Here is a 53,062-nt window from a genome sequence, read left to right on the forward strand (position 1 = left end):
ACCCCTCATTGATGCACGAATGAGGAACGCACTCCTTTTTTCTTGCTTTATCAAATAGGACTAGACTCACATTTTCTCGTACCAATCTTATCATCTCTTTATCAAAACAAAAAGACCCCCAAGCAAAAAGCTTGAGAGCCTTGAAACGTCCAAATTAACGTTTTGAGAACTGAGGCGCACGACGCGCACCTTTAAGACCGTATTTCTTACGTTCTTTCATACGTGGGTCACGAGTTAATAATCCAGCGCGCTTTAAAGTTGTGCGGAATTCTGGATCAGCTTGAAGCAATGCACGAGCAATACCGTGACGGATTGCACCAGCTTGACCAGTGTAACCTCCACCACTAACATTTACAAGTACATCATAGCTGCCAAGAGTTTCAGTAGCTACTAAAGGTTGGTTAACAACCTCACGTAATGCTGCGAATGGGATATAATCAACCATTTCACGACCATTGATGATTACTTTACCGTCGCCTGGAACTAAACGAACACGTGCAACGGAGCTTTTACGACGACCAGTACCGATATATTGAACCTGTGCCAAGATAATAACCTCCCTTATAAATTATCCACGAAGTTCGTAAACTTCAGGTTTTTGAGCTTGGTGCGGATGTTCGCTACCAGCATATACATGTAATTTGCTGAACATTTGACGACCAAGAGTATTCTTTGGAAGCATACCTTTGATTGCTAGTTCAAGCATTCTTGTTGGGTAGTTTGTACGCATTTCAAGAGCCGTTCTTTGTTTTAAACCACCTGGGTGATTACTGTGACGGTAGTAAATTTTATCTTGTAATTTATTACCAGTTAATTCGATTTTTGAAGCATTTAAGATGATAACGTGATCACCTGTGTCAACATGTGGTGTGTAAGTTGGTTTATGTTTACCGCGTAAGATAGATGCAACTTCAGAAGCAAGGCGACCTAATGTTTTGCCTTCTGCATCAACCACGTACCATTTACGCTCAATATTTTGTGCATTCGCCATAAACGTTGTACGCATGAATTTCCCTCCTAATAATAACTGTTCATTTTTTTAAAAAAGTACATTCGCATATTTAATCACAATAAGTTCCGGGGCTTATCGTGGGATTAAAAATCATACCATATAATAATATAACCTAACTTACCTAATGTCAAGAAAATGTTACACCAGGTTTAGTTGCTTTGAAAAAAAAGCGGAAACTCCTTGCTCAGACCCTACAGACATAGGCCAATCCCAGGGGTCTAGGCATCGCAACTTGCTTGTATAAAGGTGAGAAAGTACCCTATATTAGTAAAACACTTTCCATAAATATAAACCATGCGAAGCAGCCGTTTTGCCTGCCAGACTGCGATCCTTGCCAGCTAGAATAGCTTTCATTTCATCAGGCTGGCGAAGTCCGCGACCTGTTTCTAATAAAGTGCCTACGAGAATTCTAACCATGTTGTAAAGAAATCCGTCACCGGCAAAGCGGAACATTAATTGATCTCCGTCTTTATCCATTTCAATCCTTTGAAGCGTGCGAACACGGTCTTCTACTTCTGTTTTTGCCGAACAAAAACTAGTAAAGTCATGAGTCCCAATTAAATAGGCCGCAGCTTCTTTCATTTTCTCGATATCCAGCTGGTAGCCGAATTGAAATTGATAATGTCGTGTAAAAGGATCCTTAACATCCGAAAGCCGGATAAAATATCGATATTCCTTCCCCTTAGCGTCAAAGCGCGCATGAAAGTCAGGCGCAGCCTTCTCTGCCTTTAGAATGACAATATCATCAGGCAGAAGTGAATGAAGTGCCTTCACCCATCTGTCCTCAGGTATTTGTAACGGAGAATCAAAGTGAATGACCTGACCCTTGGCATGAACCCCTGCATCCGTTCTGCCTGATGCCGAGATCCTAATCGTACTGCCTTTATGAAGCTTTCTCAATGCCTCTTCGATTTCACTTTGAACCGTCCGCTTACCAGGCTGAACCTGATAACCGGAAAATAAAGTGCCATCGTAGCTTATCGTACATTTATACCGCTGCATTGGTTACCTCACTACGTTCGAAATATGATTAATAAGACTGTAACAACAGCCAATAATAATAACATGGCTGTATCTGCAAACGTCCAGTTTAACTGACGATACTTCGTCCTGCCTTCACCGCCGCGATAGCCCCTTGCTTCCATAGCAACAGCAAGCTCCTCTGCCCTTTTAAACGAGCTAATAAATAATGGAATGAGAAGCGGAATAATCGCCTTGAGACGATCCTTTACAGGGCCGCTGGAAAAGTCAACGCCACGGGCCGTCTGTGCTTTCATAATGATATCTGTTTCCTGCATAAGCGTCGGAATAAACCGAAGCGAGATTGACATCATCAACGCCAGCTCATGAACAGGAAATTTAACCTTTTTAAGCGGAGCAAGCAAATACTCAATTCCATCCGTTATCTCGATAGGCGTGGTCGTGAGTGTCAATAACGACGTCAATAAGATTAAAAGGAAAAAACGCGTAGAAATAAATAGCCCTTGTCTAATTCCCTCTTCATATATCTTAATAATGCCCCAATCGATAACAATATCCCCTTCACGAGTAAAAAGGAAGTGGATCAGCAAGGTAAATATAACAAGCCATATAACAGGAATAAGGCCAAGTAAAATGAAACGTACAGGTACCTTTGATTGCATAATCATAAATATTGTATAAAGTAATAAAATACCATAAGTAATCGCATTATTCGCAATAAAGACGATACAAACAAAGAGAAAGACAATCAGCAGCTTTGATCTTGGGTCTAGCCGATGGAGAAGTGAGTCTGCTGGGACATAGCGGCCAAAAATCATTTTATCCATCATTTGGGCACACCTCTTTTCATAGAAGCAGCCACAGACTCTGCTAATTGTTCCGTAGTCAGGCAGATTCGGTCCAGCTTTACTTTACAGGTTTCCTCAAAGCTTTTCTGGAAACGAATGACCTCCGGAACATCTAGGCCAAGCTCAATCAAGCCTTCAGGAGAGGCAAAAATCTCCTCAGGAGTTCCTTTTTTGTATACCTCACCTTTATGCATCACAATAATTTGGTCAGCATAGCGTGCAGCATCCTCCATACTGTGTGTGACAAGGATAGTTGAAAGTTTCTTTTCCTTGTGAAGTGAATAGAACATATTCATGATTTCCTTGCGGCCGCGCGGATCAAGGCCAGCTGTTGGTTCATCCAAGACAATTACATCTGGTTCCATAGCCAGGACACCTGCTATAGCTACCCGTCTCATTTGACCGCCGGAGAGATCAAACGGAGACTTTTGCAAATAGTCCTCTGAAAGACCCACTTGCTTAATCACTTCTTTTGCTCTTCGTTTCGCTTCTTCCTCAGACACACCGAAATTCATTGGACCAAAGCAAATATCCTTTTCAATGGTCTCTTCAAATAATTGGTGTTCAGGAAACTGGAAAACAATCCCAACTTTTTGTCTTACCTTTTTTAGATGCTTTTGCTTTTGACCTGCTGTAATTTCTGTGTCACCAATAATCATTTTTCCTTTTGTCGGCTTTAACAATGCATTCAAATGCTGAAGCACGGTTGACTTGCCAGAACCTGTATGGCCGATAATAGCAAGATACGTACCTTCAGGAATATCAAAGGACACATTTTTTAATGCCAGCCGTTCAAAAGGTGTATTAGCCTGATAACGGTATTCTACCTGTTGAAGTGAGATGTCCATAGCTCTTCCACCAACTCTTTTTCAGATAAATAAGGCTTATCAATCCATATGCCCTTTTCTTTTAACAGCTTGCTCATTTTGACCGGGAATGGAATATCCAGGCCTAGAGCAATCAGCTCCTCATCCATTTGGAAAATCTCTTCCGGAGTCCCTTCACGGTAAAGCTTTCCTTTGTTCATCACAATAATTCGGTCGGCCTTTGCTGCCTCCTCTAAATCATGTGTGATAGAAATGACGGTCATATTATGATTTGACTTTAATTCTCTAACCGTATGAAGTACCTCTTCCCGGCCGCGCGGATCAAGCATGGATGTCGCTTCATCCAAAATAATAAGTGCCGGACGGAGTGCTATAACTCCTGCAATGGCCACTCTTTGCTTTTGACCTCCGGAAAGATTATGCGGTTCTTGATTTAGAAAGGATTCCATTTTCACCTTTTCTAACGACGTTTTGACCCGTTGAACCATATCATCCCTTGGAACCCCATTATTTTCTAAGGCAAATGCAACATCATCCTGGACAGTTGCTCCGACAAACTGATTATCAGGATTCTGAAACACCATTCCAACTAATTTACGAACATCCCAAACACTTTCCTCTGTTAAAGGAATTCCGCATACGGTAATATGACCCTCCTTAGGAAATTGAAGCCCGTTTAAAAGCTTGGCCAGGGTTGATTTTCCCGACCCATTATGCCCGACAATTGCCAGCCATTCTCCTTCATAGATTGTCATCGTCACATCATCAAGAGCAAAAGATGCTTGATCTTCATATTGGTATGATATATTTTCTATTTGAACTAGCGGCTTTTTCATCCTTGGCCTCCTCTCAGCTCAGCAATCGATATTCACGATTCGCCATCTTTCTACACTATACTAAACTAATCCCATTAAAATCTACTATATAGGGAATAAAAAAAATACTCGCCAATAGGCGAGCTTATGATTGTGAAGCAATCGATATTGTTGACATATTATGTGAGTACACTCATGCAGAATCAGTGCAGTTTACCTGCAAACTGCAAATAGAGATTGCCACCCAAATCATTGCTCAGAAAAATTCAGGGATAGCACAAAAAAGCCTGCGTCTTTTCACAATGGCAAATATTTGTCCATTAACAGTTCTGTGAAAAGACGCATGAGCTAGACGAGATATGTCAGAATGTGTCACGCTGAATCAATTGACACAAGCACACAATCAAATAGTGTACCATCCATTACAATGGAGGGACATACTCATCGTAACGCTCTTTTTTGGCTGTGTGAGAATATCTTCTCACTGATTCGATGGTTTTGAAAAAAGGGCACGAACAAGTTCAATGTAAAACTGTCCTATGCCCTTGTTGGAAATTAAATCATAATTAAACTAGTTCAATGATAACCATTGGAGCTCCGTCTCCACGACGTGGTCCAAGTTTCATGATACGAGTATATCCGCCTTGACGCTCTTCATAGCGTGGTGCGATGTCAACAAATAGCTTTTGTAAAGCATCTTGGTTTGTTTCAGCGTTAGCTACCTCATTACGAATAAACGCTGCTGCTTGACGACGAGCATGTAAATCTCCACGTTTACCAAGAGTAATCATTTTTTCAACAACAGAACGAAGCTCCTTAGCGCGAGTTTCAGTTGTTTGAATACGCTCGTTAATAATTAAATCTGTAGCTAAATCGCGTAACATAGCTTTACGTTGTGAGCTAGTACGTCCTAACTTTCTGTATCCCATGGAAAGTTTCCCTCCTTTGTTGAAGTTTTGAGTCCTGAGTTATAAATTAGCAATCAGACATCGTTAACCAGGTTAACGAATCAGTCATCTTTACGTAAGCCTAACCCAAGCTCTTCTAATTTATGTTTTACTTCTTCAAGAGATTTTCTACCAAGATTACGTACTTTCATCATATCTTCTTCAGTCTTATTAGCTAATTCCTGAACAGTGTTGATGCCTGCACGCTTTAGGCAGTTATATGAACGAACAGAAAGATCTAATTCTTCAATTGTCATCTCTAGAACTTTTTCTTTTTGATCTTCTTCTTTTTCAACCATAATCTCAGCGTTTTGAGCTTCATCTGTCAAGCCGACAAAAATGTTTAAATGCTCATTTAAAATCTTTGCCCCAAGTGCAATTGCATCTTGCGGACCTGTGCTGCCATCTGTCCAAACATCAAGTGTTAACTTATCAAAGTTAGTCATTTGACCGACACGTGTATTTTCCACCTGGTAAGAGACACGCGAAACTGGAGTGTAAATAGAGTCGATAGGAATTACACCGATTGGTTGGTCTTCCCGTTTGTTTTGATCAGCAGGAGTATATCCTCTACCACGACGGGCAGTCAATCTCATTCGTAGATGACCATTTGAACCAAGCGTTGCAATGTGAAGATCAGGATTTAGGATTTCAACATCACTATCGTGTGTTACATCCGCTGCTTTCACAACACCTTCGCCTTGTACATCAATTTCAAGAGTCTTTTCTTCATCAGAATAGATTTTAAGTGCCATTTTTTTAATGTTTAAGATGATTGACGTAACATCTTCAACTACACCTTCAATTGTAGAGAACTCATGAAGTACTCCGTCAATTTGAATCGATGTAACAGCAGCGCCAGGAAGTGAGGACAATAAAATACGACGTAAGGAGTTACCTAATGTAGTACCATATCCACGCTCAAGCGGCTCCACGACGAACTTTCCATATTTGGCATCATCGCTGATCTCAATCGTTTCGATTTTTGGTTTTTCTATTTCGATCATCAAAATATACCCTCCTTCAAAACGTCGAAACCCCGGCTAGGTTCCTAACCGAAATTCCCCCAGTATACATCCCATTTGTGCACAACAACTGGAATAATCATTCTGTATAAAAGAAATAAATTCTATCATAACCCATTATAGACAAGGTTACAAATTCTATACAGAAAAATTATACGCGACGACGTTTTGGAGGACGACAACCGTTATGAGGAACAGGAGTTACGTCTTTAATTGCTGTTACTTCTAAACCAGCAGCTTGAAGAGCACGGATAGCTGCTTCACGTCCAGCACCTGGTCCCTTAACAGTAACTTCTAGAGTTTTCATACCATGTTCCATTGAAGCTTTAGCAGCAGTTTCTGCAGCCATTTGCGCAGCGAATGGAGTTGATTTACGAGAACCTTTAAAGCCTAGAGCACCAGCACTTGACCAAGATAATGCATTCCCATGAACATCAGTGATTGTTACAATTGTATTGTTAAAAGTTGAACGGATATGTGCAACTCCTGATTCAATATTCTTTTTAACACGGCGTTTGCGTGTATTCGTTTTACGTGCCATTTAAAGTATACCTCCTTTACCGATTATTTCTTTTTGTTCGCTACAGTCTTACGAGGACCTTTGCGTGTACGAGCGTTGTTTTTAGTATTTTGTCCACGAACTGGTAAACCACGACGGTGACGAAGTCCGCGGTAGCATCCGATTTCCATTAGACGCTTAATGTTAAGAGAAACCTCACGACGAAGGTCACCTTCAACCTTTAATCTGTCAATAATTTCACGGATTTTGTTTAATTCATCTTCTGTTAAATCGCGAACGCGTGTGTCTTCAGATACACCTGCTTCAGCTAATACCTTTTGAGCAGTGATTTTACCAATACCATAGATATAAGTTAATGAGATAACAATACGTTTTTCACGTGGAATATCTACACCTGCAATACGTGCCATATATTATGCGCACCTCCTTCTTATTAACCTTGTTTTTGTTTATGTTTAGGGTTTTCGCAGATAACCATGACTTTACCTTTTCTGCGGATAACTTTACATTTCTCGCAGATCGGCTTTACTGATGGTCTTACTTTCATTATCCTAACCTCCTTAATAGTACGGAGTGCAATGAGATTTATTTAAAACGGTAAGTGATTCTTCCGCGAGTCAAATCATAAGGTGAAAGCTCAACAGTTACCTTATCACCAGGTAAAATACGAATAAAGTGCATTCTTATTTTCCCAGAGACATGAGCCAAAACTGTATGACCATTTTCTAACTCTACCTTAAACATAGCGTTAGGTAAAGTTTCGATAACCGTACCTTCTATCTCAATTACATCGTCTTTCGCCATCGAGACCATTCTCCCTTCTTTTTCAAGTATCTATTCAAGGCTTTATTCCTAAAGCGCTATATTAGTAGACCCTAATGTAAGTCTTGCCCGATGCTAGATCCCACATACTCTTGCGCAATGGTTAGGCCGTTTGATTCTGTATACGATTGAATGGTGTGGGAGATGTTCGATAAACGTTCACCTAGTCGCACATGTTTACAAAGGATCATTCATGTAAGCTCCCGAGTAATTTATCGAGATCAGCAAAAACGATACGAATATCCTGTTGACCATTGATATTTCGTAAGTATCCTTTTGTTTCATAAAAATCAAGCAATGGTTTCGTCTGCTTTAGATTAACTTCTAAGCGATTACCAACCGTTTCCTCATTATCATCTGCACGTTGATATAAATCTCCGCCGCATTTATCACAAACGTCCTGCTTTGCAGGTGGGTTAAATACAAGATGATAAGTAGCACCACAAGACTTACAAATACGTCTGCCTGTTAAGCGCTCCATAAGAATCTCTTGGTCCACATCAATGTTTATAACAAAATCGATTGTTTTATTCAAGTCAGAAAGCATGTTTTCAAGAGCTTCTGCCTGAGCAACCGTTCTTGGAAACCCATCAAGCAAGAAACCTTTATCACAATCAGCTTTACTTAAACGTTCACGTACAATACCAATAGTAACTTCATCTGGAACTAAGTCTCCTTTATCCATAAAGGACTTGGCCTTTAAGCCTAGTTCAGTTCCCTCTTTAATGGCAGCACGGAACATATCCCCAGTTGAAATGTGAGGGATGCCGTATTTTTCGACGATTTTCTCAGCTTGTGTACCTTTTCCGGCACCAGGGAGCCCCATTAATACTAAATTCATGCGTATTCCCCCTCGGTCCAATGAGTTTATAGGAATGTGTTATATCTAGAATCCCTACTACAAGATTATTTGATAAACCCTTTATAGTGACGTTTCACTAATTGAGATTCCAGTTGCTTCATTGTTTCAAGTGCAACACCGATAACAATCAAAAGACTGGTTCCGCCAATTTGTGCTGATTGCGGCAATCCGGCAACCTTTGTGAAAAAGACAGGCAGGACAGCAATCACAGTCAGGAATATAGAGCCAACAAAAGTTAAACGATATAACGTACTAGTTAAATACTGCTGTGTATTTAGTCCAGGACGAATACCGGGTATATATCCACCTTGTTTCTTCAAGTTCTCTGCCACTTGTTCAGGATTCACTTGAATAAAGGCATAGAAATACGTGAACGCAATGATTAGAGCAGCGTAAATGACCATTCCAATTGGAGTTGTATAATCAAATACTTTCTGAATCCAAAGCGTCACATCGTTTTGCTCAAAAAATGAGGCAATCGTTCTAGGTGTCACAATAAATGACACAGCAAAAATGACAGGAATTACTCCAGCTGCATTAACTTTTAAAGGTAAGTGTGTCGATTGTCCACCGACAGGATTACGTCCTGCAGTCATTCGCTTTGCATATTGGATTGGGATTTTTCTTAATGCCTCTTGAACAAAAATAACACCAACAACAATAGCAATAATTGCAATCACAATTAACAATACCGTAACGATACGAAGAAAAATCTCTTCCCCGGCATTCTCAAATTGTTGAGCATAAATTTGATTGACTATATTAGGAATACCAGAAACAATACCTGCAAAGATGATAATGGAAATTCCATTACCAACACCCTTTGAGGTGATTTCTTCCCCTAACCATAAAAGAAATGCAGTTCCTGCTGTTAATACAACTGATATTAATAAATATGTTCCAATGTTGGGATTTTCAATTAGCATCCCGCCAGCCATATTATTAAAGCCATATGACATACCTAAAGCTTGGATAAATCCAAGAATGATTGTAAAATATCGTGTAAATTGAGCTAATTTACGACGACCAACCTCACCTTGTTTTGACCATTCCGTAAATTTTGGAACAACATCCATCTGTAATAATTGAATGATGATGGAAGCTGTAATATACGGCATAATCCCCATTGCCAGAATTGAGAAGTTATTTAACGCTCCCCCAGCAAATGTATTCAATACTCCAAACACACTAAGCTGATCTTGAGCAGCGAGAATCTCTGCATTCACATTCGGTACAGGGATAAATGTACCGATGCGAAATACAATCAACATTAAAAGGGTGAATATGATCTTTCGTCTTATATCACCCACGCGCATAAAATTGGAGATTGTCTGAAACATTAAATCACCTCAGCATTACCGCCGGCAGCTTCAATTGATTCCTTTGCAGCAGAGGAGAATTTATGAGCTTTAACAGAAAGCTTCTTCTCAAGAGTTCCTTTTCCAAGGATTTTGATTCCAGACTTTTCGTTACTTACGATACCTGTTTCAATTAACAATTCTGGAGTAACTTCTGTTCCCTCTTCAAAACGGTTAAGAACGTCAAGGTTAACGATCGCGTACTCTTTACGGTTAATGTTTGTAAAACCACGTTTTGGTAAACGACGGAATAAAGGAGTTTGACCACCTTCAAATCCAAGACGAACACCACCGCCTGAACGGGCATTTTGTCCTTTATGACCTTTACCAGCAGTTTTACCATTACCAGATCCGATACCGCGTCCTTTACGCTTGCGCTCATGACGAGAACCCTCTGCAGGTTTTAATTCATGAAGTTTCATTTTGGCACCTCCTTATTTTTAAGAAGAATGATATTAGTTTTCTTTAACAGTTACTAAGTGAGCAACTTTGTTAATCATTCCGCGAATTGCAGGATTGTCCTGCTGCTCAACTGTTTGGTTTAATTTACGTAAACCAAGAGCCTTAACAGTTTCTTTTTGATCTTGTGGTCGACCGATAACACTGCGAGTGAGGGTAATTTGTAATTTATTTGTCATTATAGTTCCCTCCTTATCCTAACAGTTCTTCTACTGATTTTCCACGTAATTTCGCTACGTCTTCAGCACGTTTCATTTGTTTTAAACCATCGATTGTAGCACGAATCATATTGATTGGTGTGTTTGTTCCTAAAGATTTAGATAGGATATCACCTACACCAGCTAATTCAAGTACCGCACGAACTGGTCCACCTGCAATAACTCCTGTACCTTCTGAAGCAGGCTTAAGAAGTACTTCACCGGCACCGTAGTGTCCAATAACTTCGTGAGGAAGTGTTGTACCCACCATAGGCACTTCAATTAAGTTTTTCTTTGCATCTTCGATTGCTTTACGGATAGCATCAGGAACTTCCTGTGCCTTACCAGTGCCGAAGCCAACGTGACCATTTTTATCGCCAACTACTACAAGAGCAGTGAAGCGGAAACGACGTCCACCTTTAACAACTTTCGCAACACGGTTAACCGTAACTACGCGTTCTTCTAGTTCAAGCTTATTTGGATCAATGCGACGCATTCTTTGTGTCCCTCCTTTATCTATTAGAATTCTAAACCGTTCTCACGTGCAGCATCTGCTAATGCCTTCACGCGTCCATGATATAGGTATCCTCCACGGTCAAAAACAATAGATTTAATACCTTTCTCAACAGCGCGTTTAGCTACTAATTCACCGATCTTAACAGCAGCATCAATATTGCTTGCAGATTCAACACTAACTTCTTTATCCAATGTAGAAGCACTTGCTAAAGTAACTCCATTAACATCATCAATTAGTTGTGCATAAATGTGTTTGTTTGAACGGTACACATTTAAACGAGGACGAGCAGCAGTTCCAGAAAGTTTAGAACGCACACGTGCGTGTCTTTTCTTACGGACTGCATTTTTATCAGCCTTCGTAATCATCTTGGTCACTCCTTTCGTTTAGCTATGCAGCATTACTTACCTGTTTTACCTTCCTTACGACGTACAAATTCGCCTTCATAACGAATCCCTTTGCCTTTGTATGGCTCTGGAGGACGAACGCCACGGATATTGGCAGCTAATGCGCCTACACGCTCTTTGTTTGTACCTTTTACAATAATTTTTGTATTTGCAGGTACTTCTACTTCAATACCTTCTTCAGGTTCAATTTCAACAGGGTGAGAATAACCAACGTTTAATACAAGTTTTTTACCTTGTTTTTGTGCACGGTATCCGACACCGATTAATTCTAGTGACTTTTCAAAGCCCTTAGAAACACCTTCAACCATGTTAGAAAGCAACGCGCGAGTCGTTCCGTGCAATGCGCGGTGTTCTTTCTGATCTGAAGGACGAGATACTGTAATCACGTTATCTTCAACCTTGATTTCGATATCAGGATTAAATGAACGAGAAAGTTCTCCCTTAGGACCTTTTACAGTCACAGTATTGTTATCAAATGAAATTGTAACTCCAGCTGGAATTTCAATTGGTTTTTTACCTACACGAGACATTTATTGCACCTCCATTCATGAAAAAATATATTACCAAACGTACGCTAATACTTCGCCGCCCACTTGTTTAGCGCGGGCTTCTTTATCTGTTAGAACACCTTGTGAAGTAGATACTAACGCGATTCCTAGACCATTTAGTACGCGTGGTACTTCATTTGCTTTTGCATAAACACGAAGACCTGGCTTACTGATACGCTTAAGACCAGTAATTACACGCTCACTGCCAGCACCGTATTTTAAGAAAATGCGAATAATACCTTGTTTATTATCTTCAATATATTCAACATCACGAACGAAACCTTCACGCTTTAAAATTTCAGCAATCTCTTTCTTGACGTTAGAAGCAGGAACCTCTAACTTTTCGTGACGAACCATATTTGCATTACGAATACGTGTAAGCAAATCGGCAATTGGATCTGTCATGACCATTTATATTTACCTCCTTCCCAGTTTTGGGTTTTACCAGCTTGCTTTTTTAACACCAGGAATTTGTCCTTTGTATGCTAATTCACGGAAACAAATTCTGCAAAGCTTAAATTTGCGGTATACAGAATGCGGACGGCCACAGCGTTCGCAACGAGTATAATCTTGCACTTTAAATTTTGGCGTGCGCTTTTGTTTCGCAATCATTGACTTTTTAGCCACGTTTTCGCCTCCCTCTATTTAGAGATTACTTTTGGAATGGCATTCCGAATTGAGTTAAAAGTTCACGAGCTTCTTCATCAGTATTAGCTGTAGTTACGATAACGATATCCATACCGCGTACTTTGCTTACTTTATCATAATCAATTTCAGGGAAGATTAATTGTTCCCTAACACCAAGTGTATAGTTACCACGACCATCAAAAGACTTCTTAGAAATACCACGGAAGTCACGTACACGTGGAAGTGAAACTGAAACTAATTTATCGAAGAATTCGTACATGCGCTCTCCACGAAGTGTAACCTTCGCACCGATAGGCATTCCTTCACGAAGACGGAAACCAGCAATTGATTTCTTAGCACGAGTTACTAATGGTTTTTGACCACTAATTAATGCTAGTTCTTCTACTGCAACATCAAGTGATTTTGCGTTTTGAACTGCATCACCAACACCCATGTTAATTACAATCTTCTCGATTTTTGGTACTTGCATAACTGATTTATAGTTAAACTTGCTTACTAAAGCAGGAGTAATTTCTTTAACATATTTTTCTTTTAGGCGGCTCATTCATTGTACCTCCCTTCTTCATTTGACTATTTATCTAGAACTTCACCGGATTTTTTTGCATAACGTACTTTTTTACCGTCCACTTCTTTTACGCCTACACGAGTTGGTTCACCGGTCTTCGGATCGATAGGCATAACGTTTGATACATGAATAGGTGCTTCCTGGTTAAAGATTCCACCTTGTGGATTCATTTGTGATGGCTTAGAGTGCTTCTTTACGATATTTACGCCTTCAACTAGAACGCGATCTTTCTTAGGGAAAGCTGCAAGAATAACACCTGTTTTGCCTTTATCTTTACCAGAGATGACCATTACTTTGTCACCTTTTTTCACATGCATCTGTTTGCACCTCCTTAAAGGCAATTAATTTTAAATTATAATACTTCTGGAGCTAAAGAAACGATTTTCATAAAGTTGTTATCACGCAATTCACGTGCAACTGGTCCGAAGATACGAGTACCACGAGGGCTCTTGTCGTCACGGATGATAACACACGCGTTTTCATCGAAACGAATGTAGGTTCCGTCGTTACGACGAACACCAGACTTAGTTCGAACAATAACAGCTTTTACTACGTCACCTTTTTTAACAACGCCACCTGGTGTTGCTTGTTTTACTGTACAAACAATGACATCACCAATGTTAGCTGTTTTACGACCTGATCCACCTAGTACTTTAATAGTAAGTACTTCACGTGCACCAGAATTATCCGCAACTTTCAATCTTGTTTCCTGTTGAATCATTAGTGTAACCTCCCTTCAGGATCAAGCATAATTCCGCACAATTAGATAATTACAGCTTTTTCTACAACTTCTACAAGACGGAAGCGTTTTGTAGCTGATAACGGGCGAGTTTCCATAATACGTACGATATCGCCAGTTTTTGCTTGATTTTGCTCATCATGAGCCTTAAATTTCTTAGAGTACTTTACGCGTTTGCCGTACAGAGGATGCTTTTTATATGTTTCTACGACTACAGTAACAGTTTTATCCATTTTGTCAGAAACAACACGTCCAGTGTAAACTTTGCGTTGGTTACGTTCACTCATTTATGAACCTCCTCTCGGTTTATCGATTGTTGACGCCGATCTCTCTTTCACGAATCACAGTTTTCATGCGAGCAATCGCTTTGCGTACTTCACGAATACGAGCTGTATTTTCAAGTTGTCCAGTCGCCAATTGAAAGCGTAGGTTGAAAAGCTCTTCTTTTAGAGATTTTACTTTTTGTTCAATTTCAGCAGTGGTAAGGTCACGAATTTCATTAGCTTTCATTTGATTCACCACCAATTTCTTCTCGTTTTACAAACTTACATTTAACTGGAAGTTTGTGTGCTGCAAGACGTAATGCTTCACGTGCGATTTCTTCAGAAACACCAGCGATTTCAAACATTACTTTACCTGGCTTAACAACTGCTACCCATCCTTCTGGAGCACCTTTACCGGATCCCATACGTACTTCTAGAGGTTTAGCAGTATAAGGCTTATGAGGGAAGATTTTAATCCAAACCTTACCACCACGTTTCATATAACGTGTCATTGCAATACGGGCAGCTTCAATTTGGCGGTTTGTAATCCATGATGCTTCTGTTGATTGAAGACCATATTCACCGAAAGTTACTTCAGTACCACCTTTTGCTTGACCGCGCATTTTTCCACGGTGTACACGACGATACTTTACGCGTTTAGGCAATAACATAATTATTTGCCTCCTTCCTCAGTTTTCTTTCTTGTAGGAAGGACTTCACCTTTGTAAATCCATACTTTTACGCCAAGTTTACCGTATGTTGTATCAGCTTCTGCTGTAGCATAGTCGATATCAGCACGTAATGTATGAAGAGGAACAGTACCTTCGCTATAAGATTCAGAACGAGCGATATCAGCACCACCAAGACGACCAGATACCATTGTTTTGATACCTTTTGCACCTGCGCGCATCGCACGTTGAATTACTTGCTTTTGAGCACGACGGAAAGATACACGGTTTTCTAATTGACGAGCAATATTTTCCGCTACTAATTTCGCATCGATGTCAGCTTTTTTGATTTCAAGTATATTAATGTGAACACGTTTCCCAGTAAGTGAGTTCAATGCTTTACGTAAAGCTTCAACTTCTGTTCCGCCTTTACCAATTACCATACCAGGTTTCGCAGTATGAATAGTGATATTTAAACGGTTAGCAGCACGTTCAATTTCAACTTTAGAAACTGAAGAATCTTTTAAACGCTTCGCAATATACTCACGTACTTTAAGGTCTTCGTGTAATAGATCAGCATAGTCTTTACCTGCGTACCATCTTGATTCCCAATCACGGATAACACCGATACGCAAACCGACTGGATTTACTTTTTGACCCACTAATTATCCCTCCTTCTTTTCTGATAAAACGATTGTAATATGACTAGTACGTTTATTAATCTGACTTGCACGACCTTGTGCACGAGGACGGAAACGTTTCATAGTTGGTCCTTCGTCAACAAATGCTTGAGCGACTACTAAATTATTAACGTCCATTTCGTAGTTGTGCTCGGCGTTTGCCATAGCAGATTTTAATACTTTTTCTACGATTGGAGAAGCAGCCTTAGGTGTAAGATTTAAAATGGCTACTGCTTCGCCTACTTGCTTACCTCGAATTAAATCTACGACTAAACGAGCTTTACGAGGAGCAATACGAACTGTTCTTGCAACAGCTTTAGCTTGCATTGAAATGCCCTCCTCTCATTAACGTCTTGTTTTCTTATCGTCATTTCCATGGCCTTTGTATGCACGTGTTGGAGCAAATTCTCCAAGTTTGTGTCCGACCATATCTTCAGTGACATATACAGGTACATGTTTACGACCATCATAAACGGCAATTGTATGACCGATGAACTGTGGGAAGATCGTTGAACGGCGTGACCAAGTTTTTACTACTTGTTTACCATTCGATTCAGTTAACTTTTCGATCTTTGTCATTAAGTGCTCATCAACAAAAGGTCCTTTTTTCAAGCTGCGACCCATATTTGAACCTCCCTTCGTGATTGCTCTACGGTTCTATCGTTGAACCGTAGTACAACCCCGTTATTTTTTACGACGACGAACAATAAATTTATCTGATTTGTTGTTTTTCTTACGAGTTTTGTATCCAAGAGTTGGTTTACCCCATGGAGACATTGGTGATTTACGTCCGATTGGTGAACGTCCTTCACCACCACCGTGTGGGTGATCATTAGGGTTCATTACAGATCCACGAACAGTTGGGCGCTTGCCTAACCAACGAGAACGACCTGCTTTACCGATGTTGATAAGTTCATGCTGCTCGTTACCCACTTGACCAACTGTAGCGCGGCAAGTAGCTAAGATCATGCGAACTTCACCAGAATTCAAACGAACAAGAACGTATTTACCTTCTTTACCAAGCACTTGTGCAGATGTTCCTGCAGAACGAACCAATTGTCCGCCTTTACCTGGTTTAAGTTCGATATTATGAATTACTGTACCAACTGGAATATTTGCTAGTGGAAGTGCATTACCTACTTTAATATCAGCCTCTGGGCCTGACATAACTTCTAAACCTACTTCTAGGTTTTTAGGAGCTAGGATATAACGCTTTTCTCCATCTACGTAATTAATTAAAGCGATGTTAGCAGAACGGTTTGGATCATACTCAATTGTAGCAACGCGTCCTGGTATGCCATCTTTATCGCGTTTAAAATCGATAATACGATATTGACGCTTATGGCCACCACCTTGATGACGAACTGTTAACTTACCTTGGTTGTTACGGCCGCCCTTCCTTTTTAAAGGTTGGAGTAATGATTTTTCTGGTTTGTCAGTAGTGATCTCTGCAAAGTCAGAAGTTGTCATGCCGCGACGACCGTTGGAGGTAGGTTTATACTTTTTAATCGCCATTCTTTTTCCCTCCTCTTCTTATTTCAATTTTATGCTTCAAAGATTTCAATTTCTTTGCTATCGGCTGTTAATTTAATAATCGCTTTACGGCGTTTATTAGTATAACCACCAAACTTACCCATGCGCTTGAATTTACCTTTGTAGTTCATGATGTTTACTTTCTCAACATTCACACCGAAAATCTCTTCAATAGCATCTTTAACTTGAGTCTTGTTAGCTTTAACATCAACTTCAAATGTATATTTCTTATCGGCCATTAAATCAGTAGAACGTTCAGTAATAACGGGGCGCTTAATGATATCGCGTGCATCCATTATGCAAGCACCTCCTCTACTTTTTCAACTGCTGCTTTAGTCATGATTAATTTATCATGATTTAAAACATCTAGTACATTAATTCCGTTAGCTGTTAACACAGTAACACCTGGTAGATTACGTGCAGATAACGCTACGTTTTCATCTAGATTAGCTGTAACGATCAATGCTTTAGAATTAACTGAAAGTGCACTTAGTACACCTTTGAAATCTTTTGTTTTTGGAGCATCGAAAGCAAGGCTTTCTAATACTACTAAGTTTTCATCCAACACTTTAGATGATAACGCAGATTTGATCGCTAAGCGACGAACTTTTTTTGGTAATTTGTAGCTGTAACTACGAGGTACTGGTCCAAAGACAGTTCCGCCTCCGCGCCATTGTGGTGATCTGATAGAACCTTGACGCGCACGTCCAGTTCCTTTTTGACGCCACGGTTTGCGTCCACCGCCAGCTACTTCTGAACGGATTTTTGTTTTATGTGTACCTTGACGAAGTGATGCTCTTTGCATAACTACCGCTTCGAATAACACATGTTGGTTTGGTTCAATTCCAAATACAGATTCATTAAGTTCGATTTCACTTACTTTTGATCCATTTTGGCTGTATAAATCAACTTTAGGCATTCTAATGTCCTCCTTTCCGATTTAATTACTTCGTTTTAACCGCACTTTTAATTTTCAATAGAGCTTTTCTAGCACCTGGCACATTACCTTTAACTAATAGAAGGTTACGTTCAACATCAACCTTAACAATTTCAAGATTTTGTACAGTTACTTGTTCTCCACCCATACGACCAGGTAATAATTTACCTTTGAATACGCGGTTTGGAGCAACTGGACCCATTGATCCAGGACGACGGTGATAACGAGAACCGTGAGCCATTGGCCCGCGTGATTGTCCGTGGCGCTTAATTGCACCTTGGAAACCTTTACCCTTAGATACACCTGTTACATCGATTACATCGCCTTCTGCGAAAATATCAACTTTGACTTCCTGACCAACTTCATATGCTGCTAAGTCAACTCCGCGGAATTCGCGTACGAAGCGCTTAGGAGCAGTATTCGCTTTAGAAACATGCCCTTTTTCAGGTTTGTTAGAAAGCTTTTCGCGTTTATCTTCAAAACCGATTTGAATCGCTTCATATCCGTCAGTTTCAACTGATTTCTTTTGAAGAACTACGTTATTAGCAGCTTCAACAACCGTTACTGGAATAAGGTCACCATTTTCAGCAAATACTTGAGTCATACCGATCTTTCTTCCTAAGATTCCTTTGGTCATTCGTCACACCTCCTAATTTTTTCTAATTATTTATATTAATTATAATTTAATTTCAATATCAACACCTGATGGTAAGTCTAAACGCATTAACGAATCAACTGTTTGTGGTGTTGGATTAATAATATCAATCAAACGCTTATGAGTACGCATTTCGAATTGTTCACGAGAATCTTTGTACTTATGAACCGCACGTAAGATCGTGTAAACAGACTTCTCAGTTGGTAGCGGAATCGGACCAGATACAGCTGCACCTGAACGCTTCGCAGTTTCAACAATCTTCTCAGAAGATTGATCAAGAATTCTGTGATCATATGCCTTTAATCGAATACGGATTTTTTGTTTTGCCATTATTTTCCCTCCTTTATCGCCTATTTTTAAATAGACATTCTCCGCAGAAATATCCCTACACACTCGCCATGGCAAAGCGGCCGGGTGTGTCGGCAACCTCCTGCATCATCGCAGTCTGAAACCAACATTGTCTATTATACAGAAAAGATAAAAGAAATGCAACACTAAATGTTTTTTTCTTTATCTCTCGAACACTTTTCCTATTATATAGTGTCATGAGGTAAATTTCAAGCTATATTAATATATTTTAGATTGGTATTACTGCCTATTTTTAGCCATAAAGGATATATCAGATGTGTAAGCGTGTTCCATACATATATAATAGAAGAAATACATATATAGAAAAAAGCAGATGGGTCGTCACCCATCTGCTTTCAGTATATCTATCTTTTATTACTCAGTGATTGTAGCAACAGATCCAGCGCCTACTGTACGGCCACCTTCACGGATTGAGAACTTAGTTCCTTCTTCGATAGCGATTGGAGCAATAAGTTCTACAGTCATTTCAATGTTATCGCCAGGCATAACCATTTCAACACCTTCAGGTAGTTGAATGATACCAGTTACGTCAGTTGTACGGAAGTAGAACTGAGGGCGGTAGTTTGAGAAGAATGGAGTGTGACGTCCACCTTCTTCTTTTGAAAGAACGTATACTTGAGCTTTGAATTTTGTGTGTGGTTTGATTGTACCTGGTTTAGCAAGTACTTGACCACGTTGGATATCTTCACGAGCAACCCCACGAAGAAGAGCACCGATGTTATCTCCAGCTTCAGCATAATCAAGAAGCTTACGGAACATTTCAACACCTGTTACTGTTGTTTGTTTTGGTTCTTCAGTGAAACCAGTGATGTCTACAACGTCTCCAACTTTAACTTGTCCACGCTCAACACGACCAGTAGCAACTGTTCCACGACCAGTGATTGAGAATACATCCTCAACAGGCATCATGAATGGTTTGTCAGTGTCACGAGTTGGGTTTGGAACATACTCGTCAACTGCAGCCATAAGTTCAAGAACTTTTTCTTCCCACTCTGCTTCACCTTCAAGAGCTTTAAGAGCAGAACCTTTAACAACAGGAATGTCATCGCCAGGGAAATCGTATTCAGATAATAGGTCACGAATTTCCATTTCAACTAATTCTAATAATTCTTCGTCATCAACCATATCACATTTGTTCATGAATACAACTAGGTAAGGAACACCTACTTGACGAGAAAGAAGAATGTGCTCACGAGTTTGTGGCATTGGACCGTCAGCAGCAGATACTACTAGGATACCACCGTCCATTTGCGCAGCACCAGTGATCATGTTTTTAACATAGTCAGCGTGTCCTGGGCAGTCAACGTGTGCATAGTGACGGTTTGCAGTTTCATACTCAACGTGAGAAGTATTGATTGTGATTCCACGCTCTTTTTCTTCAGGAGCGTTATCGATTTGGTCATAACCTTTTGCTTCACCGCCCATTGATTTTGCAAGAACAGTAGTGATAGCAGCTGTTAGAGTTGTTTTACCATGGTCAACGTGACCAATTGTACCAATGTTAACGTGTGGCTTTGTACGATCGAATTTAGCTTTTGCCATTAGGAAAATCCTCCTTTAATATATAAAAGATTAAGTATTTTTATGGCTGTCAGGAAGGGGCCCCTTCCCACAGCTTAACTTACATAAGTAGTTATAATTGATTTTACTTACTAAATCAATTACTCACCTTTATTTTTTTTGATAATTTCTTCAGAAATTGATTTTGGTACTTCTTCATAATGATCAAAGTGCATAGAGAATACACCGCGACCTTGTGTGCTTGAACGTAATGAAGTAGCATAACCAAACATTTCTGAAAGTGGAACCATCGCTTTAACAACTTGTGCATTTCCGCGTGCTTCCATACCTTCAACGCGTCCACGACGAGCTGTGATTTGACCCATGATATCTCCTAAATATTCTTCAGGGATAACTACTTCAACCCTCATAACAGGTTCAAGGATAACTGGGCTACATTTTGATGCAGCGTTCTTCAATGCAAGTGATGCAGCAATTTTGAACGCCATTTCACTAGAGTCAACATCATGGTAAGATCCATCGAATAATCTTGCTTTAACATCAACTAATGGGAAGCCCGCTAATACACCTCTTTGAAGCGCATCTTCAAGACCAGCTTCAACTGCAGGAATATATTCACGAGGGACAACCCCACCAACGATACCATTTTCAAATTCGAAGCCTTTACCTTCTTCATTTGGAGAGAACTCAATCCAAACATGTCCGAATTGTCCACGTCCACCTGATTGACGAGCGAATTTACCTTCAACTTGTGCAGATTGGCGGAATGTTTCACGGTAAGAAACTTGTGGAGCTCCGACATTTGCTTCTACTTTAAATTCGCGACGCATACGGTCAACGATGATATCTAAGTGAAGCTCACCCATACCAGCAATGATAACTTGTCCAGTTTCTTGATCAGTATGTGCTCTGAATGTTGGGTCTTCCTCTTGAAGCTTTTGTAAAGCCGTTGTCATTTTATCTTGGTCAGCTTTTGATTTTGGCTCAACAGATAGTTGGATAACTGGCTCTGGGAATTCCATAGATTCAAGAATAACAAGATTCTTATCATCACATAGAGTATCACCAGTAGTCGTATCTTTTAAACCAACTGCGGCTGCAATATCTCCAGCATATACTTCAGAGATTTCTTGACGGCTGTTCGCGTGCATTTGAAGGATACGTCCAACACGCTCACGCTTACCTTTTGTAGAGTTTTGGACATATGATCCAGATTGAAGTGTACCAGAGTACACACGGAAGAATGTCAATTTACCTACATAAGGATCTGTCATAACTTTAAATGCAAGTGCTGAGAATGGCTCTTCATCACTAGAATGACGCTCAACCACTTCATCGGACTCTGGAAGAGTTCCTTTGATTGCAGGTACATCAAGTGGTGATGGAAGATAGTCTACAACTGCATTAAGCATTAGTTGAACACCTTTGTTCTTAAATGCAGATCCGCAAATTACTGGGTAAAATTCAACGTTACAAGTTCCTTTACGGATTGCAGCTTTCAATTCTTCCTTAGTAATTTCTTCACCGCCAAGGTATTTTTCCATTAGATTTTCATCTAATTCAGCTACTGCTTCAAGTAATTTTTCACGGTACTCTTCTGCTTGAGCTTTATACTCTTCAGGGATTTCAACTACCTGCATATCGGTACCAAGGTCATTTGCGTACAGAGTTGCATTCATTTCAACTAAGTCAATGATACCATTGAACTCATCTTCAGCACCGATTGGCAACTGAATTGGGTGTGCATTCGCTTGTAAGCGGTCATGGATCGTTCCAACAGAATAAAGGAAATCCGCTCCAAGTTTGTCCATTTTATTAACAAATACAACACGTGGAACACCGTATGTAGTTGCTTGGCGCCAAACTGTTTCAGTTTGAGGCTCAACACCTGACTGAGCGTCAAGTACAGCAACTGCACCATCAAGTACACGAAGTGAACGTTCAACTTCAACAGTGAAGTCTACGTGCCCTGGTGTATCAATAATGTTTACGCGGTGACCAGCCCACTGCGCAGTAGTCGCAGCAGACGTGATCGTGATTCCGCGTTCTTGTTCTTGTTCCATCCAGTCCATCTGAGACGCGCCTTCATGTGTTTCACCGATTTTATGAATTTTACCAGTGTAATAAAGAACACGCTCAGTTGTTGTTGTTTTACCAGCATCGATGTGAGCCATGATGCCGATATTACGTGTATTTGCTAAGGAGAACTCTCTTGCCATATTGTATTTCTCCTTCCTTATTTAAGGATGTTATTAGATAAAAGTTAATCTTACCAACGATAGTGAGCGAAAGCTTTGTTAGCTTCAGCCATTTTGTGAGTATCCTCACGTTTCTTAACAGATGCACCAGAGTTGTTAGCTGCATCTAGAATTTCGTTAGCTAAACGCTCTTCCATTGTTTTCTCACCGCGAAGACGAGAATAGTTAACTAACCAACGAAGACCAAGAGTTGTACGGCGATCAGGACGCACCTCAACTGGTACTTGGTAGTTCGCACCACCAACACGGCGTGCTCTTACTTCAAGAACAGGCATGATGTTTTTTAGCGCTTGGTCGAAAACTTCCATTGGCTCTTTGCCAGTGCGCTCGCGAATGGTATCAAATGCTGCATATAAAATTGCTTGTGATTTACCTCTTTTACCATCAACCATCATTTTGTTGATTAGGCGGGTAACAAGCTTTGAATTGTAAATAGGATCTGGTAACACGTCTCTTTTTGCTACAGGACCTTTACGTGGCATTTTATTTCCTCCTTTCAAGAAAAGGTTATTATATTAGATTATTTTTTTGCAGGTTTCGGTCTCTTCGTACCGTATTTTGAACGTCCTTGCATACGGTTGTTAACTCCAGCAGTATCTAGTGCACCACGAACGATATGGTAACGTACCCCTGGTAAGTCTTTTACACGTCCGCCACGGATTAACACAACACTATGTTCTTGTAGGTTATGTCCGATACCAGGAATGTATGCAGTTACCTCGATTCCGTTAGATAAACGTACACGGGCATATTTACGTAACGCTGAGTTTGGTTTTTTCGGAGTCATTGTACCAACACGAGTACAAACACCACGTTTTTGAGGTGAAGTTAAGTTTGTTTGAGATTTCTTGAAGCTGTTGTACCCTTTGTTAAGTGCTGGTGATTTTGACTTTTCCACGATTGTTTGACGTGGTTTACGTACTAATTGATTAATAGTAGGCATTTTATGTTTCCTCCTTTCACTTTTTTGTAAGCCCACACATCCAGGTGGCTCATTTTAAGGTAAAAACAAAGTCTTTGCAGAACAATTCTACAAAAACGTTATTAACTAATAATTGCTACAACTGCTGCTCCTACTTTAATACCACATATCTTCCCGAGTTTTTTCATCGAGTCAACATAGGTTACTGGAACATTGGCTTCTTCTGCCTGTGTTACGATATTCAACGTCAACCTAGGATCCGCATCCGTCGCAACCAGTACTTCAGATATGCTCTCAGTTTTAAGAGCTCTTGCAGTTTGCTTTGTTCCTATGATAATGCTTTTTGCCTGAAATACTTTTTCATAAGACATAAGAATATCCTCCAAAGTATTCGGTTACTAGGAGCACCTCTAGAATATTATCACTTCGCACCAACGATGTCAACATCGTAATTACTTTTTTTTTGAAGCTATACGAATATGTCTGCATCATCGTGCATATATGATATTTAAATAACAATTATACAGCACTCCCTTATGAGAGTGCTGTACCATCAATTACTCTACTGTTACTGGACTTTCAGACACTTCTTCGTTTGTATATGGTTCAGCTCTGCGATAACGTGACATACCGGTTCCTGCAGGAATTAATTTACCAATAATTACATTTTCCTTCAGACCTAGTAATTCATCGCGTTTTCCTTTAATTGCTGCATCTGTAAGAACCCTTGTTGTTTCTTGGAAGGATGCGGCAGATAAGAAGGAATCTGTTTCTAGTGAAGCTTTTGTTATACCAAGTAACACAGGGCGGCCTGTTGCAGGCAGTTTGCCTTCAAGCAATGCCTTTTCGTTCGCATCTGTGAATTGATGTATATCAAGCAGTGTACCAGGGAGTACGTCTGTTTCACCGGCTTCAATCACACGAACTTTGCGAAGCATTTGACGAACCATAACTTCTACGTGCTTATCGCCGATTTCAACACCCTGCATTCTATATACCTTTTGTACTTCTTTAAGAAGGTACTCTTGTACGGACATAACATCTTTTACTTTGATTAACTCTTTCGGATCGATAGAACCTTCTGTAAGTTCTTGACCTCTTGACACTTCAGAATTAATAGCCACTTTCAACCTTGCTGTATAAGGAGCTGAATATGTGCGTGTTTCCAGCTGGCCTTGAACTACAATTTCATGCTGACGGTCGCGGCCTTCATTAATACCTACAACTACCCCATCAATTTCAGAGATAACTGCTTGACCTTTCGGGTTACGTGCTTCGAAAATTTCCTGGATACGCGGTAAACCTTGTGTAATATCGTCACCGGCAACTCCACCTGTATGGAAAGTACGCATGGTTAACTGTGTACCAGGCTCACCGATAGACTGGGCAGCAATAATACCTACTGCTTCACCCACTTCAACCTCTTGACCTGTCGCAAGGTTGCGGCCGTAACATTTTTTACATACGCCGTGACGAGTGTTACATGTAAAGGCAGTTCGAATCCAGACCTGCTCAATATTGGCATCCATGATTTCAACTGCAAGATCTTCTGTTATTAGGTCATTTTCCGGTACAATCACTTCTTTTGTTTCCGGATGTTTAATCGCTTTTCTTGCATAACGGCCAATTAATCGTTCATCCAAAGGTTCAATGATTTCAGTGCCGTCTTTTAATGCAGAAATCAACATACCTCTGTCTGTACCACAATCATCCTCGCGGACAATAACATCCTGCGCAACATCAACAAGACGTCTTGTTAAGTAACCTGAGTCAGCTGTTTTCAGCGCCGTATCGGCAAGACCTTTACGCGCACCGTGTGTAGAAATGAAGTATTCCAACACCGTTAAGCCTTCACGGAAACTTGAGATAATTGGTAATTCGATGATACGTCCAGCCGGGTTGGCCATCAATCCACGCATACCTGCAAGCTGAGTGAAGTTTGACGCGTTACCACGGGCACCGGAATCACTCATCATAAAGATTGGGTTCGTATTTTCTAAGGAATCCATTAGCTTGGATTGAATGGTATCCTTCGCAGCACTCCAAATTGAGATAACACGATCATAACGCTCATCCTCAGTGATTAATCCACGTCTAAACTGTTTCATCACATTCTCAACTTTTGTATGAGCTTCATCGATAATTTCTTTCTTTTCAGCTAATACCACGATATCCGCAACCCCTACCGTAATACCAGCCTTAGTAGAATACTTAAATCCAAGGTCCTTCATACGGTCAAGCATTCTGGAAGTTTCAGTGATTTTATAGCGTTTGAAGACTTCCGCAATGATATTCCCTAAAATCTTTTTCTTAAACGGATCAACTAATGGCATGTCTTGAATATACGCTTTTACATCAGAGCCTGGCTCTACAAAGTACTTTTCAGGCGTTTCCACTTCAAGATTTCTCTTAGTCGGCTCGTTAATATACGGGAATGAGTTAGGTAAGATTTCATTGAAGACCAATTTACCTACAGTTGTGATTAATAGCTTCTTATTCTGTTCTTCTGTGAACGTCGGATTTTTAAGCGAGCCTGCGCGTACTGCAATACGAGTATGCAAATGTGCATATCCATTTTGATAAGCTAACAAAGCTTCGTTAATATCGTTAAAGACCATTCCTTCTCCAACATAGCCAGCACGTTCTAATGTTAAATAATAATTTCCTAAAACCATGTCCTGTGAAGGTGTAACAACCGGCTTTCCGTCTTTCGGGTTCAAGATGTTTTGAGCTGCAAGCATTAATAAACGTGCTTCAGCCTGCGCTTCAGATGAAAGCGGTACGTGAACAGCCATTTGGTCACCATCAAAGTCCGCATTATAGGCTGTACATACAAGCGGGTGAAGACGGATCGCTCTACCTTCTACAAGAGTTGGTTCGAATGCCTGAATTCCCAATCTGTGAAGTGTTGGGGCACGGTTAAGTAGAACTGGATGCTCCTTAATAACCTCTTCTAAGACATCCCAAATCTCAGGTTGAACTCTTTCGATTTTACGTTTAGCTGATTTAATATTATGGGCTAATCCCTTTTCAACCAGCTCCTTCATAACGAAAGGCTTGAAAAGCTCCAATGCCATTTCTTTCGGAAGACCGCATTGATACATTTTAAGGTTTGGACCTACGACGATAACAGAACGTCCGGAATAATCCACACGTTTACCTAAAAGGTTTTGACGGAAACGTCCTTGTTTACCTTTTAACATATGTGAAAGGGACTTCAGTGGTCTATTACCAGGACCTGTTACCGGACGGCCTCTACGTCCGTTATCGATTAGAGCATCAACAGCTTCCTGCAGCATCCTCTTCTCGTTTTGAACAATAATACTTGGCGCACCAAGATCTAATAATCTTTTTAAGCGGTTATTACGGTTAATAACCCGACGGTATAAATCATTTAAATCTGATGTTGCAAAACGGCCGCCATCAAGCTGAACCATCGGACGAAGTTCAGGAGGAATGACCGGCAGAACATCAAGAATCATCCAAGATGGTTCGTTACCTGAACCACGGAATGCCTCAATTACTTCAAGACGCTTAATCGCACGAGTACGACGCTGTCCTTGAGCTGTTTTCAGCTCTTCTTTCAGCATATCGGCTTCTTTTGTTAAATCGATATCGGAAAGAAGTTTCTTAATTGACTCAGCACCCATTGATGCTTGGAATTTATTCCCGTACTTTTCACGATATGCACGGTATTCTTTTTCAGATAAAAGCTGTTTCTTCTCAAGAGTTGTATCACCTGAATCGGTTACAACGTAAGAAGCAAAATAAATAACTTCTTCCAACGCACGTGGAGACATATCTAAAACAAGTCCCATACGGCTTGGAATCCCTTTAAAGTACCAAATATGTGATACAGGAGCAGCTAATTCGATATGCCCCATACGTTCACGTCGTACTTTCGCGCGCGTTACTTCAACGCCGCATCGATCACAAACTACACCTTTATAGCGAACACGTTTGTATTTACCGCAATGACATTCCCAGTCTTTTTGCGGCCCAAAAATACGTTCGCAAAATAAGCCATCCTTTTCAGGCTTTAATGTACGATAGTTAATCGTTTCTGGTTTCTTTACTTCACCATATGACCATGAGCGAATTTTATCTGGTGATGCCAGGCCAATTTTCATAAACTCAAAATTATTTACATCAAGCAAGGGGCCTACCTCCCTTTTCATCTCCGGGTTCTACCCTAATGCCCCTTTATGGGATAGATAGAATATTACCTGTCCATCTATCCGATAACGGGGATTTCGAAAGCCGTTCACTCTTTAAAGAATATATCTACTCGTTTAATCCAACTTTTTCAGACTCAATATCCTGCGGTTCAGGAGCGACTGTGATTGATTCAGCCTGCTGAATCTCCTCTTCGTCTTCCTGATCACGCATTTCTATTTCTTCTTCATCACCAGATAGGATCTTCACATCCAAACCTAAGCTTTGAAGTTCTTTGATTAATACTTTAAATGACTCCGGAACACCAGGCTCTGGAACATTTTCACCTTTTACAATCGCCTCATATGTTTTCACACGACCAACAACATCATCCGATTTGACTGTTAGGATTTCCTGTAATGTATAAGCAGCACCGTATGCTTCTAGTGCCCATACTTCCATCTCTCCAAAGCGTTGTCCACCAAACTGTGCTTTACCACCAAGCGGCTGCTGTGTAACAAGAGAGTATGGTCCAGTTGAACGGGCGTGAAGTTTGTCATCAACCATATGCGCCAATTTAATCATATACATAACACCAACAGAAACACGGTTATCAAACGGTTCACCGGTTCTGCCATCGTACAGAACGGTCTTGGCATCAGACGCCATTCCGGCTTCTTCAATGGTATCCCAAACATCTTCTTCTGTTGCACCGTCAAATACCGGTGAAGCAACGTGAATATTTAAATATCTTGCTGCCATTCCAAGATGAAGTTCGAGCACCTGACCGATATTCATACGAGAAGGAACCCCTAATGGATTTAACATGATATCAACAGGTGTACCATCTGGTAAGTATGGCATATCTTCCTCAGGTAAAATCCGAGAAATAACCCCTTTATTACCGTGACGGCCCGCCATTTTATCTCCGGCAGAGATTTTACGTTTTTGTACAATATAGACACGAACAAGCTGGTTAACACCAGGAGGCAGCTCATCTCCGTCTTCACGGTTAAAGACTTTAACATCTAAGACAATTCCGCCGCCGCCATGAGGTACACGCAGCGATGTATCGCGAACTTCACGTGCTTTTTCACCAAAAATGGCATGTAATAGACGTTCTTCTGCTGTTAATTCCGTTACCCCTTTAGGTGTAACTTTACCAACAAGAAGGTCTCCATCCTTTACTTCCGCACCGGTACGAATGATTCCGCGCTCATCAAGATTACGCAGGGCATCTTCACCGACATTCGGAATATCACGTGTAATTTCCTCAGGTCCAAGCTTGGTATCACGAGACTCTGATTCATATTCTTCAATATGGATTGAAGTATATACATCGTCCTTTACAAGACGCTCACTCATGATGATGGCATCCTCATAGTTATAACCATCCCAAGTCATAAAGGCAACAAGAACATTTCGACCTAATGCCAGCTCGCCAAGTTCCATTGAAGGTCCATCAGCAAGGACTTCACCTTTTGTTACTCGATTTCCAACTGCAACAATTGGACGCTGGTTATAGCATGTTCCTTGGTTAGAACGGATAAACTTTAATAATTTATATTTATCAAGGTCTCCTTTTACTTCTTGACCATCGATAGTTTTGATTCTGCGTACCCATACTTCACGTGCTTCAACATGCTCCACAATACCTTCATGCTTACAAATCACCGCAGCTCCTGAGTCTTTACCGTTAACATACTCCATACCTGTTCCAACTCGAGGTGCTTCAGGCTGCATAAGCGGAACTGCTTGACGCTGCATGTTCGCTCCCATTAAGGCACGGTTTGAGTCGTCATTTTCAAGGAAAGGAATACATGCAGTCGCAGCTGACACAACCTGCTTTGGCGATACATCCATGTAGTCGATGCGGTCTCGGTTTACCGTTGTATTTTCACCACGGAAACGGGATACTACTTCTTCATCCATAAATGCGCCATTCTCGTCAAGACGAGAGTTGGCCTGTGCAACAACATAATTGTCTTCTTCATCCGCAGTTAAATAATCAATATGGTTTGTTACTCTTCCCGTATCCGGGTCAATCTTCCGGTACGGAGTCTCGATAAAGCCAAACCGGTTAACTTTCGCAAAGGATGATAAGGAGTTAATCAATCCAATGTTTGGTCCCTCAGGCGTTTCAATCGGACACATACGTCCATAGTGGGAATAGTGAACGTCACGAACTTCCATTCCAGCACGTTCACGCGTTAAACCACCAGGTCCTAATGCAGATAAACGACGTTTATGTGTCAATTCTGCAAGCGGATTTGTCTGATCCATGAATTGTGACAACTGAGAGCTTCCAAAGAACTCTTTAATTGATGCAATAACAGGACGAATATTAATTAACTGCTGCGGTGTGATTGTATTTGTATCCTGGATGGACATTCTTTCACGAACCACACGCTCCATTCTAGACAAACCAATTCGGAATTGGTTTTGCAGCAGCTCACCAACAGAGCGCAGACGTCTGTTTCCTAAGTGGTCAATATCATCCGTATTTCCTACATCATGTAATAGATTAAAGAAGTAACTGATTGATGCGATAATATCAGCCGGTGATATGTGTTTCACTGCTTCTTCTACATAGGCATTGCTTATAACGTTGATTACTTTTTCATCTTCATTTGGAGCGTAAATTTTAACTGACTGCAGAACCACTTCTTCTTCTACTACACCGCCATATGGAGTAATCGTTCTAAAACCAATATTCTTTTCTAGATTTGGAATGATACGATCTAATGTACGGCGGTCAAGCAAGGTTCCCTTTTCAGCAATAATCTCACCTGTTTCAGGATCGACTAAGGTCTCAGCCAAACGCTGTCCAAACAAACGATTTTTTATATGAAGCTTTTTATTAATCTTGTAGCGTCCAACGTTGGCAAGGTCATAGCGTTTCGGATCAAAGAACCTTGAAACTAATAAACTTTTTGCGTTGTCAACTGTTGGCGGTTCACCAGGACGTAATCGCTCATATATTTCTAATAAGGCCTTTTCTGTGCCTTCTGTATTATCTTTTTCTAATGTGTTACGCAGATACTCATTGTCTCCAATTAAATCAAGAATTTCCTGATCAGAGCCAAACCCTAGTGCACGCAAAAGAACCGTAACAGGGAGTTTCCGGGTACGATCAATCCTCACATACACAACATCTTTCGCATCTGTCTCATATTCAAGCCATGCACCGCGATTTGGAATAACAGTAGCTGTAAAGCCCTTTTTCCCATTTTTATCTAGTTTCCCACTGTAGTAGACGCTTGGTGAACGCACAAGTTGGGAAACGATAACACGCTCTGCACCATTTATGACAAAGGTTCCTGTTTCTGTCATAAGAGGGAAGTCACCCATAAAGACATCTTGGTCTTTGACCTCTCCTGTTTCTTTATTTACAAGACGTACCTTCACACGCAATGGTGCGGAATATGTAACATCTCGTTCTTTCGATTCTGGAACAGAATACTTTGGTTCGCCAAGACTGTAATCAATAAATTCTAGAGATAGATTACCTGTAAAATCTTCAATTGGTGAAATATCCTGGAACATTTCACGTAACCCTTCATCAAGAAACCACTGATAGGAAGAGGTTTGTATTTCAATGAGATTTGGTAATTCTAAAACTTCACTGATCCGTGCGTAACTTCTTCGTTGGCGGTGTCGTCCATACTGAACTAGTTGACCTGTCAACTCATTCACCCCTCAAATCAAGCGTTTTTAATATTTATTGCCATCTTATAGAAGGAATTTCCCCTAGCCTATAAGACAAAAAGAAAAAGGGTTTTTAACTCAAAAACCACATTCTCACATTACGACTATTATTTGGTTATTTTCTCCAAATTAATCAAATTTTATACAAAGTCGTATAAAATTAGTAATAAAGAGAAATTAATCTATTGGCATTTTACAATGCTAACACAACAGTTAGGGCTAGTCAATATTTTTATTTCATTTCTGCAAAGGATATTGACAATCTCATAAACGTAACCTTATTCACTTTTCTTTGCTTTTATAATAAAGTAGCCCCTCTTCTTCTCAACTGTCTCCACTTCATCAAACAGCTCAGATAGCTTTGCTATCGTCGACGGTGCCCCTTGCTTTTTTTGAATCACGACCCATAGTTCTCCCATAGGCAAAAGACAGGAAAAGCTTTGCTCATAAATATCATGAACCACTTCTTTACCAGCCCGAATCGGCGGATTAGTGAGAATAACAGCAAATTTTCTTTCTGCTACAGAGGATAAACGATCACTTTCATAAATTTCTATGTTATGTATACCGTTTAATTCACTATTTTCCATCGCAAGCTTTAAAGCGCGTAAATTCACATCAACCATATGAACCATTCTTTCAGGCCATTGTTTCGCAACAGCTAGACCGATTGGTCCATAGCCGCATCCGACATCAAGTACATCGCCGGGTACATCGGGCATTTCAAAAGCTTCAATTAATAATCTTGACCCAAAATCTACTTCATTTTTCGAAAAAACACCGTTATCAGTTTTAAAACGAAAGCTGACATTTCTCAAAGTATAGTTCCATAGTTTGGGATCACTTTCAACATTCTGATTTCGGGAATAATAATGCTCGGACATGTTTTCACCTCCGCTGGTGAGTAATGAATAATCAAATGTATGAGGAATATTCTTGAGTAGTAAAGATATAGATAGACAAAAAAAGCTCGCTTACACAGCGAGCTTTTTGTTGTAAAAATTACTTAACTTCAACGCCAGCTCCAACTTCTTCAAGCTTAGCTTTAACTTCTTCTGCTTCTTCTTTAGAAACGCCTTCTTTAATTGGCTTTGGAGTGTTGTCAACAAGTTCTTTTGCTTCTTTAAGTCCAAGACCTGTGATTTCACGTACGACTTTAATAACTTTGATTTTTTGATCTCCAGCAGAAGCTAGGATTACATCAAAATCAGTTTTTTCTTCAACAGCAGCACCAGCGCCACCAACAACAGCTACAGGAGCTGCAGCAGTTACACCAAACTCTTCTTCGATTGCTTTTACTAGGTCATTTAATTCTAAAACAGTCATATTTTTAACTGCTTCAATGATTTGTTCTTTAGTCATGATTGAATTTCCTCCTTATGTTTTGGGGTTTAAATTTATAATAAAACGGTTAACTTACGCGCTTTGTTCTTCCTTCTGATCTGCAACAGCTTTTGCTGCAAGAGCAAGGTTGCGGATAGGAGCTTGAAGTACGCTGAGTAACATAGAAAGTAAGCCTTCGCGAGATGGAAGTTCAGCAAGAGCCTTCACTTCTTCAACTGTAGCGACATTACCTTCAATAATACCTGCTTTAATTTCTAATGCTTCGTGCTTCTTAGCGAAGTCATTGATGATTTTTGCAGGAGCAACTACATCTTCAGTACTGAATGCAATTGCATTAGGGCCTGTTAGATATTCGTTAAGACCTGAAAGTTCAACAGAATCCGCTGCACGACGAGTCATAGTATTTTTGTATACTTTGAAATCGATGCCAGCTTCACGTAGCTGCTTACGAAGTTCAGTAACTTCAGCAACAGTTAAACCACGATAATCAACAACAACTGTTGATACACTTGATTTTAATTTATCAGCGATTTCATCGACGATTTGTTTCTTTTGTTCAATAACGCTGCTCATCTTTACACCTCCTGTAAGAATTACTGCATTTATACCAGACAATAAAATACCTCCATACTGATACAGACATGGAGGTAGTATACAATAGCCGCTAAAATAAGTGCGTTTTATAATCTATCGTATGACCTCGGCAGGAAATTAAGCGATTTGAGCACCTGCTGTCTTCGGTACAAATGTTATTAGTTTTTAACAACAAAATCTATTGTAACCAATAGGGCTGTTATTGTCAACATTTATTTATTATTTACCTGCTGTAGCAGGATCAATTTTAACACTAGGTCCCATAGTAGAAGTAACAGCTACGTTCTTCATGTAAGTACCTTTTGCAGCCGCAGGCTTAACCTTAAGCATTGTATCGAAAATTGTGTTGAAGTTTTCAACAAGCTTTTCATTTTCAAAAGAAACCTTACCAATTGGAACATGGATATTACCAGCTTTATCAACACGGTATTCCACTTTACCAGCCTTAATTTCGTTAACTGCTTTTGTAACGTCGAACGTTACTGTTCCTGTTTTAGGGTTTGGCATTAAACCTTTCGGTCCTAATGTACGACCTAATTTACCAACTTCACCCATCATATCAGGTGTAGCAACGATTACATCGAATTCAAACCAGCCTTGAGTGATTTTGTTGATATATTCAGAATCTCCAACATAATCTGCGCCAGCAGCTTCGGCTTCTTTAGCTTTTTCACCTTTAGCAAATACTAGGACTCTTTGAGTTTTACCAGTTCCGTTAGGAAGTACAACTGCTCCACGGATTTGTTGATCTGCTTTCTTCGGGTCAACTCCTAAACGGAATGCTACTTCAACAGATGCATCAAATTTTGTAAAGCTTGTTTGTTTCACAAGTTCTACTGCCTCACCGATAGGGTAAGCCTTCGTACGATCTACAAGCTTCGCAGCTTCTACATACTTCTTACCTTTTTTAGCCATTTTATATTTCCTCCTATATTGTGGTTTTAGCGGAATTTCCTCCCACGTATAAAGCAAACCGCCTTTTGTTATAAAAACTTAGGCGATGTAGGTAAACAGATATAAAGGTTGCGAGTAGAACATATTCATCCCCGCAACCTTTTTGTTAACCATCATTTACGGCATGGATTAGTCTTCAATAACAATGCCCATGCTGCGTGCAGTACCTTCAACCATACGCATTGCTGCTTCAACATCAGCTGCGTTTAAGTCAGGCATTTTAGTTTCAGCAATCTCGCGTACTTTATCACGCTTAACTGTAGCTACTTTATTACGATTTGGTTCACCAGAACCAGATTCGATTCCAGCTGCCTTTTTAAGTAAAACAGCAGCAGGTGGAGTTTTCGTAATAAATGTAAATGAACGGTCCTCAAATACCGTAATTTCAACCGGAATGATTAATCCAGCTTGTTCAGCTGTACGAGCGTTAAACTCCTTACAGAATCCCATGATGTTAACACCGGCTTGACCAAGAGCAGGACCAACTGGTGGAGCTGGATTAGCTTTAGCTGCAGGGATTTGTAATTTAACAACTTTAATTACTTTTTTAGCCACGAGACACACCTCCTTAAGTCCGTGATGTGGTAATAGGGTCTCGGCTTTTTGAGTCCCTCCCACTCAATCTATAGTCTCTATTTAAAATAAGAAACTTTATTAGCGTCCCGTTTTTCAACAGGGACATACTGACCTTTGAAATATTACCACTTTTTCATTTCGATTTCAAGTTCTTATTTATATTTTTTCAACTTGTGTGTATTCAAGCTCAACCGGAGTATCTCGGCCAAACATATTAACAAGCACTTTAATCTTTGCCTTATCTTTATCAATCTCTTCAATAGAGCCTTCAAAGTTAGCGAACGGACCTTCCTTAACCTTCACCATTTCACCAATTTCAAAGTCTATATCTACTCTTCTTTCATCTACACCTAAATGCTTAAGAATAGAATTTATTTCATCTGGCAGTAATGGAGTCGGCTTTGAACCAGCACCTGCAGAACCGACAAATCCCGTTACTCCCGGCGTATTTCGAACAACATACCAAGAATCATCAGTCATAACCAATTCAACTAGTACATATCCAGGAAATACCTTTCTTTTTACAACCTTTTTCTTGCCGTTTTTTACATCTGTTTCTTCTTCCTCAGGAACAATAACCCGAAAGATTTTATCCTGCATTGCCATTGATTCTACACGTTTTTCTAAATTTGCCTTTACTTTGTTCTCGTAACCTGAGTACGTATGAACAACATACCAATTTTTTTCCATTCAAGAGGACTTTGCGTCCTTCCCTCCCTGTTATTTATTGAATTTATGGTTATAAAGCGGTATTTTCTTTACTTGAAAAACTTTTCTTTACAAACCAAAAAACCCGTTTCCGGGCTTTGTAAAGTTTTCCTTTTGTTTCTATCCCCATTATACCATCAGTTGCCGGGAGTTATTCAAGAATTAAACGAATCAATTCAGAAATACCTAAGTCAATGACAGCGAAAAAGAGTGAAAAGAATGTCACAGTAGCAAGAACAGTAACCGTGTAGTTGGTAAGCTCCTTACGTTTCGGCCAGCTAACCTTTCTCATTTCACGTCCAACTTCACGGAAAAATTTCACGATGCGTTGCATTTCGTAACCTCCAAACTGAAGTGATGCTTTTTTCCTCTCTATGAAAAGTCGCTATTTTGTTTCACGGTGTACTGTATGAGCCTGACATTGATCACAATGCTTTTTTAACTCAAGACGATCCGAATCCTTTTTACTCATGGTTGTGTAGTTTCGAGAGCCACACTCCGAACATGCAAGGATAACCTTTTTTCTCATTTACGCACCCACTATAGCTTCTTTTGTACCTTTAAAAATGTAACATGGCGGACAAGGCATGTCAATAACAGGTAATTACACCTATATCCCTCGCTATTGTGAGAATTCCCTAATTTCCAAGTAGCGCTCGAGTTTTCGCTTCACTCGCTGAAGGGCATTATCAATTGATTTAACATGCCTGTTCAATTCCTCTGAGATTTCCTGATACGACTGTCCATCCAAATAAAGAGCAAGAACCTTTCTCTCAAGATCACTCAGCAGTTCTGCCATTTTTATTTCAATATGATCAAATTCTTCTTGGTTAATAATCAATTCCTCAGGGTCTAAAACCTTTGCTCCTGAAATAACATCCATTAACGTGCGATCGGATTCTTCATCATAAATTGGTTTATCTAATGACACATACGAATTTAATGGAATATGCTTTTGTCTTGTTGCTGTTTTAATAGCTGTAATAATTTGTCTTGTAATACAGAGCTCTGCGAAGGCCTTGAAGGATGACAGCTTGTCCTCTTTGAAATCACGTATTGCTTTAAATAAGCCAATCATGCCCTCTTGCACAATATCCTCCCGGTCCGCTCCAATTAAAAAATAAGATCTTGCTTTAGCCCGCACAAAATTGCGATACTTATGAATCAAAAAGTCAAGTGCTTCACTTTCACCCTTGTGAACTAAATCAATAATCTCTTCGTCCTCAAGCTGCATATATTGTACGTTATTGTCGCTAAGCTTCGTCCCGATGTAAGAATTCACCACAGATCCCCCCGACCGCAAAAGCATGATTAGAGTTATTATACAGCACACTTTTTTCCAACGTCAACCAATCATTACCGTTCACGGCGCCATTTTTCAAAAATTTCAGCCAATTCTTTACTTAACGGAATTTTTGACAGCGGTCTTTTTTCTTCGATCTTCTTCACTTTCTTTTCGATTCCTTTTTCAATCAAGTCCATTTCAATGAGGAGCTCCCGTGCCGATTTCCTTAATGCGCCTTGTCCAAAGATTGCCCACTGCTCGGTATAATCCGATGTAGCCACATGTATTTGTGTTTTTCGATTACTTAAATCGATGGCAAGTCTTTCAATTCTTTCATCAGCCGTTTCATTTTCCTTTGTAAAAATGACCTCAACCTGATAGTTTTTATATTTTTTTTCAATTCCCTGTACCCCGTAGGCGTCAAAAACGATAATCACCCGATAACCGGTAAAGGCTTGATACTCAGCCATTTTCTCGACCAATACATCTCTTGCTGCTGCTAAATCCTTATTCTTAAATTCCACTAAATCAGGCCATGCTCCAATAATGTTATATCCGTCCACCAGCAAAATATCCATTTTTATCCCTCAAGTGGGTTACGTTTTCGATAAACCTCATACATGAGCAATGCGGCAGCAACCGAGGCATTTAGCGAAGTGACTTTTCCCGCCATTGGCAGCCTGATGAGAAAATCACATTTATCTCGAACAAGCCGTCCCATACCTTTTCCTTCACTGCCAATCACAAGACCAAGCGGCATTGTACCATCAAATTGCCGATAATCCTCTTTCCCTTTAGCATCGGTCCCCACAATCCAAATGCCTCTTTCTTTTAATTCATCAATGGTCCTTGCCATATTTGTTACCCTTACAACAGGAATATGCTCGATTGCACCTGTTGAGGCTTTTGCTACTGTAGCGGTTAAGCCTACTGCCCGCCGCTTTGGAATAATAATTCCATGGGCACCGGTTGCGTCAGCTGTTCTCATAATTGAACCCAAATTATGCGGGTCCTCTATTTCATCCAAAAGTAAAAAGAATGGAGTTTCTTTTTGCTTTTCTGCTTTTGCAAATAAATCATCAATTTCTGCATACTGGTAGGCAGCAACCTGGGCTAGCACCCCTTGATGATTTCCTTCTGCTAAACTATCTAATTTCTTTTTCGGTACAAATTGTACGAGAACATTTAATTCCTTTGCCAGACTCGTAATCTGCTGCATTTGCCCACGCTGTGATCCTTCTGCAATTAAGATTTTGTTAATATCCCGCTCTGACTTTAATGCTTCAATAACGGGATTTTTTCCCATAATGTAATCATGTTCTTGCACCATGTGACCCTCCTTCTTTCATTTCGTCAATCAGTCGAAAAGCATAGTCAATTACTTCCTCAAGCCGTTCTTTATTCCCAGCCAAATATAATGAGCCAAGAAGTGCTTCAAACGCTGTACTATACCGGTAAGTTTGAACATCGGTGTTTTTGGGAACGGAACCCGATTTTGCATTCCGTCCCCTCTTTATCACAGCTATTTCTTCCTCTTCAAAATAACCTTCCTCCAGCATTTGATGGAGCACACCTGCTTGGGCCTTTGCTGACACATAGCTGGTCGCAGCTTTATGAAGCAAATGCGGCTTTACCTGACCGTTTTGCAGCAAATGATATCGTACATACGTTTCAAAAACAGCATCTCCCATATAGGCAAGGGCTAGACTGTTTAAAAGCTTTTCATTTACTTTTTGTTCATAATGCAGCATTTCTTAGCCTCTTTTCCATCTCGTACCTTGTGGTGTATCTTCTAAGATGATATTCATATCCTTTAATTGATCACGTATTTGATCAGATAACTGGAAATCTCGGTCTTTACGAGCTTGAATTCTTTTTGCTATTAATGCCTCAATGTCTTCATCTAGAAGCTCTTCTTCCTTCAGCTGCAGCCCTAGTACATTGGTAAGTTCTTCAAACTGATTCATAAAACGTTCAATGACGTTTGTATCTGTATTTTTTTCCATTAGATAACGATTGGCAAGGCTTGACATCTCAAAAAGAACTGAAATCGCATTTGCCGTGTTAAAGTCATCATCCATATGTTGATTAAATTGTTCATGCAGTCCATTCATTTCTTCGAGCCAAACAGCGTTATTATCCGTTAAATTGGCGCTCGCTTCTTTGCGGTGACGTAAGTTCTGATAAGATGTTTTAATACGCTCTAGGCCATTTCGGGTATTTTCCAACAACTCATCACTATAATTGATTGGATGACGGTAATGAACGGAAAGCATAAACAAACGTAAAACTTGCGGATTATGTCTTTTGATAATGTCATGAACAAGCACGAAATTACCAAGGGACTTTGACATTTTTTCATTATTAATATTAATATACCCATTATGCATCCAGTAGCGGGCAAATGATTTGCCTGTTAACGCCTCAGATTGGGCGATTTCATTTTCATGATGCGGGAAGGTTAAATCCTGGCCGCCTGCATGGATATCAATCGTATCCCCTAAGTATTTCCTTGCCATTGCAGAGCATTCAATATGCCAGCCCGGTCTCCCTTTTCCCCATGGGCTTTCCCAATAAATCTCACCCTCCTTCGCCGCCTTCCAGAGAGCAAAGTCAAGTGAGTCCTGCTTCTTCTCACCTACTGCGATTCTCGCACCAACACGCAGTTCATCAATGGATTGATGCGAAAGCTTGCCATAACCATCAAATCGACGTGTATGGAAATAGACGTCACCTTCAGACTCATAAGCGTAACCCTTTTCAATTAGTGTTTTAATAAAGTCGATAATAATGTCCATACTTTCTGTTACACGGGGATGAACATCTGCTTTTTTACAGCCTAAGGCACTAACATCTTCAAAATAAGCTTGAATAAACCGATTAGCAATTGTTGGTACATCTTCTCCAATTTCATTCGCCGCTCTGATTAATTTATCATCTACATCCGTAAAGTTAGAAATATAACGGACATCATAGCCCCGATACTCCAAATATCTTCTGACGGTATCAAACACAATAGCCGGGCGCGCATTACCGATATGAATGTAATTATAAACGGTCGGCCCGCACACATACATTTTTACTTTTCCTTCCTCGATAGGGATAAAGTCTTCCTTTTTTCTTGTCAAAGTATTATAGATTTGAATAGTCATGCTTTTTAGCACTCCTTTCCTTTCTTAGTGTTTCCAATTCCAACTTTAATTTTTTTATTTCATCCTGCAATTCATTCAACCGGTCTGAAACAGGATCTGGCAAATTAGCATGGTTTAAATCTTTATTCACTTTTACTCCATCCTGTACTTTTATACGTCCAGGTATACCTACCACCGTAGACTGCGGCGGGACGTCTTTCAAAACAACTGACCCGGCGCCAATTTTGGCATTTTCGCCTATGACGATAGAGCCCAATACTTTAGCACCTGTTGCAATTAAGACGTTATCTCGTATTGTTGGATGGCGCTTTCCTTTCTCTTTCCCCGTACCGCCTAATGTTACCCCTTGATAGATGGTTACATTATCACCAATTTCGCATGTTTCTCCTATGACGACCCCCATTCCGTGGTCAATAAAGAGCCGTTTTCCAATTACAGCACCTGGGTGAATCTCGATTCCCGTAAAAAACCTGCTAATTTGCGAAACAACCCGTGCAAGAAAGAAAAATTTCTTTTTGTGCAGTAAATGAGCTAAACGATGTGACCAGATAGCGTGCAGACCTGAGTAGGTTAAAATAACCTCAATATAACTTCTCGCCGCAGGATCTTGCTCAAAAATAACCTCAACATCCTCTTTTAAATTTTTAAACATCAGACTCACCCTCCCTAAATCGAAATAAATAAAAAAATGCGTCTCTGTCATAAAGACAGAGACGCATTTTCTGCGCGGTTCCACTCTGTTTAGGCCTCTAAGAGACCTCCACTCTGCCCTAGTAACGGAAGGGAGTCCGCCCATATCTACTAAAAATTCAGTTCGACACAGGACTCTGAGACGCATTCAAAAAATGAGAGGCTTAAACCACTTTCAGCCGCTGATGGTTCTCTCTAGCAAAGCATCACTTTTTTACTCTTTCTCATCAACACTTTAAACATTATTCTGCTACATTTACTATATTACACTTTTATGAATATGTTAATCAAATTATTTTCATTACGCGAGTTTTTACTTTTTCTTTTCCTAAAAGCTCAATTGCCTTCATTAAATCAGGACCATGTGTTTGTCCAGTAGTTGCGACCCGGATTGGCATAAAGAGGTTCTTCCCCTTATGGCCAGTAGACTTTTGCACTGCTTTAACAGCCTTCTTAATTTCGTCTGCTGTAAAGAATTCCAGGCTCTCAATTTCACTTAAAAAGGCTGACAGAACTTCTGGTACTTGCTCTCCTGAAATAACTTCTTTCGCCTCTTCGTCCATGCTGACTACTTCTGTAAAAAATAGCTCTGAAAGCTCAACAATGTCAGCGCCACAGCTCATTTTCTCTTGATTAAGTGCAATCAGCTCACGAGCCCATACATTTTCCTCTTCTGTTCTTGTTTCTTTTGCATATCCCGCTTTTATCAAATGTGGTAATGCAAGCTCTACGACACGATCAAGCTCAATCTTTTTCATGTACTGATTATTCATCCAAGCAAGCTTTTGTTTATCAAACAATGCAGGTGACTTAGACAGACGACTGCTGTCAAAGATATTAATAAACTCTTCGCGTGTGAAAATTTCTTCTTCCCCTTCAGGAGACCAACCTAATAGAGCAATGAAATTAAACAATGCTTCCGGAATATAGCCAAGCTCTTCATATTGCTCAATAAATTGAATAATGGTTTCATCACGTTTACTAAGTTTTTTTCTGCTTTCATTTACAATAAGTGTCATATGACCAAAAGCAGGACGCTCCCAGCCAAACGCATCATAAATCATCAATTGCTTTGGTGTATTGGAAATATGATCATCACCGCGTAATACATGAGAGATTTTCATCAAATAATCATCAACGGTTACCGCAAAGTTATATGTAGGAATGCCATCCTTTTTCACAATAACATGATCACCAATTCCATCACTTTCAAATGATACATTGCCCTTTACCATGTCATCCCATGAGAATACCTGGCCTTCAGGAACTTTAAAACGAATACTTGGTTCTCTTCCTTCGGCTTCTAACTGTTGTTGTTCTTCAAGCGTTAAATGACGGCATTTCCCTGAATATTGCGGTGTTTCATTTCTTGCCATTTGCTCTTCGCGCTCTTTTTCCAGCTCTTCTGGCGTACAATAGCACTTATATGCTTTTCCATTCTCAAGAAGCTCGTTATAGTATCTTTGGTAAATATCATTTCTTTCTGATTGACGATAAGGACCGTATTCTCCTCCAACATCGACGCCCTCGTCCCAATCCATGCCGAGCCATTTTAAATATTTAAGCTGGCTTTGTTCTCCGCCTTCTATGTTACGCTTTTGATCTGTATCTTCAATACGGATAATAAACTTCCCATTTTGATTCCTTGCAAAAAGATAGTTAAATAACGCTGTACGAGCATTACCAATATGCAGATGTCCAGTCGGACTTGGTGCATAACGTACTCGAATTTCGCTTGCCATATCCTCCAACGCCTCCAGTAATATGCAATTTCACATTAATTTCCTATGTATATCTTAGTCAGAATACCCTACTTTTCTCAATAAGACAACCGCTTGTGCAGCAATCCCTTCCCCACGTCCGGTAAAGCCAAGTTTTTCTGTTGTAGTCGCCTTTACATTTATGTTCTCAGGCTTTGTTTCCAGCAAAAGAGCGATTTTCTCCTTCATCGGAACAATATAGGGAGCCATTTTTGGTTTCTGAGCGATGATGGTGCAGTCAGCATTCACCAACTCATATCCGTGGTCCTTTACAATACTCCAAACATGCTGAAGCAGTTTACTTGAATCAGCATCCTTAAATTCAGGATCGGTATCAGGAAAGTGTCTGCCAATATCTCCTTCTCCAATCGCTCCTAAACAAGCATCCGCAACGGTATGCAAAAGTACATCCGCATCCGAGTGACCGAGAAGACCCTTCTCATAGGGAATGGTAATTCCACCAATAATGAGGTCTCTGTTTTCTGCAAACTGATGTACATCAAAACCTTGTCCAATTCGAAACATATCTATTAGCTCCTTTTTATCATACTTCTGCGCTTGCGAATAATCGTCTCCGCAAAAAATAAATCTTCTGGTGTCGTAATCTTGATATTATCATAATTCCCTTCCACAATGATTACATCATGGCCAATCCGCTCAACGAGACTTGCATCGTCCGTTCCTAAAAAGCCCGCTTCCTCTGCCAATTCATAGGCTTGACGCAACAGTGGCATGCGAAAAGCTTGTGGAGTTTGGATTGCCCACAAGCTGGAACGTTCAACCGTCTCTATCACTTTTTGTTCCCTTACCTTTTTCACCGTATCCTTAACTGGAACGGCTAGCACAGATGCACCATACTTCTCCGCTGCCAAAACAAGAGAATGGATTTGGTCCTTATCAATAAATGGACGAGCACCATCATGAACAAGAACAATTTCATTACTTTGTATCACTTTAATACCATTGTATATGCTGTACTGCCTTTCCGACCCGCCTCGAACAATGTTGACTACTTTCCTGATAGCGTATTTCTTTAAGAGACTATCAAACTCTTTTTCATCTTGCTCATTTACTGCAAGAATCACTCCAGAGCAGTTCTCGTCTGCCTCAAATACCTGTAAGGTATGAATTAATACTGGAACTCCATCCAGTTCTAACAAAAGTTTGTTTTTTCCTGCTCCCATTCTTTTTCCCTGACCTGCTGCAGGAATAACGACTTGATAAGGCATAACCCATATCTCCTATCTATGAACGCATGAAAACGCCGGAATAAACTGCCGGCGCCTGAGCGAAGGTTTATAAGCTCAACATGCATATATTCAGTAACTCATCATTTAGAGTGCCTTTTCCAATAACTTTGGTTTGGCAAAAATCATTCTGCCAGCAGATGTTTGTAGAACGCTCGTTACAAGTACATCAAGATGCTTACCAATATAATCACGGCCATCCTCAACAACAATCATAGTGCCGTCATCCAAATAAGCAACCCCCTGGTTATGTTCTTTCCCGTCTTTAATAACTTGAACACTCATTTCTTCTCCTGGCAGCACTACCGGTTTTACCGCATTCGCTAAATCATTAATATTTAATACAGATACCTGCTGAAGCTCACATACTTTATTTAAATTAAAGTCATTTGTTACGACTACTCCACTTGTGATTTTTGCCAACTTCACAAGCTTGCTGTCTACTTCCTGAATTTCATCAAAATCGCCTTCATAGATTTCCACTTTAATCGCAAGCTCCTTTTGGATGCGATTTAAAATATCAAGCCCGCGGCGGCCTCTGTTTCTTTTTAACACATCTGAAGAATCAGCGATATGCTGCAGTTCAGCCAGTACAAATTGAGGAATCACGATTGTTCCTTCCAAGAAACCAGTTTGACATATATCTGCAATTCTACCATCGATGATAACACTCGTATCTAGAATCTTCAAAGCATTTTTGCTCTCTTTTTCCGGTTCTTCTTCTGCTGCTTTTTTCTTCTTATTAGACCATAAATTCAATAATTCATCACGCTTTTTAAACCCGACTGAGAAACCTAAATAACCAAATAAAAGCGTCAGTAAAATCGGTGCAACCGTATTTAAAATGGGTACTTCAATAGCATTAAGTGCATAACCAATTAAAAAGGCAATAATAAGTCCAAAAGCAAGCCCTAAACTACCAAAAAGAATATCTGTAATTGGCGCCTTTACTAATGTCTCTTCAACCCACTTTACAAAATTCACTACATAATCAATCGCCCAAAACGTTATAAAATAAAAAATAATAGAGCCCAAGATAACAGATACATATGGATTATTTATTAGAGGAATGTCATGTAAATTAACTAACTTTAATAAGTCAGGGATTAAAAGGAGTCCCAGTGTCCCTCCAATGATGAGGAAACAAGCTTGAACTATTCGTTTTAACATTCCTTCACCTCCTTTTTATTCATTATAAACAATTTGCAAAAAACAAAACCTATTTACATATATATATTTTACTTTTTTAGTCAATAAAAACTTTGTTATTCTTATCCAATTCCTGTAACATGCTATCTTTAGATTAGCACCCTCTAAAACAATGTGTCAAATAATTAATTTTTCATTTTAACACAGTACCACAGTTAGTTCAATAGTCTTTTTTCGCATAGGTATCATTATACCTATAGATTTACTTAAAACTGCGATCGGCAAACAATTGGTCCTTTAATAGCTTTAAGCCATCTTTAATTTTTCTTGCCCTTACGTCACCAATCCCTTCAACTTCGTCCAATTCAGCAACAGATGCTTTTATTATTGAAGGAAGGTCGTGAAATCGATTAATTAAATTTTCAATGATTACCGGCGGTAAACGGGGAATTTTGCTCAGCATCCGATATCCGCGGGGGGACTTTATCTCATCAAGATGGACATAACCGTGATAGCCAAACTGTTTCAAGACAAGGTTATCTTCGATTATCTCCATATGCGCAAATTCATGCAGCTTTCTCATCGCTTCACTCACATTCACATCTCTTGAATAGGCATAATCCTTAATGATTAGCTGTGATTCCTTTTCCATATCTATTAGAAGTTCATTCATTTGCAGCTGAATGAGCCTGCCTTCTGTTCCTAATTCGCTTAAATAATTCAGTAGCTCGTTTTTGATTCTTAGTACCATTGTAAAGCGGTGCAGTGTCTGTAATATATCACTATAAGTAACAAGTTCCTCAAACTCTAAGACACTTAAATTGGTGACGCTTTGCTCTAATACCACTCTGTACTTTTCTAATGTTTGCACGGCTTGATTAGCCTTTGCCAGGATAACGGCAATATCTCGGAGTGCATACCGGAACTGACCTTGATAGAGGGTAATGACATTCCTTCTTTGTGAAATAGCAATAACTAGTGCACCTGTTTGTTTCGCAACCCTCTCGGCCGTTCGGTGACGCATACCCGTTTCTGACGAAGGAATACTCGTATCAGGTGCTAATTGAGCGTTGGCAATTAAAATCTCGCTGCCTGATTCATTTAAAATAATCGCACCATCCATCTTAGAAAGTTCATACAAATAGCTCGGCGAAAATGGGCATTGAATCTTAAATCCTCCATTAACAAGTGTTCTTACCTTTTCATAACAGCCAAACACAATTAATCCGCCTGTGTTCGCTCGCAGGACATTATCAATTCCTTCCCGAATAGGTGTTCCCGGGGCCATAAATTGTAAGATTCTACTCATTGATTGATCGCCAGACTTTTTGTTTTCCACTCTTTATCCCCCTAAAGCAGCTTGTAATGCTTCACTAACAGAAGCCACCCCGATTAATTGAATTCCTTTTGGTCCTGTCCAACCTCCAAGATTATTTTCTGGCAGAATAATTCGTTCAAAGCCTAGCTTTGCGGCTTCCTGAACCCGTTGTTCAATGCGGGAAACCCGTCTAACCTCCCCTGTCAACCCTACTTCTCCTATGACACAGTCAGTTGGTCTTGTAGGTTTATCACGAAAGCTTGAAGCAATACTGACTGCAATCGCTAAATCAATGGCTGGCTCATCTAATTTTACACCGCCTGCTACTTTTAAATAAGCATCCTGGTTTTGCAGCAGCATCCCAACCCTTTTTTCTAATACAGCCATTAGAAGCGGGACGCGATTATGATCAATACCCGTTGCCATTCTGCGCGGATTCCCAAAGCTCGTAGGGGATATAAGCGCTTGTATTTCAACAAGTACAGGCCGAGTGCCTTCCATTGATGCAACAACAGTTGAACCTGCTGCCCCTTGGGAACGCTCCTCTAGAAAGATTTCAGATGGATTCGCCACTTCCTCAAGACCGGCTTCCTTCATCTCAAAAATCCCCATCTCATTGGTCGATCCAAATCTATTTTTCACAGCACGAAGAATACGGTATGTATGGTGGCGTTCTCCTTCAAAATATAGAACCGTGTCAACCATATGCTCTAACAAACGAGGCCCGGCAATCGATCCTTCCTTTGTTACATGACCAACAATAAAAATAGCGATATTTTTTGTTTTTCCAATTCTCATCAACTCTGATGTACATTCACGCACCTGAGAAACACTGCCCGGTGCGGAGGTAATTTCCGGATGGAAGACCGTCTGAATCGAGTCCACTATAACAAATTCCGGATTGACTGTCTCAATCGTTCGGCTTATTTCCTCTAGATTCGTTTCAGCATATACAAGCAGATTCTCAGAGGATATCCCTAAACGGTCTGCTCTCAGCTTTGTTTGGCGCATTGATTCCTCACCAGAAATATACAAAACAGAATGCTGTTTCATAGCTAATTGTGATGAAACCTGAAGCAGCAATGTTGATTTTCCTATTCCCGGGTCCCCTCCAATCAAAACAAGCGAGCCTTTCACGATTCCGCCACCTAATACACGGTTTAGCTCCCTTGAATCAGTAAAGATACGTGCTTCGTTGACTGTTTCCACAGCTGTTATCGGCGTTGGTTTAGCTGCAATTTTTGATTCTTCTGTATGAGCAAATGTTCTTCTAGAAGAAGCCTTTTCTACTTCCTCTACCATGCTGTTCCAGTTTCCGCAACCGGGACATTTTCCCATCCATTTAGGGGACTCATATCCGCAATCATTGCATATAAATTTCGATTTTCTTTTGGCCACTTGCTTTCTTCACTTCCTTAATTCACTACCTATTCTATTTTGATTCGATGTATAGTATACGGGTTTTCGCCAATTATGAGTACTCTTTGTTTTTTATTAGACTATGTTAACGAATTATGTTGATACGTTAGATTTTTGGCCCATCCGTGAGAGATGTTAATAAACAAACTTTTTATTAAAAAGAGGTACACGTTAGATTTCTCGTGTACCCCTTGCTGTAATGTTAGTTTTGTAATTGTGATTCTGGCTGCAGTTCTGATGCTTTGATTGTAAATTCATCATTCTCAACATCAACGACAACTTCCTGCCCAGTTAATACAGTTCCTTTTAAAAGTTCCTCTGATAAACTATCCTCAATATTCTTTTGAATCGCTCTGCGCAGCGGGCGAGCGCCGTATTCCGGATCATATCCTTCAACAGAGATTTTTTCTAATGCTGCATCAGTTAACTTCAACGTAATATTTTGCTCTTTTAAACGTTTTGTTAATTGATCTGACATGAGAGAAACAATTTCCTTCAAATGTTTTTTCTCTAATGAATGGAATACAATGATTTCATCAATACGGTTAAGGAATTCTGGACGGAACGCTTTCTTCAGTTCCTCCATAACCTTCCCTTTCATATCTTTATAATCCTGGTTAGCATCTTGAATATTAAACCCTACATATTTATTTCTCTGTAATGCCGAAGCACCTACGTTAGATGTCATAATTAACACTGTATTACGGAAATCTACAGTCCGTCCTTTGGAATCCGTTAATCTTCCATCCTCTAATACTTGCAGCAGGATATTAAAGACATCCGGGTGTGCTTTTTCAATTTCATCCAATAACACAACAGAGTATGGCTTTCTTCTTACTTTTTCAGTTAGCTGACCGCCTTCCTCATAGCCGACATAGCCTGGAGGTGAACCAACAAGTCTTGATGTGGAATGCTTTTCCATGTACTCAGACATATCAATCCTGATCATAGCATCTTCATCACCAAACATGGCTTCGGCTAATGCGCGAGCTAACTCCGTTTTACCTACACCTGTTGGGCCAAGGAATACGAAGGAGCCAATTGGACGTTTTGGATCCTTTAGACCAGCACGTGCACGACGGACTGCCTTTGAAATAGCGATAACTGCCTCTTCCTGCCCAATGACACGTGAATGAAGGATCTCCTCAAGCTTCAATAGTTTATCAGTTTCAGTTTGCTGCAGTTTTGAAACAGGGATTCCTGTCCAGCTGGATACTACACTTGCAATATCCTCAACTGTTACTTCACTGTTTTCCTTACCCTGCTTTTCCTTCCAAATCTTCTTCGTTTCCTCTAACTGTTCACGAAGACGCTGCTCTGAATCTCTTAACGATGCAGCTTTTTCAAATTCCTGACTTTGAACAGCAGCATCCTTCTCTTTTCTTACTTCTTCAAGTTTTACTTCCAGCTCCTTTAGATTAGGAGGCGTCGTATATGAGCGAAGGCGAACCTTTGAACCTGCTTCATCAATTAAATCAATCGCTTTATCTGGAAGGAAACGATCTGAAATGTAACGGTCAGATAGCTTAACAGCTGCTTCAATTGCATCATCTGTTATTGATACTCTATGATGCGCTTCGTATCTGTCGCGTAATCCTTTTAAAATCTGAATGGATTCATCAGCAGTCGGTTCATCCACCATAATTGGCTGGAAACGTCTCTCTAGAGCGGCATCTTTTTCAATATACTTGCGATACTCATCTAATGTTGTTGCACCGATACATTGTAATTCTCCGCGAGCAAGGGAAGGCTTTAAGATATTTGATGCATCAATAGCCCCTTCTGCTCCACCGGCACCAATCAATGTATGAAGTTCATCAATAAATAAAATAATATTTCCTGCCTGGCGAATTTCATCCATTACTTTCTTTAACCGGTCTTCAAATTCTCCGCGGTATTTTGTACCCGCAACAACGGTTCCCATATCAAGGGTCATAACTCGTTTATTACGAAGAATTTCCGGAACCTCATTGTTTACAATTTGCTGTGCAAGTCCTTCAGCAATAGCAGTTTTACCAACCCCTGGTTCACCAATTAGAACAGGGTTGTTTTTAGTACGTCTGCTTAACACTTCTATCACACGTTGAATTTCTTTGCTTCGTCCGATGACTGGATCTAAACTTCCTTCACGGGCAATAACCGTTAGGTCACGAGCTAAGCTGTCTAGAGTAGGTGTATTGGCACTTGCTGCAGAACCACCTTGGTGTGAGCCAGACTCGTTGCTTCCAAGAAGCTGAAGTACTTGCTGACGGGCTTTATTTAAGCTGACTCCTAAATTGTTTAGTACACGTGCGGCAACACCTTCACCTTCACGAATAAGTCCTAAAAGGATATGCTCAGTTCCAACATAAGAATGACCCAGCTTTCTTGCCTCATCCATAGATAGTTCTGTTACTTTTTTTGCTCGTGGTGTGTAATGAATGGACCCAGTTGCATCCTGGCCTCTGCCAATCAAATCCTCGACTTCCTTTTGAATTTTCTCTGAGCTGAGTCCTAATGCGTACAATGCTTTTGCTGCTATTCCCTCACCCTCACGGACAAGCCCTAATAAAATATGTTCTGTACCAATATTATTATGACCTAAACGAATCGCTTCTTCCTGGGCCAAAGCCAGCACCTTTTGAGCTCTTTCTGTAAATCGTCCAAACATCATGTCCACTTCCTCCCTACTCTTGTTTTTCTAAATTTAGTCTTTCTCTTATGAGAGTAGCCCGACGAATATCCCGTTCATTTGGCCTTAATGGACCACCGGCATATTGCTGTAAAAATCCAGGCTGGGTTAATATCATTAATTCATTTAATATATTTTGGGAAATATTTTTTATATAACCCATATCAATTCCAAGCCTTACATCAGATAGGCATCTAGCAGCTTCCTTTGTTTCAATAATCCTGCTGTTAGTTAAAACTCCTAAGGAACGGTAAACCCTATCTTCTAACTGTATATTTGATGTCTTAAATAATGCATCACGGGCTGATCGCTCCTGTGAAACAATTTGACTTACTACACTTTTTAAATCTTCCACAATATCCTCTTCAGATTTACCTAATGTCATCTGATTGGAAACTTGAAAGATATTACCTAATGCTTCGCTGCCTTCACCATAAATTCCTCTAACTACAAGCCCAAGTTGATTAATTGCCGGGATAATTCTATTCATTTGCTGTGTGAGAACAAGTCCCGGAAGGTGCATCATTACTGAGGCACGAAGTCCAGTACCTACATTTGTTGGACAACTTGTTAAATAACCAATTGACTCATCATATGCATAGGTCGTATAATCCTCTATCCAATCATCAATTTCATTTGCCATGGATAACGCCTCTTGCAGCTGTAACCCCGAAAATAGGCATTGAATTCTGATATGATCTTCTTCGTTAATCATAACACTAATTCCTTCATTTTCCGAAAGTAAACATGCCCCATGATTTGCATCTTCAGCAAGATTTGGACTGATTAAATGTTTTTCTACTAATACTCTCTTCTGAAGAGGCTGCAGCTCTTGCATAATTAGCAGATCCATTTCACCTGCTTTTGAAAACGGAAGATTCTGCATTCTGTTTTTTATAATCTCAATGATCTCCAATGCTTCTTCATTTGAATATAAAAGCGGAAATCTGTATTGATCAATATTTCGGGCTAACCGTATTCTCGAACTAAGAACAATATCTGAGTCAGGGCCTTCACCGCTCATCCAAGAGCTTACGGCTTGATTCAAAAAACGCTCCAGTGACAAGTTATTCCCCTCCTCTAGCAGTTTCATCTAATTTTCGATCTAATGAGCGGATCTCGTCTCTTATAATTGCTGCTTTTTCAAACTCTTCATTTGCTATCAAATCTTGCAACTGCAGCTTCAACTCTCCTATATTTTTCATGATATGCATGGTACCGCCAATTCTTTTAGGTATTTTACCTTTATGTGTAGAGTTGCCGCTGTGAAGCCGTTTATAGATTGGCTTTAATTGATCTCTGAATGCAGCATAACAGTTTGAACAACCAAATCTACCGGTTTTAACAAACTGTGAAAATGTCATTTTACAATGATTACATTGTAGAATTTCCTGTTTTTCAAATGGATTTTTTTGTTGTGTCTGTTGAATTTTTGGCTCCATATTGAACAATCCAGCTAATATATTATTAATCGAGAATCCCGTCGGATTAGCAAGCATAAACATTTCGCCTTTTTCTGATGCGCATTTTTCACAAAGATGAAATTCCTCTTTTTGACCATTCACGATTTTTGTAAAATGAAGTGTTGCCGGTCGCTGATTACATTCCTGACATACCATGGTATCCACCTCTTTACCAACTTAATCATTTATTTATATTTTAATTGTTGAAGCATGGCTTTCAACATTCTTGCTCGTAATTCATCACGATGAGGAAGGTCAATATATAAAACAGAGCGGTCAATTACACTCAGCATAATTCTAGCCTCCCGATCTGTAATAATTCCTTCTTCAACAATGCGGTAGATCACATCTTCTGCACTGCCTTGAGTAACTCGGGTTTGAATAAGATTCATCAATTGATCAATTAAATCTGCATGGTCATATGACTGAACCTTCATAATTCGTATATATCCTCCGCCCCCACGCTTACTTTCAACAACATAGCCTTTTTCTATTGTAAATCGTGTATTAATAACATAATTTATTTGTGAAGGAACGCATTGGAATTTATCGGCTATTTCATTTCGCTTGATTTCTACTATTTCTTTTTCACTCATTTCTAGGACTTTTTTTAAGTAGTTTTCAATAATATCCGAGATATTTCTCACCAAGCTTCCTCCTTTCTGACTTTGACTATATTTGACTTTAATTATACATGATTCACCTTGTTTCTGGCAAATAAACAGACTTTAGTAATTTTCCCATTTTAACGTCTTCTCAAACCCAGTGAAAATGAAATTTATTTATAGGAGGCTCGCTATATGTATATGTTCATTCGTAATAAAAGAACCAAAAAAACCGTATGCCGTTAATTGCATGCAGTTTAAGATTTTTCAAATTTAATTGGATTAATAAAAAAAGAGAGTACCCATTTGGATACTCTCTTGCTTGGCGACGTCCTACTCTCACAGGGGTAAGACCCCAACTACC

66 protein-coding genes, 1 pseudogene and 2 other annotated features are annotated in these 53,062 nt (G+C 39.9%); all 67 genes and pseudogenes read right to left on the reverse strand.

The window, feature by feature from the left end:
* Window positions 1-154 precede the first annotated feature (154 nt).
* The 67 genes and pseudogenes from rpsI to F4V44_RS20130 all read right to left on the reverse strand — a co-directional run bounded on the left by rpsI (window position 155) and on the right by F4V44_RS20130 (window position 52,740).
* Window positions 155-547 carry a 30S ribosomal protein S9 gene (rpsI, locus tag F4V44_RS19805; protein ID WP_150441753.1) on the reverse strand — a complete coding sequence of 131 codons (393 nt, stop codon included), beginning with the start codon at window positions 545-547 and terminating at the stop codon, window positions 155-157.
* A 21-nt stretch (window positions 548-568) separates the two neighbouring features.
* On the reverse strand, window positions 569-1,006 hold the full coding sequence (gene rplM, locus F4V44_RS19810) for a 50S ribosomal protein L13 (protein WP_150441754.1): 438 nt from the start codon (window positions 1,004-1,006) through the stop codon (window positions 569-571).
* A gap of 270 nt (window positions 1,007-1,276) precedes the next feature.
* Window positions 1,277-2,014 carry a tRNA pseudouridine(38-40) synthase TruA gene (truA, locus tag F4V44_RS19815; protein ID WP_150441755.1) on the reverse strand — a complete coding sequence of 246 codons (738 nt, stop codon included), beginning with the start codon at window positions 2,012-2,014 and terminating at the stop codon, window positions 1,277-1,279.
* A gap of 11 nt (window positions 2,015-2,025) precedes the next feature.
* The gene (locus F4V44_RS19820) at window positions 2,026-2,823 is read right to left on the reverse strand and encodes an energy-coupling factor transporter transmembrane component T family protein (RefSeq protein ID WP_150441756.1); all 798 of its coding nucleotides are present in this window, start codon (window positions 2,821-2,823) and stop codon (window positions 2,026-2,028) included.
* Window positions 2,820-3,689, reverse strand: coding sequence for an energy-coupling factor ABC transporter ATP-binding protein (locus F4V44_RS19825; protein ID WP_150441757.1), 870 nt, complete (start codon window positions 3,687-3,689; stop codon window positions 2,820-2,822). Before F4V44_RS19825 ends, F4V44_RS19820 begins: the two co-directional genes overlap by 4 nt.
* Window positions 3,665-4,504 (reverse strand): energy-coupling factor ABC transporter ATP-binding protein, encoded by an 840-nt coding sequence (locus F4V44_RS19830; RefSeq protein WP_150441758.1) that lies wholly within the window; start codon window positions 4,502-4,504, stop codon window positions 3,665-3,667. Before F4V44_RS19830 ends, F4V44_RS19825 begins: the two co-directional genes overlap by 25 nt.
* Window positions 4,505-5,049: 545 nt before the next feature.
* Window positions 5,050-5,412 carry a 50S ribosomal protein L17 gene (gene rplQ, locus F4V44_RS19835; protein ID WP_150441759.1) on the reverse strand — a complete coding sequence of 121 codons (363 nt, stop codon included), beginning with the start codon at window positions 5,410-5,412 and terminating at the stop codon, window positions 5,050-5,052.
* A gap of 80 nt (window positions 5,413-5,492) precedes the next feature.
* On the reverse strand, window positions 5,493-6,437 hold the full coding sequence (locus F4V44_RS19840) for a DNA-directed RNA polymerase subunit alpha (RefSeq protein ID WP_150441811.1): 945 nt from the start codon (window positions 6,435-6,437) through the stop codon (window positions 5,493-5,495).
* Between the two features lie 169 nt (window positions 6,438-6,606).
* Window positions 6,607-6,996 carry a 30S ribosomal protein S11 gene (gene rpsK / locus F4V44_RS19845; protein WP_150441760.1) on the reverse strand — a complete coding sequence of 130 codons (390 nt, stop codon included), beginning with the start codon at window positions 6,994-6,996 and terminating at the stop codon, window positions 6,607-6,609.
* A gap of 23 nt (window positions 6,997-7,019) precedes the next feature.
* The gene (rpsM, locus tag F4V44_RS19850) at window positions 7,020-7,385 is read right to left on the reverse strand and encodes a 30S ribosomal protein S13 (RefSeq protein ID WP_150441761.1); all 366 of its coding nucleotides are present in this window, start codon (window positions 7,383-7,385) and stop codon (window positions 7,020-7,022) included.
* A gap of 23 nt (window positions 7,386-7,408) precedes the next feature.
* Window positions 7,409-7,522 (reverse strand): 50S ribosomal protein L36, encoded by a 114-nt coding sequence (rpmJ, locus tag F4V44_RS19855; RefSeq protein WP_003156543.1) that lies wholly within the window; start codon window positions 7,520-7,522, stop codon window positions 7,409-7,411.
* Window positions 7,523-7,560: 38 nt separating this feature from the next.
* Entirely contained in the window at window positions 7,561-7,779 is a 219-nt protein-coding gene (infA, locus tag F4V44_RS19860) for a translation initiation factor IF-1 (RefSeq protein WP_009791305.1), read from the reverse strand.
* A gap of 74 nt (window positions 7,780-7,853) precedes the next feature.
* Window positions 7,854-7,976 (reverse strand): annotated as a pseudogene (locus F4V44_RS27545) (type I methionyl aminopeptidase); the annotation flags it as partial.
* A gap of 8 nt (window positions 7,977-7,984) precedes the next feature.
* The gene (locus F4V44_RS19865; RefSeq protein WP_150441762.1) at window positions 7,985-8,638 is read right to left on the reverse strand and encodes an adenylate kinase; all 654 of its coding nucleotides are present in this window, start codon (window positions 8,636-8,638) and stop codon (window positions 7,985-7,987) included.
* A gap of 65 nt (window positions 8,639-8,703) precedes the next feature.
* Window positions 8,704-9,999 (reverse strand): preprotein translocase subunit SecY, encoded by a 1,296-nt coding sequence (gene secY, locus F4V44_RS19870; RefSeq protein ID WP_150441763.1) that lies wholly within the window; start codon window positions 9,997-9,999, stop codon window positions 8,704-8,706.
* Complete coding sequence (gene rplO / locus F4V44_RS19875) at window positions 9,999-10,439, reverse strand: 50S ribosomal protein L15 (protein ID WP_150441764.1); 441 nt, start codon at window positions 10,437-10,439, stop codon at window positions 9,999-10,001. The genes secY and rplO overlap by 1 nt, the downstream gene beginning before the upstream one ends.
* A 33-nt stretch (window positions 10,440-10,472) precedes the next feature.
* Window positions 10,473-10,655, reverse strand: coding sequence for a 50S ribosomal protein L30 (rpmD, locus tag F4V44_RS19880; protein ID WP_150441765.1), 183 nt, complete (start codon window positions 10,653-10,655; stop codon window positions 10,473-10,475).
* 13 nt (window positions 10,656-10,668) lie between these two features.
* A complete protein-coding gene (gene rpsE / locus F4V44_RS19885) occupies window positions 10,669-11,169 on the reverse strand; it encodes a 30S ribosomal protein S5 (protein WP_150441766.1) in 501 nt (166 codons plus the stop codon).
* A gap of 23 nt (window positions 11,170-11,192) precedes the next feature.
* Window positions 11,193-11,555, reverse strand: a complete 363-nt coding sequence (gene rplR / locus F4V44_RS19890; protein WP_150441767.1) for a 50S ribosomal protein L18 — start codon at window positions 11,553-11,555, stop codon at window positions 11,193-11,195.
* A gap of 32 nt (window positions 11,556-11,587) precedes the next feature.
* A complete protein-coding gene (gene rplF / locus F4V44_RS19895) occupies window positions 11,588-12,124 on the reverse strand; it encodes a 50S ribosomal protein L6 (protein WP_150441768.1) in 537 nt (178 codons plus the stop codon).
* Window positions 12,125-12,154: 30 nt separating this feature from the next.
* Window positions 12,155-12,553 (reverse strand): 30S ribosomal protein S8, encoded by a 399-nt coding sequence (rpsH, locus tag F4V44_RS19900; protein WP_150441769.1) that lies wholly within the window; start codon window positions 12,551-12,553, stop codon window positions 12,155-12,157.
* Between the two features lie 30 nt (window positions 12,554-12,583).
* Window positions 12,584-12,769: a 30S ribosomal protein S14 gene (gene rpsN / locus F4V44_RS19905; RefSeq protein WP_020062302.1), complete on the reverse strand. Its 186-nt coding sequence runs from the start codon at window positions 12,767-12,769 to the stop codon at window positions 12,584-12,586.
* A 25-nt stretch (window positions 12,770-12,794) separates the two neighbouring features.
* The gene (rplE, locus tag F4V44_RS19910; RefSeq protein ID WP_150441770.1) at window positions 12,795-13,334 is read right to left on the reverse strand and encodes a 50S ribosomal protein L5; all 540 of its coding nucleotides are present in this window, start codon (window positions 13,332-13,334) and stop codon (window positions 12,795-12,797) included.
* 26 nt (window positions 13,335-13,360) lie between these two features.
* A complete protein-coding gene (gene rplX / locus F4V44_RS19915; protein ID WP_150441771.1) occupies window positions 13,361-13,672 on the reverse strand; it encodes a 50S ribosomal protein L24 in 312 nt (103 codons plus the stop codon).
* 35 nt (window positions 13,673-13,707) lie between these two features.
* A complete protein-coding gene (gene rplN, locus F4V44_RS19920; protein WP_150441772.1) occupies window positions 13,708-14,076 on the reverse strand; it encodes a 50S ribosomal protein L14 in 369 nt (122 codons plus the stop codon).
* A 41-nt stretch (window positions 14,077-14,117) separates the two neighbouring features.
* Window positions 14,118-14,381 (reverse strand): 30S ribosomal protein S17, encoded by a 264-nt coding sequence (rpsQ, locus tag F4V44_RS19925; protein WP_150441773.1) that lies wholly within the window; start codon window positions 14,379-14,381, stop codon window positions 14,118-14,120.
* A 19-nt stretch (window positions 14,382-14,400) separates the two neighbouring features.
* Window positions 14,401-14,604: a 50S ribosomal protein L29 gene (rpmC, locus tag F4V44_RS19930; protein ID WP_003351417.1), complete on the reverse strand. Its 204-nt coding sequence runs from the start codon at window positions 14,602-14,604 to the stop codon at window positions 14,401-14,403.
* On the reverse strand, window positions 14,594-15,028 hold the full coding sequence (rplP, locus tag F4V44_RS19935; protein WP_150441774.1) for a 50S ribosomal protein L16: 435 nt from the start codon (window positions 15,026-15,028) through the stop codon (window positions 14,594-14,596). The genes rpmC and rplP overlap by 11 nt, the downstream gene beginning before the upstream one ends.
* Window positions 15,029-15,030: 2 nt before the next feature.
* The gene (gene rpsC / locus F4V44_RS19940; protein WP_150441775.1) at window positions 15,031-15,687 is read right to left on the reverse strand and encodes a 30S ribosomal protein S3; all 657 of its coding nucleotides are present in this window, start codon (window positions 15,685-15,687) and stop codon (window positions 15,031-15,033) included.
* 3 nt (window positions 15,688-15,690) lie between these two features.
* The gene (gene rplV / locus F4V44_RS19945; protein WP_150441776.1) at window positions 15,691-16,032 is read right to left on the reverse strand and encodes a 50S ribosomal protein L22; all 342 of its coding nucleotides are present in this window, start codon (window positions 16,030-16,032) and stop codon (window positions 15,691-15,693) included.
* A gap of 18 nt (window positions 16,033-16,050) precedes the next feature.
* A complete protein-coding gene (gene rpsS / locus F4V44_RS19950; protein ID WP_150441777.1) occupies window positions 16,051-16,329 on the reverse strand; it encodes a 30S ribosomal protein S19 in 279 nt (92 codons plus the stop codon).
* A gap of 60 nt (window positions 16,330-16,389) precedes the next feature.
* The gene (rplB, locus tag F4V44_RS19955; protein WP_150441778.1) at window positions 16,390-17,220 is read right to left on the reverse strand and encodes a 50S ribosomal protein L2; all 831 of its coding nucleotides are present in this window, start codon (window positions 17,218-17,220) and stop codon (window positions 16,390-16,392) included.
* A 29-nt stretch (window positions 17,221-17,249) separates the two neighbouring features.
* The gene (gene rplW, locus F4V44_RS19960) at window positions 17,250-17,534 is read right to left on the reverse strand and encodes a 50S ribosomal protein L23 (RefSeq protein WP_150441779.1); all 285 of its coding nucleotides are present in this window, start codon (window positions 17,532-17,534) and stop codon (window positions 17,250-17,252) included.
* Window positions 17,534-18,157 carry a 50S ribosomal protein L4 gene (rplD, locus tag F4V44_RS19965; protein ID WP_150441780.1) on the reverse strand — a complete coding sequence of 208 codons (624 nt, stop codon included), beginning with the start codon at window positions 18,155-18,157 and terminating at the stop codon, window positions 17,534-17,536. The genes rplW and rplD overlap by 1 nt, the downstream gene beginning before the upstream one ends.
* A gap of 25 nt (window positions 18,158-18,182) precedes the next feature.
* Entirely contained in the window at window positions 18,183-18,812 is a 630-nt protein-coding gene (rplC, locus tag F4V44_RS19970) for a 50S ribosomal protein L3 (protein ID WP_150441781.1), read from the reverse strand.
* A 39-nt stretch (window positions 18,813-18,851) separates the two neighbouring features.
* On the reverse strand, window positions 18,852-19,160 hold the full coding sequence (gene rpsJ / locus F4V44_RS19975; protein WP_071396717.1) for a 30S ribosomal protein S10: 309 nt from the start codon (window positions 19,158-19,160) through the stop codon (window positions 18,852-18,854).
* A gap of 393 nt (window positions 19,161-19,553) precedes the next feature.
* Entirely contained in the window at window positions 19,554-20,741 is a 1,188-nt protein-coding gene (gene tuf, locus F4V44_RS19980) for an elongation factor Tu (RefSeq protein ID WP_150441782.1), read from the reverse strand.
* Between the two features lie 119 nt (window positions 20,742-20,860).
* Window positions 20,861-22,939: an elongation factor G gene (gene fusA, locus F4V44_RS19985; protein WP_150441783.1), complete on the reverse strand. Its 2,079-nt coding sequence runs from the start codon at window positions 22,937-22,939 to the stop codon at window positions 20,861-20,863.
* A gap of 50 nt (window positions 22,940-22,989) precedes the next feature.
* Window positions 22,990-23,460, reverse strand: a complete 471-nt coding sequence (rpsG, locus tag F4V44_RS19990) for a 30S ribosomal protein S7 (protein ID WP_150441784.1) — start codon at window positions 23,458-23,460, stop codon at window positions 22,990-22,992.
* Between the two features lie 38 nt (window positions 23,461-23,498).
* Window positions 23,499-23,921, reverse strand: a complete 423-nt coding sequence (gene rpsL / locus F4V44_RS19995) for a 30S ribosomal protein S12 (protein WP_071396721.1) — start codon at window positions 23,919-23,921, stop codon at window positions 23,499-23,501.
* Between the two features lie 101 nt (window positions 23,922-24,022).
* Entirely contained in the window at window positions 24,023-24,271 is a 249-nt protein-coding gene (locus F4V44_RS20000) for a 50S ribosomal protein L7ae-like protein (protein ID WP_150441785.1), read from the reverse strand.
* A 186-nt stretch (window positions 24,272-24,457) separates the two neighbouring features.
* A complete protein-coding gene (rpoC, locus tag F4V44_RS20005) occupies window positions 24,458-28,057 on the reverse strand; it encodes a DNA-directed RNA polymerase subunit beta' (protein ID WP_150441786.1) in 3,600 nt (1,199 codons plus the stop codon).
* A 127-nt stretch (window positions 28,058-28,184) separates the two neighbouring features.
* Window positions 28,185-31,742 carry a DNA-directed RNA polymerase subunit beta gene (gene rpoB / locus F4V44_RS20010; RefSeq protein ID WP_150441787.1) on the reverse strand — a complete coding sequence of 1,186 codons (3,558 nt, stop codon included), beginning with the start codon at window positions 31,740-31,742 and terminating at the stop codon, window positions 28,185-28,187.
* A 299-nt stretch (window positions 31,743-32,041) separates the two neighbouring features.
* Complete coding sequence (locus F4V44_RS20015; protein WP_150441788.1) at window positions 32,042-32,647, reverse strand: class I SAM-dependent methyltransferase; 606 nt, start codon at window positions 32,645-32,647, stop codon at window positions 32,042-32,044.
* 118 nt (window positions 32,648-32,765) lie between these two features.
* On the reverse strand, window positions 32,766-33,125 hold the full coding sequence (rplL, locus tag F4V44_RS20020) for a 50S ribosomal protein L7/L12 (RefSeq protein WP_150441789.1): 360 nt from the start codon (window positions 33,123-33,125) through the stop codon (window positions 32,766-32,768).
* Window positions 33,126-33,179: 54 nt separating this feature from the next.
* Entirely contained in the window at window positions 33,180-33,680 is a 501-nt protein-coding gene (gene rplJ / locus F4V44_RS20025; protein WP_150441790.1) for a 50S ribosomal protein L10, read from the reverse strand.
* 34 nt (window positions 33,681-33,714) lie between these two features.
* Window positions 33,715-33,866 (reverse strand) — a sequence feature (ribosomal protein L10 leader region).
* Window positions 33,867-33,920: 54 nt separating this feature from the next.
* Window positions 33,921-34,616 carry a 50S ribosomal protein L1 gene (rplA, locus tag F4V44_RS20030; RefSeq protein WP_150441791.1) on the reverse strand — a complete coding sequence of 232 codons (696 nt, stop codon included), beginning with the start codon at window positions 34,614-34,616 and terminating at the stop codon, window positions 33,921-33,923.
* A 168-nt stretch (window positions 34,617-34,784) separates the two neighbouring features.
* Window positions 34,785-35,210: a 50S ribosomal protein L11 gene (rplK, locus tag F4V44_RS20035; protein WP_016204545.1), complete on the reverse strand. Its 426-nt coding sequence runs from the start codon at window positions 35,208-35,210 to the stop codon at window positions 34,785-34,787.
* A gap of 177 nt (window positions 35,211-35,387) precedes the next feature.
* Window positions 35,388-35,921 carry a transcription termination/antitermination protein NusG gene (nusG, locus tag F4V44_RS20040; RefSeq protein ID WP_150441792.1) on the reverse strand — a complete coding sequence of 178 codons (534 nt, stop codon included), beginning with the start codon at window positions 35,919-35,921 and terminating at the stop codon, window positions 35,388-35,390.
* A gap of 169 nt (window positions 35,922-36,090) precedes the next feature.
* Window positions 36,091-36,273: a preprotein translocase subunit SecE gene (secE, locus tag F4V44_RS20045; protein WP_150441793.1), complete on the reverse strand. Its 183-nt coding sequence runs from the start codon at window positions 36,271-36,273 to the stop codon at window positions 36,091-36,093.
* Window positions 36,274-36,324: 51 nt separating this feature from the next.
* Window positions 36,325-36,468 carry a 50S ribosomal protein L33 gene (gene rpmG / locus F4V44_RS20050; protein ID WP_150441794.1) on the reverse strand — a complete coding sequence of 48 codons (144 nt, stop codon included), beginning with the start codon at window positions 36,466-36,468 and terminating at the stop codon, window positions 36,325-36,327.
* A gap of 93 nt (window positions 36,469-36,561) precedes the next feature.
* Window positions 36,562-37,173 carry an RNA polymerase sporulation sigma factor SigH gene (gene sigH / locus F4V44_RS20055; RefSeq protein WP_263406671.1) on the reverse strand — a complete coding sequence of 204 codons (612 nt, stop codon included), beginning with the start codon at window positions 37,171-37,173 and terminating at the stop codon, window positions 36,562-36,564.
* Window positions 37,174-37,295: 122 nt separating this feature from the next.
* Window positions 37,296-37,802 carry an NYN domain-containing protein gene (locus tag F4V44_RS20060; RefSeq protein ID WP_150441796.1) on the reverse strand — a complete coding sequence of 169 codons (507 nt, stop codon included), beginning with the start codon at window positions 37,800-37,802 and terminating at the stop codon, window positions 37,296-37,298.
* 2 nt (window positions 37,803-37,804) lie between these two features.
* A complete protein-coding gene (gene rlmB / locus F4V44_RS20065; protein ID WP_150441797.1) occupies window positions 37,805-38,554 on the reverse strand; it encodes a 23S rRNA (guanosine(2251)-2'-O)-methyltransferase RlmB in 750 nt (249 codons plus the stop codon).
* On the reverse strand, window positions 38,538-38,975 hold the full coding sequence (locus F4V44_RS20070) for a Mini-ribonuclease 3 (RefSeq protein ID WP_150441798.1): 438 nt from the start codon (window positions 38,973-38,975) through the stop codon (window positions 38,538-38,540). Before F4V44_RS20070 ends, rlmB begins: the two co-directional genes overlap by 17 nt.
* A 3-nt stretch (window positions 38,976-38,978) precedes the next feature.
* Window positions 38,979-40,376: a cysteine--tRNA ligase gene (gene cysS / locus F4V44_RS20075; RefSeq protein WP_150441799.1), complete on the reverse strand. Its 1,398-nt coding sequence runs from the start codon at window positions 40,374-40,376 to the stop codon at window positions 38,979-38,981.
* Window positions 40,357-41,028, reverse strand: a complete 672-nt coding sequence (cysE, locus tag F4V44_RS20080) for a serine O-acetyltransferase (protein ID WP_150441800.1) — start codon at window positions 41,026-41,028, stop codon at window positions 40,357-40,359. The genes cysS and cysE overlap by 20 nt, the downstream gene beginning before the upstream one ends.
* 54 nt (window positions 41,029-41,082) lie before the next feature.
* Window positions 41,083-41,306 (reverse strand) — a binding site (T-box leader).
* A 47-nt stretch (window positions 41,307-41,353) separates the two neighbouring features.
* Window positions 41,354-42,808, reverse strand: coding sequence for a glutamate--tRNA ligase (gene gltX, locus F4V44_RS20085; RefSeq protein ID WP_150441801.1), 1,455 nt, complete (start codon window positions 42,806-42,808; stop codon window positions 41,354-41,356).
* 54 nt (window positions 42,809-42,862) lie between these two features.
* On the reverse strand, window positions 42,863-43,351 hold the full coding sequence (gene ispF / locus F4V44_RS20090; RefSeq protein ID WP_150441802.1) for a 2-C-methyl-D-erythritol 2,4-cyclodiphosphate synthase: 489 nt from the start codon (window positions 43,349-43,351) through the stop codon (window positions 42,863-42,865).
* A gap of 5 nt (window positions 43,352-43,356) precedes the next feature.
* Window positions 43,357-44,055 carry a 2-C-methyl-D-erythritol 4-phosphate cytidylyltransferase gene (gene ispD, locus F4V44_RS20095; RefSeq protein WP_150441803.1) on the reverse strand — a complete coding sequence of 233 codons (699 nt, stop codon included), beginning with the start codon at window positions 44,053-44,055 and terminating at the stop codon, window positions 43,357-43,359.
* Between the two features lie 105 nt (window positions 44,056-44,160).
* Window positions 44,161-45,243 (reverse strand): PIN/TRAM domain-containing protein, encoded by a 1,083-nt coding sequence (locus F4V44_RS20100; RefSeq protein WP_150441804.1) that lies wholly within the window; start codon window positions 45,241-45,243, stop codon window positions 44,161-44,163.
* Between the two features lie 241 nt (window positions 45,244-45,484).
* Window positions 45,485-46,561 (reverse strand): DNA integrity scanning diadenylate cyclase DisA, encoded by a 1,077-nt coding sequence (gene disA, locus F4V44_RS20105; protein ID WP_150441805.1) that lies wholly within the window; start codon window positions 46,559-46,561, stop codon window positions 45,485-45,487.
* 3 nt (window positions 46,562-46,564) lie between these two features.
* Window positions 46,565-47,938 (reverse strand): DNA repair protein RadA, encoded by a 1,374-nt coding sequence (gene radA / locus F4V44_RS20110; RefSeq protein WP_150441806.1) that lies wholly within the window; start codon window positions 47,936-47,938, stop codon window positions 46,565-46,567.
* Window positions 47,939-48,161: 223 nt separating this feature from the next.
* On the reverse strand, window positions 48,162-50,612 hold the full coding sequence (clpC, locus tag F4V44_RS20115; protein WP_150441807.1) for an ATP-dependent protease ATP-binding subunit ClpC: 2,451 nt from the start codon (window positions 50,610-50,612) through the stop codon (window positions 48,162-48,164).
* Window positions 50,613-50,625: 13 nt separating this feature from the next.
* Complete coding sequence (locus F4V44_RS20120; RefSeq protein WP_150441808.1) at window positions 50,626-51,696, reverse strand: protein arginine kinase; 1,071 nt, start codon at window positions 51,694-51,696, stop codon at window positions 50,626-50,628.
* Between the two features lies 1 nt (window position 51,697).
* On the reverse strand, window positions 51,698-52,249 hold the full coding sequence (locus F4V44_RS20125; RefSeq protein WP_150441809.1) for a UvrB/UvrC motif-containing protein: 552 nt from the start codon (window positions 52,247-52,249) through the stop codon (window positions 51,698-51,700).
* Between the two features lie 29 nt (window positions 52,250-52,278).
* Complete coding sequence (locus F4V44_RS20130; protein WP_150441810.1) at window positions 52,279-52,740, reverse strand: CtsR family transcriptional regulator; 462 nt, start codon at window positions 52,738-52,740, stop codon at window positions 52,279-52,281.
* Window positions 52,741-53,062 lie beyond the last annotated feature (322 nt).

The sequence above is a fragment of the Niallia endozanthoxylica genome (genome assembly GCF_008710145.1).
Taxonomy (GTDB): domain Bacteria; phylum Bacillota; class Bacilli; order Bacillales; family Cytobacillaceae; genus Bacillus_BD; species Bacillus_BD endozanthoxylica.

What these genes read in the sequence shown, in the direction of transcription:
- rplM (WP_150441754.1), bottom strand. Translation starts at nt 1,006, where the DNA reads ATGCGTACAACGTTTATGGCGAATGCACAAAATATTGAGCGTAAATGG.
- truA (WP_150441755.1), bottom strand. Translation starts at nt 2,014, where the DNA reads ATGCAGCGGTATAAATGTACGATAAGCTACGATGGCACTTTATTTTCC.
- F4V44_RS19820 (WP_150441756.1), bottom strand. Translation starts at nt 2,823, where the DNA reads ATGATGGATAAAATGATTTTTGGCCGCTATGTCCCAGCAGACTCACTT.
- F4V44_RS19825 (WP_150441757.1), bottom strand. Translation starts at nt 3,689, where the DNA reads ATGGACATCTCACTTCAACAGGTAGAATACCGTTATCAGGCTAATACA.
- F4V44_RS19830 (WP_150441758.1), bottom strand. Translation starts at nt 4,504, where the DNA reads ATGAAAAAGCCGCTAGTTCAAATAGAAAATATATCATACCAATATGAA.
- rplQ (WP_150441759.1), bottom strand. Translation starts at nt 5,412, where the DNA reads ATGGGATACAGAAAGTTAGGACGTACTAGCTCACAACGTAAAGCTATG.
- F4V44_RS19840 (WP_150441811.1), bottom strand. Translation starts at nt 6,437, where the DNA reads ATGATCGAAATAGAAAAACCAAAAATCGAAACGATTGAGATCAGCGAT.
- rpsK (WP_150441760.1), bottom strand. Translation starts at nt 6,996, where the DNA reads ATGGCACGTAAAACGAATACACGCAAACGCCGTGTTAAAAAGAATATT.
- rpsM (WP_150441761.1), bottom strand. Translation starts at nt 7,385, where the DNA reads ATGGCACGTATTGCAGGTGTAGATATTCCACGTGAAAAACGTATTGTT.
- rpmJ (WP_003156543.1), bottom strand. Translation starts at nt 7,522, where the DNA reads ATGAAAGTAAGACCATCAGTAAAGCCGATCTGCGAGAAATGTAAAGTT.
- infA (WP_009791305.1), bottom strand. Translation starts at nt 7,779, where the DNA reads ATGGCGAAAGACGATGTAATTGAGATAGAAGGTACGGTTATCGAAACT.
- F4V44_RS19865 (WP_150441762.1), bottom strand. Translation starts at nt 8,638, where the DNA reads ATGAATTTAGTATTAATGGGGCTCCCTGGTGCCGGAAAAGGTACACAA.
- secY (WP_150441763.1), bottom strand. Translation starts at nt 9,999, where the DNA reads ATGTTTCAGACAATCTCCAATTTTATGCGCGTGGGTGATATAAGACGA.
- rplO (WP_150441764.1), bottom strand. Translation starts at nt 10,439, where the DNA reads ATGAAACTTCATGAATTAAAACCTGCAGAGGGTTCTCGTCATGAGCGC.
- rpmD (WP_150441765.1), bottom strand. Translation starts at nt 10,655, where the DNA reads ATGACAAATAAATTACAAATTACCCTCACTCGCAGTGTTATCGGTCGA.
- rpsE (WP_150441766.1), bottom strand. Translation starts at nt 11,169, where the DNA reads ATGCGTCGCATTGATCCAAATAAGCTTGAACTAGAAGAACGCGTAGTT.
- rplR (WP_150441767.1), bottom strand. Translation starts at nt 11,555, where the DNA reads ATGATTACGAAGGCTGATAAAAATGCAGTCCGTAAGAAAAGACACGCA.
- rplF (WP_150441768.1), bottom strand. Translation starts at nt 12,124, where the DNA reads ATGTCTCGTGTAGGTAAAAAACCAATTGAAATTCCAGCTGGAGTTACA.
- rpsH (WP_150441769.1), bottom strand. Translation starts at nt 12,553, where the DNA reads ATGGTCATGACAGATCCAATTGCCGATTTGCTTACACGTATTCGTAAT.
- rplE (WP_150441770.1), bottom strand. Translation starts at nt 13,334, where the DNA reads ATGAGCCGCCTAAAAGAAAAATATGTTAAAGAAATTACTCCTGCTTTA.
- rplX (WP_150441771.1), bottom strand. Translation starts at nt 13,672, where the DNA reads ATGCATGTGAAAAAAGGTGACAAAGTAATGGTCATCTCTGGTAAAGAT.
- rplN (WP_150441772.1), bottom strand. Translation starts at nt 14,076, where the DNA reads ATGATTCAACAGGAAACAAGATTGAAAGTTGCGGATAATTCTGGTGCA.
- rpsQ (WP_150441773.1), bottom strand. Translation starts at nt 14,381, where the DNA reads ATGAGTGAACGTAACCAACGCAAAGTTTACACTGGACGTGTTGTTTCT.
- rpmC (WP_003351417.1), bottom strand. Translation starts at nt 14,604, where the DNA reads ATGAAAGCTAATGAAATTCGTGACCTTACCACTGCTGAAATTGAACAA.
- rplP (WP_150441774.1), bottom strand. Translation starts at nt 15,028, where the DNA reads ATGTTATTGCCTAAACGCGTAAAGTATCGTCGTGTACACCGTGGAAAA.
- rplV (WP_150441776.1), bottom strand. Translation starts at nt 16,032, where the DNA reads ATGCAAGCTAAAGCTGTTGCAAGAACAGTTCGTATTGCTCCTCGTAAA.
- rpsS (WP_150441777.1), bottom strand. Translation starts at nt 16,329, where the DNA reads ATGGGTCGCAGCTTGAAAAAAGGACCTTTTGTTGATGAGCACTTAATG.
- rplB (WP_150441778.1), bottom strand. Translation starts at nt 17,220, where the DNA reads ATGGCGATTAAAAAGTATAAACCTACCTCCAACGGTCGTCGCGGCATG.
- rplW (WP_150441779.1), bottom strand. Translation starts at nt 17,534, where the DNA reads ATGGATGCACGCGATATCATTAAGCGCCCCGTTATTACTGAACGTTCT.
- rplD (WP_150441780.1), bottom strand. Translation starts at nt 18,157, where the DNA reads ATGCCTAAAGTTGATTTATACAGCCAAAATGGATCAAAAGTAAGTGAA.
- rplC (WP_150441781.1), bottom strand. Translation starts at nt 18,812, where the DNA reads ATGACCAAAGGAATCTTAGGAAGAAAGATCGGTATGACTCAAGTATTT.
- rpsJ (WP_071396717.1), bottom strand. Translation starts at nt 19,160, where the DNA reads ATGGCAAAACAAAAAATCCGTATTCGATTAAAGGCATATGATCACAGA.
- tuf (WP_150441782.1), bottom strand. Translation starts at nt 20,741, where the DNA reads ATGGCAAAAGCTAAATTCGATCGTACAAAGCCACACGTTAACATTGGT.
- fusA (WP_150441783.1), bottom strand. Translation starts at nt 22,939, where the DNA reads ATGGCAAGAGAGTTCTCCTTAGCAAATACACGTAATATCGGCATCATG.
- rpsG (WP_150441784.1), bottom strand. Translation starts at nt 23,460, where the DNA reads ATGCCACGTAAAGGTCCTGTAGCAAAAAGAGACGTGTTACCAGATCCT.
- rpsL (WP_071396721.1), bottom strand. Translation starts at nt 23,921, where the DNA reads ATGCCTACTATTAATCAATTAGTACGTAAACCACGTCAAACAATCGTG.
- F4V44_RS20000 (WP_150441785.1), bottom strand. Translation starts at nt 24,271, where the DNA reads ATGTCTTATGAAAAAGTATTTCAGGCAAAAAGCATTATCATAGGAACA.
- F4V44_RS20015 (WP_150441788.1), bottom strand. Translation starts at nt 32,647, where the DNA reads ATGTCCGAGCATTATTATTCCCGAAATCAGAATGTTGAAAGTGATCCC.
- rplL (WP_150441789.1), bottom strand. Translation starts at nt 33,125, where the DNA reads ATGACTAAAGAACAAATCATTGAAGCAGTTAAAAATATGACTGTTTTA.
- rplJ (WP_150441790.1), bottom strand. Translation starts at nt 33,680, where the DNA reads ATGAGCAGCGTTATTGAACAAAAGAAACAAATCGTCGATGAAATCGCT.
- rplA (WP_150441791.1), bottom strand. Translation starts at nt 34,616, where the DNA reads ATGGCTAAAAAAGGTAAGAAGTATGTAGAAGCTGCGAAGCTTGTAGAT.
- nusG (WP_150441792.1), bottom strand. Translation starts at nt 35,921, where the DNA reads ATGGAAAAAAATTGGTATGTTGTTCATACGTACTCAGGTTACGAGAAC.
- secE (WP_150441793.1), bottom strand. Translation starts at nt 36,273, where the DNA reads ATGCAACGCATCGTGAAATTTTTCCGTGAAGTTGGACGTGAAATGAGA.
- rpmG (WP_150441794.1), bottom strand. Translation starts at nt 36,468, where the DNA reads ATGAGAAAAAAGGTTATCCTTGCATGTTCGGAGTGTGGCTCTCGAAAC.
- sigH (WP_263406671.1), bottom strand. Translation starts at nt 37,173, where the DNA reads ATGCAGCTTGAGGACGAAGAGATTATTGATTTAGTTCACAAGGGTGAA.
- F4V44_RS20060 (WP_150441796.1), bottom strand. Translation starts at nt 37,802, where the DNA reads ATGGATATTTTGCTGGTGGACGGATATAACATTATTGGAGCATGGCCT.
- rlmB (WP_150441797.1), bottom strand. Translation starts at nt 38,554, where the DNA reads ATGGTGCAAGAACATGATTACATTATGGGAAAAAATCCCGTTATTGAA.
- F4V44_RS20070 (WP_150441798.1), bottom strand. Translation starts at nt 38,975, where the DNA reads ATGCTGCATTATGAACAAAAAGTAAATGAAAAGCTTTTAAACAGTCTA.
- cysS (WP_150441799.1), bottom strand. Translation starts at nt 40,376, where the DNA reads ATGACTATTCAAATCTATAATACTTTGACAAGAAAAAAGGAAGACTTT.
- cysE (WP_150441800.1), bottom strand. Translation starts at nt 41,028, where the DNA reads ATGTTTAAAAATTTAAAAGAGGATGTTGAGGTTATTTTTGAGCAAGAT.
- gltX (WP_150441801.1), bottom strand. Translation starts at nt 42,808, where the DNA reads ATGGCAAGCGAAATTCGAGTACGTTATGCACCAAGTCCGACTGGACAT.
- ispF (WP_150441802.1), bottom strand. Translation starts at nt 43,351, where the DNA reads ATGTTTCGAATTGGACAAGGTTTTGATGTACATCAGTTTGCAGAAAAC.
- ispD (WP_150441803.1), bottom strand. Translation starts at nt 44,055, where the DNA reads ATGCCTTATCAAGTCGTTATTCCTGCAGCAGGTCAGGGAAAAAGAATG.
- F4V44_RS20100 (WP_150441804.1), bottom strand. Translation starts at nt 45,243, where the DNA reads ATGTTAAAACGAATAGTTCAAGCTTGTTTCCTCATCATTGGAGGGACA.
- clpC (WP_150441807.1), bottom strand. Translation starts at nt 50,612, where the DNA reads ATGATGTTTGGACGATTTACAGAAAGAGCTCAAAAGGTGCTGGCTTTG.
- F4V44_RS20125 (WP_150441809.1), bottom strand. Translation starts at nt 52,249, where the DNA reads ATGGTATGTCAGGAATGTAATCAGCGACCGGCAACACTTCATTTTACA.